Annotated in this window: 51 protein-coding genes (1 of these 51 only partly in view); 20 read left to right on the forward strand and 31 right to left on the reverse strand. The window is 67.6% G+C overall.

Features of this window, described 5'->3' with window-relative positions:
• Window positions 1-689, reverse strand: partial view of a histidine utilization transcriptional repressor HutC gene (hutC, locus tag FFS08_RS09415; RefSeq protein ID WP_137863785.1) — the 5' portion only. It extends 4 nt beyond the left edge of the window; the window shows 689 of its 693 coding nt (coding positions 1-689); the start codon lies at window positions 687-689; its stop codon lies off the left edge, out of view.
• On the reverse strand, window positions 686-2,026 hold the full coding sequence (locus FFS08_RS09420; RefSeq protein ID WP_137863784.1) for a formimidoylglutamate deiminase: 1,341 nt from the start codon (window positions 2,024-2,026) through the stop codon (window positions 686-688). The genes hutC and FFS08_RS09420 overlap by 4 nt, the downstream gene beginning before the upstream one ends.
• 113 nt (window positions 2,027-2,139) lie before the next feature.
• Between FFS08_RS09420 and hutI the strand changes: the two genes are divergently transcribed.
• From hutI to hutU, 4 genes are read left to right on the forward strand one after another with little or no spacing between them, the layout of a single operon-like run.
• A complete protein-coding gene (gene hutI / locus FFS08_RS09425; RefSeq protein ID WP_137863783.1) occupies window positions 2,140-3,327 on the forward strand; it encodes an imidazolonepropionase in 1,188 nt (395 codons plus the stop codon).
• The gene (gene hutH, locus FFS08_RS09430) at window positions 3,324-4,853 is read left to right on the forward strand and encodes a histidine ammonia-lyase (protein WP_137863782.1); all 1,530 of its coding nucleotides are present in this window, start codon (window positions 3,324-3,326) and stop codon (window positions 4,851-4,853) included. Before hutI ends, hutH begins: the two co-directional genes overlap by 4 nt.
• Window positions 4,850-5,662, forward strand: a complete 813-nt coding sequence (gene hutG / locus FFS08_RS09435) for an N-formylglutamate deformylase (RefSeq protein WP_137863781.1) — start codon at window positions 4,850-4,852, stop codon at window positions 5,660-5,662. Before hutH ends, hutG begins: the two co-directional genes overlap by 4 nt.
• On the forward strand, window positions 5,659-7,314 hold the full coding sequence (gene hutU / locus FFS08_RS09440; RefSeq protein ID WP_137863780.1) for a urocanate hydratase: 1,656 nt from the start codon (window positions 5,659-5,661) through the stop codon (window positions 7,312-7,314). The genes hutG and hutU overlap by 4 nt, the downstream gene beginning before the upstream one ends.
• Before the next feature lie 132 nt (window positions 7,315-7,446).
• Here the strand turns inward: hutU and FFS08_RS09445 are convergent, their stop codons facing one another.
• Complete coding sequence (locus tag FFS08_RS09445; RefSeq protein ID WP_137863779.1) at window positions 7,447-7,938, reverse strand: asparaginase domain-containing protein; 492 nt, start codon at window positions 7,936-7,938, stop codon at window positions 7,447-7,449.
• A gap of 147 nt (window positions 7,939-8,085) precedes the next feature.
• Between FFS08_RS09445 and FFS08_RS09450 the strand changes: the two genes are divergently transcribed.
• The 6 genes from FFS08_RS09450 to FFS08_RS09475 all read left to right on the forward strand — a co-directional run bounded on the left by FFS08_RS09450 (window position 8,086) and on the right by FFS08_RS09475 (window position 16,387).
• Window positions 8,086-8,490 carry a DUF2946 family protein gene (locus FFS08_RS09450; protein WP_137863778.1) on the forward strand — a complete coding sequence of 135 codons (405 nt, stop codon included), beginning with the start codon at window positions 8,086-8,088 and terminating at the stop codon, window positions 8,488-8,490.
• Between the two features lie 34 nt (window positions 8,491-8,524).
• A complete protein-coding gene (locus FFS08_RS09455; protein WP_137863777.1) occupies window positions 8,525-10,807 on the forward strand; it encodes a TonB-dependent receptor in 2,283 nt (760 codons plus the stop codon).
• The gene (locus tag FFS08_RS09460; protein ID WP_249341181.1) at window positions 10,804-12,198 is read left to right on the forward strand and encodes a PepSY-associated TM helix domain-containing protein; all 1,395 of its coding nucleotides are present in this window, start codon (window positions 10,804-10,806) and stop codon (window positions 12,196-12,198) included. The genes FFS08_RS09455 and FFS08_RS09460 overlap by 4 nt, the downstream gene beginning before the upstream one ends.
• A 77-nt stretch (window positions 12,199-12,275) precedes the next feature.
• On the forward strand, window positions 12,276-12,404 hold the full coding sequence (locus FFS08_RS24215) for a hypothetical protein (RefSeq protein WP_283214637.1): 129 nt from the start codon (window positions 12,276-12,278) through the stop codon (window positions 12,402-12,404).
• A gap of 312 nt (window positions 12,405-12,716) precedes the next feature.
• The gene (locus FFS08_RS09470; protein WP_137863776.1) at window positions 12,717-16,046 is read left to right on the forward strand and encodes a polysaccharide deacetylase family protein; all 3,330 of its coding nucleotides are present in this window, start codon (window positions 12,717-12,719) and stop codon (window positions 16,044-16,046) included.
• Window positions 16,043-16,387 (forward strand): hypothetical protein, encoded by a 345-nt coding sequence (locus FFS08_RS09475; protein WP_137863775.1) that lies wholly within the window; start codon window positions 16,043-16,045, stop codon window positions 16,385-16,387. The genes FFS08_RS09470 and FFS08_RS09475 overlap by 4 nt, the downstream gene beginning before the upstream one ends.
• 35 nt (window positions 16,388-16,422) lie before the next feature.
• On the opposite strand, the gene FFS08_RS09480 is transcribed toward FFS08_RS09475, so the two are convergent.
• Genes FFS08_RS09480 through FFS08_RS09490 form a run of 3 tightly spaced genes read right to left on the reverse strand, consistent with a single transcriptional unit; the run spans window position 16,423 to window position 18,944 of the window.
• Window positions 16,423-17,784, reverse strand: a complete 1,362-nt coding sequence (locus tag FFS08_RS09480) for a sensor histidine kinase (protein WP_249341180.1) — start codon at window positions 17,782-17,784, stop codon at window positions 16,423-16,425.
• A gap of 1 nt (window position 17,785) precedes the next feature.
• Window positions 17,786-18,469: a winged helix-turn-helix domain-containing protein gene (locus tag FFS08_RS09485; protein ID WP_137863773.1), complete on the reverse strand. Its 684-nt coding sequence runs from the start codon at window positions 18,467-18,469 to the stop codon at window positions 17,786-17,788.
• Complete coding sequence (locus FFS08_RS09490) at window positions 18,438-18,944, reverse strand: PDZ domain-containing protein (protein WP_137863772.1); 507 nt, start codon at window positions 18,942-18,944, stop codon at window positions 18,438-18,440. The genes FFS08_RS09485 and FFS08_RS09490 overlap by 32 nt, the downstream gene beginning before the upstream one ends.
• 78 nt (window positions 18,945-19,022) lie before the next feature.
• Here FFS08_RS09490 and FFS08_RS09495 point away from each other — a divergent pair, with 78 nt between their 5' ends.
• From FFS08_RS09495 to mprF, 3 genes are all read left to right on the forward strand, one after another.
• Window positions 19,023-19,757, forward strand: coding sequence for an AcvB/VirJ family lysyl-phosphatidylglycerol hydrolase (locus FFS08_RS09495; protein WP_137863771.1), 735 nt, complete (start codon window positions 19,023-19,025; stop codon window positions 19,755-19,757).
• A gap of 70 nt (window positions 19,758-19,827) precedes the next feature.
• Window positions 19,828-20,250 (forward strand): DUF2147 domain-containing protein, encoded by a 423-nt coding sequence (locus tag FFS08_RS09500; protein ID WP_249341179.1) that lies wholly within the window; start codon window positions 19,828-19,830, stop codon window positions 20,248-20,250.
• 11 nt (window positions 20,251-20,261) lie between these two features.
• Window positions 20,262-22,829 carry a bifunctional lysylphosphatidylglycerol flippase/synthetase MprF gene (gene mprF, locus FFS08_RS09505; protein WP_137863770.1) on the forward strand — a complete coding sequence of 856 codons (2,568 nt, stop codon included), beginning with the start codon at window positions 20,262-20,264 and terminating at the stop codon, window positions 22,827-22,829.
• Between the two features lie 236 nt (window positions 22,830-23,065).
• On the opposite strand, the gene FFS08_RS09510 is transcribed toward mprF, so the two are convergent.
• The 16 genes from FFS08_RS09510 to cyoA form a co-directional block, all read right to left on the reverse strand.
• Window positions 23,066-24,214, reverse strand: a complete 1,149-nt coding sequence (locus FFS08_RS09510; protein ID WP_137871828.1) for a glycosyltransferase — start codon at window positions 24,212-24,214, stop codon at window positions 23,066-23,068.
• 190 nt (window positions 24,215-24,404) lie between these two features.
• Window positions 24,405-26,786 (reverse strand): TonB-dependent receptor, encoded by a 2,382-nt coding sequence (locus FFS08_RS09515; protein WP_171012548.1) that lies wholly within the window; start codon window positions 26,784-26,786, stop codon window positions 24,405-24,407.
• A complete protein-coding gene (locus tag FFS08_RS09520) occupies window positions 26,773-27,720 on the reverse strand; it encodes a FecR family protein (protein ID WP_137864160.1) in 948 nt (315 codons plus the stop codon). Before FFS08_RS09520 ends, FFS08_RS09515 begins: the two co-directional genes overlap by 14 nt.
• A 33-nt stretch (window positions 27,721-27,753) precedes the next feature.
• Window positions 27,754-28,266 (reverse strand): RNA polymerase sigma factor, encoded by a 513-nt coding sequence (locus FFS08_RS09525; protein WP_137864164.1) that lies wholly within the window; start codon window positions 28,264-28,266, stop codon window positions 27,754-27,756.
• Window positions 28,267-28,345: 79 nt separating this feature from the next.
• The gene (locus FFS08_RS09530; protein WP_137864159.1) at window positions 28,346-29,938 is read right to left on the reverse strand and encodes an ArnT family glycosyltransferase; all 1,593 of its coding nucleotides are present in this window, start codon (window positions 29,936-29,938) and stop codon (window positions 28,346-28,348) included.
• A gap of 123 nt (window positions 29,939-30,061) precedes the next feature.
• A complete protein-coding gene (locus FFS08_RS09535; RefSeq protein WP_137864158.1) occupies window positions 30,062-30,466 on the reverse strand; it encodes a hypothetical protein in 405 nt (134 codons plus the stop codon).
• Between the two features lie 116 nt (window positions 30,467-30,582).
• Window positions 30,583-31,197 carry a ParB-like protein gene (locus FFS08_RS09540; RefSeq protein ID WP_137864157.1) on the reverse strand — a complete coding sequence of 205 codons (615 nt, stop codon included), beginning with the start codon at window positions 31,195-31,197 and terminating at the stop codon, window positions 30,583-30,585.
• Window positions 31,197-32,795, reverse strand: a complete 1,599-nt coding sequence (locus tag FFS08_RS09545; protein WP_137864156.1) for a SulP family inorganic anion transporter — start codon at window positions 32,793-32,795, stop codon at window positions 31,197-31,199. Before FFS08_RS09545 ends, FFS08_RS09540 begins: the two co-directional genes overlap by 1 nt.
• A 195-nt stretch (window positions 32,796-32,990) precedes the next feature.
• A complete protein-coding gene (locus FFS08_RS09550) occupies window positions 32,991-33,419 on the reverse strand; it encodes a hypothetical protein (protein WP_137864155.1) in 429 nt (142 codons plus the stop codon).
• Between the two features lie 370 nt (window positions 33,420-33,789).
• Entirely contained in the window at window positions 33,790-34,323 is a 534-nt protein-coding gene (locus FFS08_RS09555; RefSeq protein ID WP_137864154.1) for a response regulator transcription factor, read from the reverse strand.
• A complete protein-coding gene (locus FFS08_RS09560) occupies window positions 34,320-35,612 on the reverse strand; it encodes an ATP-binding protein (RefSeq protein WP_137864153.1) in 1,293 nt (430 codons plus the stop codon). The genes FFS08_RS09555 and FFS08_RS09560 overlap by 4 nt, the downstream gene beginning before the upstream one ends.
• Window positions 35,609-36,319: an SURF1 family protein gene (locus tag FFS08_RS09565; RefSeq protein WP_137864152.1), complete on the reverse strand. Its 711-nt coding sequence runs from the start codon at window positions 36,317-36,319 to the stop codon at window positions 35,609-35,611. Before FFS08_RS09565 ends, FFS08_RS09560 begins: the two co-directional genes overlap by 4 nt.
• Entirely contained in the window at window positions 36,316-36,732 is a 417-nt protein-coding gene (gene cyoD, locus FFS08_RS09570) for a cytochrome o ubiquinol oxidase subunit IV (RefSeq protein WP_137864151.1), read from the reverse strand. Before cyoD ends, FFS08_RS09565 begins: the two co-directional genes overlap by 4 nt.
• Window positions 36,729-37,358: a cytochrome o ubiquinol oxidase subunit III gene (gene cyoC / locus FFS08_RS09575; protein WP_137864150.1), complete on the reverse strand. Its 630-nt coding sequence runs from the start codon at window positions 37,356-37,358 to the stop codon at window positions 36,729-36,731. Before cyoC ends, cyoD begins: the two co-directional genes overlap by 4 nt.
• Before the next feature lie 3 nt (window positions 37,359-37,361).
• A complete protein-coding gene (gene cyoB / locus FFS08_RS09580; protein WP_137864149.1) occupies window positions 37,362-39,365 on the reverse strand; it encodes a cytochrome o ubiquinol oxidase subunit I in 2,004 nt (667 codons plus the stop codon).
• A 14-nt stretch (window positions 39,366-39,379) separates the two neighbouring features.
• Window positions 39,380-40,558 carry a ubiquinol oxidase subunit II gene (gene cyoA / locus FFS08_RS09585; RefSeq protein ID WP_137864148.1) on the reverse strand — a complete coding sequence of 393 codons (1,179 nt, stop codon included), beginning with the start codon at window positions 40,556-40,558 and terminating at the stop codon, window positions 39,380-39,382.
• Window positions 40,559-40,723: 165 nt separating this feature from the next.
• Between cyoA and FFS08_RS09590 the strand changes: the two genes are divergently transcribed.
• On the forward strand, window positions 40,724-42,049 hold the full coding sequence (locus tag FFS08_RS09590) for an MFS transporter (protein ID WP_137864147.1): 1,326 nt from the start codon (window positions 40,724-40,726) through the stop codon (window positions 42,047-42,049).
• Window positions 42,050-42,314: 265 nt separating this feature from the next.
• On the opposite strand, the gene FFS08_RS09595 is transcribed toward FFS08_RS09590, so the two are convergent.
• Window positions 42,315-42,815 carry a DUF3617 family protein gene (locus FFS08_RS09595; RefSeq protein WP_137864146.1) on the reverse strand — a complete coding sequence of 167 codons (501 nt, stop codon included), beginning with the start codon at window positions 42,813-42,815 and terminating at the stop codon, window positions 42,315-42,317.
• Entirely contained in the window at window positions 42,815-43,150 is a 336-nt protein-coding gene (locus FFS08_RS09600; RefSeq protein WP_137864145.1) for a hypothetical protein, read from the reverse strand. Before FFS08_RS09600 ends, FFS08_RS09595 begins: the two co-directional genes overlap by 1 nt.
• A 266-nt stretch (window positions 43,151-43,416) precedes the next feature.
• Here FFS08_RS09600 and FFS08_RS09605 point away from each other — a divergent pair, with 266 nt between their 5' ends.
• From FFS08_RS09605 to FFS08_RS09615, 3 genes are all read left to right on the forward strand, one after another.
• A complete protein-coding gene (locus FFS08_RS09605; protein ID WP_137864144.1) occupies window positions 43,417-44,094 on the forward strand; it encodes a FadR/GntR family transcriptional regulator in 678 nt (225 codons plus the stop codon).
• A 204-nt stretch (window positions 44,095-44,298) separates the two neighbouring features.
• Complete coding sequence (locus tag FFS08_RS09610) at window positions 44,299-46,554, forward strand: TonB-dependent receptor (protein ID WP_137864143.1); 2,256 nt, start codon at window positions 44,299-44,301, stop codon at window positions 46,552-46,554.
• A gap of 67 nt (window positions 46,555-46,621) precedes the next feature.
• Window positions 46,622-48,226 carry an AMP-binding protein gene (locus FFS08_RS09615; protein WP_137864142.1) on the forward strand — a complete coding sequence of 535 codons (1,605 nt, stop codon included), beginning with the start codon at window positions 46,622-46,624 and terminating at the stop codon, window positions 48,224-48,226.
• A gap of 289 nt (window positions 48,227-48,515) precedes the next feature.
• Here the strand turns inward: FFS08_RS09615 and FFS08_RS09620 are convergent, their stop codons facing one another.
• Both FFS08_RS09620 and FFS08_RS09625 read right to left on the reverse strand, forming a co-directional pair.
• Window positions 48,516-50,132, reverse strand: a complete 1,617-nt coding sequence (locus FFS08_RS09620; protein WP_137864141.1) for a carboxylesterase/lipase family protein — start codon at window positions 50,130-50,132, stop codon at window positions 48,516-48,518.
• Entirely contained in the window at window positions 50,129-51,412 is a 1,284-nt protein-coding gene (locus FFS08_RS09625) for a spinster family MFS transporter (RefSeq protein WP_212741983.1), read from the reverse strand. The genes FFS08_RS09620 and FFS08_RS09625 overlap by 4 nt, the downstream gene beginning before the upstream one ends.
• A 141-nt stretch (window positions 51,413-51,553) precedes the next feature.
• On the opposite strand from FFS08_RS09625, the gene FFS08_RS09630 reads away from it, so the two are divergent.
• The 3 genes from FFS08_RS09630 to FFS08_RS09640 all read left to right on the forward strand — a co-directional run bounded on the left by FFS08_RS09630 (window position 51,554) and on the right by FFS08_RS09640 (window position 54,540).
• Entirely contained in the window at window positions 51,554-52,234 is a 681-nt protein-coding gene (locus FFS08_RS09630) for a TetR/AcrR family transcriptional regulator (protein ID WP_249341223.1), read from the forward strand.
• 78 nt (window positions 52,235-52,312) lie between these two features.
• Window positions 52,313-53,206, forward strand: a complete 894-nt coding sequence (locus tag FFS08_RS09635; protein ID WP_137864140.1) for an SDR family NAD(P)-dependent oxidoreductase — start codon at window positions 52,313-52,315, stop codon at window positions 53,204-53,206.
• Window positions 53,203-54,540 (forward strand): glycoside hydrolase family 1 protein, encoded by a 1,338-nt coding sequence (locus tag FFS08_RS09640; protein ID WP_249341222.1) that lies wholly within the window; start codon window positions 53,203-53,205, stop codon window positions 54,538-54,540. The genes FFS08_RS09635 and FFS08_RS09640 overlap by 4 nt, the downstream gene beginning before the upstream one ends.
• 253 nt (window positions 54,541-54,793) lie before the next feature.
• Here the strand turns inward: FFS08_RS09640 and FFS08_RS09645 are convergent, their stop codons facing one another.
• From FFS08_RS09645 to FFS08_RS09665, 5 genes are all read right to left on the reverse strand, one after another.
• Window positions 54,794-55,066, reverse strand: a complete 273-nt coding sequence (locus tag FFS08_RS09645) for a hypothetical protein (RefSeq protein WP_171015333.1) — start codon at window positions 55,064-55,066, stop codon at window positions 54,794-54,796.
• A gap of 417 nt (window positions 55,067-55,483) precedes the next feature.
• On the reverse strand, window positions 55,484-55,963 hold the full coding sequence (locus tag FFS08_RS09650) for a hypothetical protein (RefSeq protein ID WP_137864137.1): 480 nt from the start codon (window positions 55,961-55,963) through the stop codon (window positions 55,484-55,486).
• Window positions 55,964-55,994: 31 nt separating this feature from the next.
• Complete coding sequence (locus FFS08_RS09655; protein WP_137864136.1) at window positions 55,995-56,408, reverse strand: hypothetical protein; 414 nt, start codon at window positions 56,406-56,408, stop codon at window positions 55,995-55,997.
• A complete protein-coding gene (locus FFS08_RS09660; RefSeq protein WP_137864135.1) occupies window positions 56,399-56,623 on the reverse strand; it encodes a hypothetical protein in 225 nt (74 codons plus the stop codon). The genes FFS08_RS09655 and FFS08_RS09660 overlap by 10 nt, the downstream gene beginning before the upstream one ends.
• A 45-nt stretch (window positions 56,624-56,668) precedes the next feature.
• Window positions 56,669-57,049 carry a hypothetical protein gene (locus FFS08_RS09665; RefSeq protein WP_137864134.1) on the reverse strand — a complete coding sequence of 127 codons (381 nt, stop codon included), beginning with the start codon at window positions 57,047-57,049 and terminating at the stop codon, window positions 56,669-56,671.
• Between the last annotated feature and the right edge of the window lie 85 nt (window positions 57,050-57,134).

The raw sequence follows: 57,134 nt of genomic DNA on the forward strand, positions 1-57,134 counted from the left end.
CCGCCCGGCGTGAACTCGGCGACCAGATCGTAGCGATCGCCCGGAAAGGTCTGGCGTACGAAGGTCACCGCCCTGCCCGTGCGCCACGTCCAGCGCTCGACCTGGAGGCAGGCGGCATGCGGTTCGAGCTTGAGCCGCGCGGCAAGCGGGCGGGAGGCGGATACGGCGCGGATCCGGTGGCGCGCATCGGTCCAGGGGACGTGATGGAGCAGCCACGAGCCGGGCGCCTCGGTCTCGAAGGTGTCGGCCCGGGGGACCGGCACCGTATCGAGCGCGATCAGCCGGCGTTCGAGCGCGAAGGGCTGCCCCCCGGCGAAGTGCATGCCCTCGATCAGCAGCGCGGGCGCCGGGATGCCGGAGACTTCGATGTCGGGATCGCGGTTGACCACGCGGCAGGTGTCGAGCCCCCAGCCATAGGCTTCGCCCCGTTCGGCGATCATCTGCGCGAGGTCGGGCACCGCCAGCACCGCGGCATGCACCTGGGGATGCGCGACGAACGAGCCGACCTTGCGCCGCCGCTCGATCAGCCCGGCATGGGCAAGCCGCTCGAGCGCCTTGCTCACCGTGGCCCGCGCGCAGCCATAGTGCGCGACCAGCTCATGCTCGAACGGGATGCGGTCGCCGGGGCGCAATTCTCCCGAACGAATGCGCTCCTCGATATCCGAGCGGATGCGTTCCTGGAGCGTCACCGGAGCAGGCGCTCCAGCGTTTTCCGATAATGATTAGCAATAACCTCGGCCGCGACATGCCTGCCGCCGGCAACTTGCAGCGTGCCGGCGCGCCAGACGCAATCGATGGCGCCGGTCCGGCCGGCGAAGATCCAGCGATCGAGAATGGTGCCGGCAGAGGCGCCGGCGAAGCCTGGATGGTCCATGTTCAGGCTCACGATATCGGCCGGGGCGCCGGGCGCAATCCCGGTTGCGACGCCGAGTGCCTGGCCCGCGCCTGCGAGCGCGGCCTGGAACAGGGTCTCGCCGACCGAGGCTCCCTCAGGCGAAAGGATCGCGCGGCGACGGAGCGAGAGGCGCTGCGAATATTCGATCGAACGGAGCTCCTGGGCCGCATCGATCTGGATGTTCGAATCGGTTCCGGTCGCGATCCGCCCGCCTGCCGAGAGATAGCGCTCGGCGAGGAAGATTCCGTCGCCGAGATTGGCCTCGGTTACCGGGCAAAGACCCGCCACCGCACCCGAGGCTGCCAGGCGGTCGGTCTCCGCTTCGGTCAGGTGGGTGGCGTGGATCAGCGTCCAGCGCCGGTCGATATCCAGATTGTCGAGCAGCCACTCCACGGGCCGGGCACCGCTCCAGGCCAGACAGGCTTCGACTTCCTTGGTCTGCTCGGCGGCATGGATGTGCAGCGGGCCGCCGGTCAACCCGATCGCCGCCGTCAACTCCTCCGGCGTGACCGCGCGCAGCGAGTGCGGCGCGACGCCGAGCACCGCATCGGCGGGAAGCTTGGCGCGGCTCGCCTCGACCAGCTTCGCAAAGCCGTCGACGTCCGAGAGGAAGCGGCGCTGGCCGGCCTTGGGGGGCAGTCCGCCGAAATCGCTATGGGCATAGAAGACGGGCAGCAATGTGAGCCCGATGCCCGTCTGCGCCGCAGCGGCAACGATCGCGCCGGCAGTCTCGGCGGGGTCAGCATAGCAGGCGCCGTCCGCGTCATTGTGCAGATAGTGGAACTCGCCGACGCGCGTGTAGCCGGTCTCCAGCATCTCGGCATAGGCCTGGGCGGTGATCGCGGCGATGTCTTCGGGCGTGAGCCGGTCGAGGAACCGGTACATGATCTCGCGCCAGCTCCAGAAATCGTCGTCGGGCCGGCCGCGGCGCTCGCTGAGCCCGGCCATGCCGCGCTGGAAGCCGTGGCTGTGGACATTGCCGAGGCCGGGAATCGCCGCCCGGTGCCGCTCGGCACCCGGTGCCGGATCATGGTCCGTCAGCACTTCGGCAATGCGCCCGTCGGCAATGCGCACCGCGACGCGCTCGGCCCAACCGGTGGGAACCAATGCCTTCTCGAACCAGAGATCCATCCAAGCTTTCCTCATCTTCGTCATCACGGCGAACGCCCGGATGGCGAGCAAAGTGTGCGATAGGCCCTTTATTATGTCTAGACATAACCGTGGCCACAGGCAAGGATGCGCATATGGACCGACTCTGGACCAATGCGCGGATCGCCACGATGGCGGGGCCTGGCCTCGGCGTCCTGGAACGTGGCGCGGTGGCGGCGAAGGACGGCCGGATCGCCTGGACCGGCCCGGCCGACGAGGCCCCTGCCGCAGCCGAAGTCATCGACTGCGGGGGCCGCTGGATCACCCCCGGGCTGATCGATTGCCACACGCATCTGGTCCATGGCGGCGACCGCGCGCACGAGTTCGAGCTGCGCCTCCGGGGCGCAAGCTATGAGGAAATCGCGCGGGCGGGCGGCGGGATCGTCTCGACGATGCGCGCCACGCGCGCCGCGAGCGAGGCAGATCTGGTGGCGAGCGCCCTGCCCCGGCTCGATGCGCTGATCGCCGAAGGCGCGGGCACCGTCGAAGTGAAGTCCGGCTATGGTCTGTCGCTCGCCGACGAATTGAAGATGCTGCGCGCGGCAAAGGCGCTGGCGCATGAACGCGGCATCCGGATCGTAACGACGTTCCTGGGCGCGCACGCCCTGCCCCCCGAATATGCGGACGACCGTGCCGGCTATGTCGATCTCGTCTGCGAGGCGATGATCCCGGCAGTCGCCGAGGCCGGGCTGGCAGACGCAGTGGATGCGTTCTGCGAGGGGATCGGCTTCACCCGCGACGAGACAAGGCGCGTCTTCGACGCGGCCCGCGCGCACGGGCTGCGCTTGAAGCTCCATGCCGAGCAACTCTCCAACCTGCACGGCGCAGCGCTGGCGGCATCCTATGGCGCGCTTTCGGCGGACCATCTCGAATATCTCGACTCGGCCGGCATCGCCGCGATGGCGAAGGCGGGCACCGTGGCGACGCTGTTGCCGGGCGCCTTCTATTTCGTCCGCGAGACCAAGCTGCCGCCGATCCAGGCGCTGCGCGACGCGGGCGTGCCGATTGCCCTCGCCACGGATTGCAACCCCGGCACGTCGCCGCTCACCAGCCTGCTGCTCGTCATGAACATGGCCGCGACTCTGTTCCGGATGACCGTGGAGGAATGCCTGGCCGGCGTTACCCGCGAAGCGGCGCGGGCGCTGGGGCTCGGCCATGAAATCGGCACGATCGAACCCGGCAAGAGCTGCGACCTCGCGATCTGGAACGTCGAGCGGCCGGCAGAGCTTGTCTACCGCATGGGGCTGAACCCGCTCCATGCCCGCATCTGGAAGGGCCAATGACCGAAATCCTGCTGACCCCCGGCAACGTGCCGCTGGCCGAATGGCGCGCGATCTGGCGCGGCGCGGTGCCGAAGCTCGACCCCGCCTCCGCCCCGCGGATCGCCGAGAGCGCCGCGGCGGTGGCGCGCATCCTGGCGCGCGGCGAGCCGGTCTATGGGATCAATACCGGCTTCGGGAAACTCGCCAGCGTGCGGATCGAAGCGGAGGACCTCGCGACGCTCCAGCGCAACATCGTGCTGAGCCATGCCGCGGGCGTCGGCGCTCCTTCGCCCGCTCCGATCGTCCGGCTGATGATGGCGCTCAAGCTCGCCAGCCTCGCGCAGGGCGCATCGGGCGTGCAGCCGGCGACCGTGGCACTGATCGAGGCGATGCTCGCCAAGGGGCTGGCGCCGGTGGTGCCAAGCCAGGGATCGGTGGGCGCGAGCGGCGATCTCGCGCCGCTTTCGCACATGGCCGCGACGATGATCGGCGTCGGGCAGGTCGAAGTGAACGGCCGCGCGCTGCCGGCCGAGCAGGCACTGGCCGAGGCCGGCCTCGCCCCGGTGACGCTCGGGCCCAAGGAAGGCCTGGCCCTCCTCAACGGCACCCAATTCTCGACCGCCAACGCGCTGGCGGGGCTGTTCGAAGCAGAGACGCTGTTCCAGGCGGCGCTGGTCACCGGCGCGCTGTCGACCGAGGCGGCCAAGGGCACCGATGCCCCGTTCGACCCGCGCATCCACCAGCTGCGCCGCCATCCCGGCCAGATCGCGGTGGGCGAGACGCTGCGCACGCTGATGCAGGGATCGGCGATCCGCGCCTCGCATCGCGACAATGATCCGCGCGTGCAGGACCCCTATTGCCTGCGCTGTCAGCCCCAGGTGATGGGTGCCGCGCTCGACCTGCTGCGCCAGGCGGGCACCACGCTGGAGACCGAGGCGAACGGCGTCTCGGACAATCCGCTGATCTTCCCGGAGACCGACGAGGCGCTGTCGGGCGGCAATTTCCACGCCGAGCCTGTCGCCTTCGCCGCCGACATGATCGCGCTGGCGATCTGCGAGATCGGCTCGATCGCCGAACGCAGGATCGCCATGCTGGTCGATCCCGCGCTTTCCAACCTGCCCGCTTTCCTCACGCCCCAGCCTGGGCTCAATTCGGGCTTCATGATCCCCCAGGTCACCGCCGCCGCGCTCGTTTCGGAGAACAAGCAGCGCGCCACGCCGGCGAGCGTCGATTCGATCCCGACTTCGGCCAATCAGGAGGATCATGTCTCGATGGCCGCGCACGGCGCCCGCCGCCTGCTCGACATGGCGGCGAATTGCGCGGGGGTGATCGGCATCGAGCTGCTCGCCGCGGCGCAGGGCTGCGACTTCCATGCCGGGCTCACCTCCTCCGGCGCGCTGGAGCGAGTCCGCGCCCGGCTGCGCCGCGAAGTACCGACACTCGACCATGACCGGCATTTTCACCCCGATATCGAAGCCGCGACTGCCCTGATCCGCAGCGGCGCCGTGGCCGAGGCGGCGGGGATCGCATTGCCGGGGGTGGCATGAGCTGGCTCGAGATCCATCGCGGCGAAGCGCCGCTGATCGTTGCCTTCCCGCATACCGGAACCGACCTTCTCCATGATTTGAAGGAGCAGTTCGTCTCGCCCTGGCTGGCGACCAAGGATGCCGATTGGTGGATCCATCAGCTCTACGACTTCGCTGCCGATCTCGGCGCGACGACCGTCCGGACCGCGATCTCCCGCAGCGTGATCGACGTGAACCGCGATCCCTCGGGCGCTTCGCTCTATCCGGGCCAGGCGACCACGGAACTCTGCCCGACCACCACCTTCGACGGTGAGCCGCTCCATCGCGACGGCGTTCCCGACGCCGCGAGCATCGCCTGGCGGCGCGAGCATTTCTTCGATCCCTATCACGCCGCGATCGAAGCCGAGATCGCGCGCCTCCGCGCCCTTCACCCGAAGGTGGTGCTCTACGACGCGCACTCGATCCGCAGCCACGTCCCCCGCCTGTTCGAAGGCGAACTCCCCCAGTTCAACATCGGCACCAATGGCGGCACCACCTGCGCGATCGAATTGCGCGACGGCGTGGAGGCCGCCTGCGCCGCGACGCCGTGGAACCGAGTGACCGACGGCCGCTTCCGCGGCGGCTGGACCACGCGCCACTATGGCCGGCCCGGACAGGGCGTCCACGCCATCCAGATGGAACTGGCCTGCCGCGGCTATATCGACGAGCCCGCCGCCTTCGACGAAGCGAGCTGGCCCACGCCCTATGACGACGCTCGCGCCGCCCCGATGCGCGCGGCGCTCACCCGCATTCTCCAAGCCTGCCTCTCTTTCGCCGGAGCACCGGAATGACCCGCCTCGACAACAGCCGCATCATCAAGCCCGCCACCGGCACGGAGCGCTCGACCAAGAGCTGGCTCACCGAGGCGCCGCTGCGCATGCTGATGAACAACCTGCACCCCGATGTCGCCGAGCGGCCCGAGGAGCTGGTCGTCTATGGCGGCATCGGCCGGGCGGCGCGCGACTGGGAGAGCTATGACAGGATCGTCGCCGCGCTGCGCGACCTGGAGGCGGACGAGACGCTGCTGATCCAGTCGGGCAAGCCCGTCGGCGTGTTCCGCACCCATGCGGATGCCCCCCGCGTGCTGCTCGCCAACTCGAACCTGGTGCCGCATTGGGCGACCTGGGAACATTTCAACGCGCTCGATCGCCAGGGGCTGGCGATGTACGGCCAGATGACCGCCGGCTCGTGGATCTATATCGGCACCCAGGGCATCGTGCAGGGCACCTACGAGACCTTCGTCGAGATGGGCCGCCAGCATTATGGCGGCGACCTGAAGGGCCGCTGGCTGCTCACCGCCGGCCTGGGCGGCATGGGCGGGGCGCAGCCGCTGGCGGCAGTGATGGCGGGCGCGTCCTGCCTCGCGGTCGAGTGCCAGCCGAGCCGGATCGAGATGCGCCTGCGCACCGGATATCTCGACCGCGCCGCCGAGAGCATCGACGAAGCGCTCGACATCATCCGGAGCGCCGACCGGCCGGTCTCGGTCGGCCTGCTCGGCAATGCGGCCGAGATCCTGCCCGAGATATTCGCGCGCGGCATCCGTCCCGACCTGCTGACCGACCAGACCAGCGCGCACGATCCGGTCAACGGCTATCTCCCCGCTGGCTGGACCGTCGCCGAGTGGATCGAGCGGCGCGAGCGCGATCCGGAAGGCGTGGCCAGAGCCGCCAAGACGTCGATGGCGGTCCATGTCCGCGCGATGCTCGATTTCCATGCCGCGGGCGTGCCGACGGTCGACTATGGCAACAACATCCGCCAGGTGGCGCTCGACGAAGGCGTGGCCGATGCCTTTGCCTTCCCCGGCTTCGTTCCCGCCTATATCCGCCCGCTCTTCTGCCGCGGCATCGGCCCGTTCCGCTGGGCCGCGCTCTCGGGCGATCCCGAGGACATCCGCAGGACCGACGCCAAGGTGAAGGAGCTGCTGCCCGATGACGCGCACCTCCACAACTGGCTCGACATGGCGGCCGAGCGCATTCACTTCCAGGGCCTGCCCGCGCGGATCTGCTGGGTGGGCCTGGGCGATCGGCACCGGCTGGGGCTGGCCTTCAACGAGATGGTCGCCAGCGGCGAACTCAAGGCGCCGATCGTGATCGGACGCGACCATCTCGACAGCGGATCGGTCGCAAGCCCCAATCGCGAGACCGAGGCGATGCGCGACGGATCGGACGCCGTGTCGGACTGGCCGCTGCTGAACGCGCTGCTCAATACGGCGAGCGGGGCGACCTGGGTTTCGCTGCACCATGGCGGCGGCGTCGGCATGGGCTATTCGCAGCATGCCGGCATGGTGATCGTGGCGGACGGCACGCCCGAAGCGGCCAGGCGGCTGGAGCGCGTGTTGTGGAACGACCCCGCCACCGGCGTGATGCGCCATGCCGATGCGGGCTACGACATCGCGATCGATTGCGCGCGGGAGAAGGGGCTGGACCTGCCGGGGATTCTCTAGGTTGGGGACTCATATTCCTTCAATCGTCATCCCCGCCTGCGCGGGGATGACAACGGAAAATCAGATACTTGTTTGGGTTCTCAACTTAACCCCAATCCTTGAAATCCCTTCCCCGGAAGGGAGGAGAGGCACTCAGATCTCCACGAAGCGCCCCGCCTCGCGGTCCTTTACCACCTTGCCGGCTTCGAACACCGTGCCGTTCATCGTGATGTAGACGCCCGGCCTGGCAACCTGGACGGTGGCGAAGGCCATGCCGAGGTTGAAGGTGGCATCGCTCTCGGCGAAGCGCGCGGGAGCGAGCGCCCCGACCAGCACGATCGTCTTGCCTTCGATCCCGGTCAGTGCCTTCGCGGTCTCGGTCATCGTGTCGGTGCCGTGGGTGATGACGATCCGCGTGGCCGGAGACGCGGCGGCGCGGCCCGCGATGGTTGCGCGGTCCGTATCGTCCATCTCCAGGCTGTCCTTGCGCATCACTTCCTCGATCTCGAAGGGATGCGCGACCCGCCCGAGCTCGAGGAGCCGCGTCACCATCGTGCCGACGATCGTATACTGGCTCGAAGCGTCGAAATATTGCTTGTCGATGGTGCCGCCGGTGGTGAGCACGAGGATCGGTTGCTGGGTCATGCGCGGCCCTTACGCCGGTTAGGGGACGGGGGGAACACCTCGCGGCATCGCGGTGACGGCAGTTGCGATCGATGGGACAAAATGCCCATCCTGCCGATCAACTCCACAGATGACAGCTCCACGCAAAGGGCGTAGCCCTGCCCTCCCATGGGGGCATGGCGCGTCTTTCTGCGGGAGCATCGCTGGCTGGCATTGTGGCTGATCGCCGCGGCGCTGGCAGTGAAGGCGCTCGTGCCCCAGGGCTATATGCTCGCCGATACCGGCGGCAAGACGCTCACCGTGGCGATCTGCGACGGCAGCGGCCCGGCGACGATGGCCATCACCCTGCCCATGGATCCCGATCATGCCAAGGCACCCGACAGCGCCAAGCAGGACGGCGGCTGCGCCTATTCCTCGCTAAGCCATGCCATCACGAGCGGCACCGATCCGGTGCTGCTGCTCGCGGCGATCGCCTTCCTGCTCGCGCTGGGGTTCGCGCCGGCACCGCAGCCCATGATCCGGCGCCGGGCCTTTGCCCAGCCACCTGCCCAAGGCCCCCCTGCCCTCGCCTGAACCCGTCGGACTTTCCTCGTTCAGGTGATTTCACATGTCTTCATATCGCCGCGCGCACTTCTGTGCGCTGCCGCTCCTGTGCATCGCCGCTCCCGCCCTGGCGCAGGAAGCGGACAATGATTCCTCCATCCTCGTCGTCGGCCAGAAGGGCGCGCCGATCAGCATCGATCCGCGCGGGCTCTCAGTAAGCCTGGGCGACGAGCAATTCGCCGGGGTCAACGCCCAGAATGTCGAGGATCTGATGAAGTACGCGCCCGATTTCTTCGTGCGCAAACGCTATGCCGGCGATTCCAACGGCGTGCCGGGCTTTCGCGGCACGCACTCGACCCAGAGCGCCCGCACGCTGGTGATGGTCGACGGTTTCGTGGTGTCGAACTTCCTCGGCAACTCCTTCAATTTCGCGCCCAAATGGGGCGTGGTCGGCCCGGGGGAGGTCGAACAATTCGACATCGTCTATGGCCCCTATTCGGCGCGCTACCCGGGCAATTCGATGGGCGGCATCGTCAACATCACCACCCGCTCGCCCGCGAAAACCGAAGCGTTCGCCACCGTGCAGGGGCTGGCCGAACCCTATGATCAGTACGGCACCCACGCCAGCTATCGGGGCTGGTCGGGCGAGGCCGGCCTTGGCTGGCGTCAGAAGAACGGCCCCTGGTCGGCGCGCATCTCCGGCCGCCATTTCCGGAACGACGGCCAGCCGATGAGCTGGTATGGGCTCACCCCGGCGACGGGCGCACCTGGCACGCCCGTGACCGGCGCCGTGGTCGATCCGGGCCAAGCGATCCCCAATGCGCCCGGCAGCGCCAACAATCCGATCTTCGCCGCACAGAGCCCGGCCGCCACGACTCAGGACCAGGCCAAGCTGCGGATCGGCTATGACGGCACGTCCGGCGTCACCGGCGAGATGCTGTTCGCCTATTGGCACAATCTCGATGCCCAATATGCGCCCGATTGCTATCTGCGCGACGCAGCGGGCAACCGGGTCTGCGAGGGGCGCGTGACGACGCTGGGGCGGACCTGGACTGCTTCGGGCGCACGCTGGTCGCGGGCGGTCCGGGACGAGTTCCTCGCCGGCGGCAGGATCGCGGCACCGATCGGGCCGGGCATGACCGCGAAGCTCAACCTCTCGACCTACCAGATTGCGCGATCGGACGGGTTCACTTCGGCGAGCTGGGCGGCAGGAGCCGCCGGCGGTGCGGGCATGCTGGCGCGACAGGGTCCCACCGGCTGGTACACGGCCGAGCTGTCGCTGGAGGGCAAGACAGGCGCGCTCGATCTCGCCGCCGGAGCGAGCGCCAATCTCTATCGGACCGACCTGACCAACTACGCGTTGCCGAATTGGCGGGCGGATGACGGCCGCGCCTTCTCGACGCGCACCTTCGGCAAGACGCGGCTGCTCGCCGGCTGGGCCGAGGGGCGGCTGCATGTCGACGCGCTGCTGTTCACGCTGGGCGCCCGGCTGGAGAGCTGGCGCGCGTTCGACGGCGGGCTCGGGCGTATCGGCACCCTCGGCCAGCCGGTGACCAACCGCTATCCGGAACGCAGCGACGCGGCGTTCGACCCGAAATTCTCGGTCGAATGGCATGGCGGAGCGACCAGCGTGCAGCTCAGCCTGGCAGAGGCGACGCGCTTTCCGACGGTGGGCGAGCTCTTCCAGGGCAGCCTGAACGGCGACGGGAGCTTCAACCGCGACAGCTTCGATCCGAGCCTGAAGCCCGAACGCTCACGCGACGCCAACCTGCTGGTGGCGCATGACTTCGGGCGATGGAAGCTGACCGGGTCGGCCTTCTGGCAGCGCGTGGAGGACACCATCTTCGCGTTCGCGGGGTTCAACCAGAACGGCGTGACCACCTCCAGCTACAAGAATATCGACGTGACGCGACAAGTCGGGCTCGAGCTGATCGCCGAGGCGCACGACGTCGGCGTGCCCGGGCTCGACCTGGATGCCAATGCCGCATGGATCGATTCGAAGACGGTGCGCAACGAGAGCGCACCGGCGGCCGAAGGCGTGCAATTTCCGCGCATCCCGCGCTGGCGGCTCAATGCGAATGTCCGGTATCAGGTGACGCCGCGGGTGCTGGTCGCCATGGGCATGCGCTATGCGACGCGGCCCAATACCGATCTGTTCGGGCTGCAGCGCGGCGATACGTTCGGCTATACTTCCGAGCTGTTCGCGCTCGACGCCCGGGTGAACTGGAAGATGACCGACAATTTCCGGCTGAGCGCAGGCGTGGACAACATCACCAACGATCGCGCCTGGGTCTATCACCCCTATCCGCAGCGCAGCTTCCTGATCGAAGCGGGGTGGAAGCTGTGAGCCCGCTTTTCCCGGCCCGGCACGAGCGCTGGTTCCGCGCGGTGTGGCGCTGGCATTTCTATGCCGGCATCTTTTGCGTGCCCTTCATCCTGTGGCTTTCTGTCACCGGCGGCATCTATCTGTTCAAGCCGCAGATCGAAGGCTGGCTCTATGCCCCCTATGCGCATGTCGCCGCGCCGGGCCGGCCGATGCTCGCCCCAGAGAAGATCGCCGCGGCGGCTACGGCGGCGGTGCCGGGATCGGTGCTGCACAAATATGTGCTGCCCGAAGCGCCCGACGACGCGGTGCAGCTGCTCGTTGGCAAGGGCGCCGAGGAGATGCGGGTCTGGGTGCATCCACAGACCGGGCAGGTGCTGGCGGCGACGCCCGAGGAAGGCCGGTTCATGCGCGTGATCTTCCGCCTGCACGGCGAGCTGCTGGCGGGCGACCTTGGATCGGCGCTGGTCGAGATCGCCGCCTGCTGGACGATCGTGATGATCCTTACCGGCCTGTTCCTGTGGTGGCCGCGCGGGCGCAAGGGCAAGGGGCCGGGCGGGATCCTGTGGCCGCGTCTCGGCGGCGGCAAGCGCGTCTTCTGGCGCGACATGCACGCGGTGACGGGGCTCTGGGTGTCGATCGGCGCGGTGTTCCTGATCGCATCCGGCCTGCCCTGGGCAAAGAACTGGGGCGATTATCTCAAGCAGGTGCGCGTCGTGACCGGCACGGCAGCCGGCCGGCAGGACTGGTCGGCGGGGTCGGCGGCGGACGCGGCGGCACGCGCCGAGCTCGACAGGGGCGCCCGCGCGATGCTGGACGAGCATGCCGGGCATCACGGGATGACGATGACCCATGTCGCGCCGGCCGGGCCGGCGCTCGACCGCGTGGTGGCCAAGGCGATGACGCTGGGGCTTGCCGCGCCGGCCGAAGTGAGCCCGCCGACCCGCGCGGGCGGGCGCTGGCTCGCCCGGTCGCAGACCGAGGACCGGACGCGGCGCGTCTCGGTCGAAATCGGCGGGGACGGCGCGGTGATCGGATCGCAGGGCTTTGGCGATCGGCACTGGATCGACCGCGTGGTGGGCTTCGGCGTCGCCGTGCACGAGGGAGCGTGGCTGGGACTGTTCAACCAGCTCGTCAACCTGGCCGTGCTGATCGGGCTGGTGACGCTCGCGGTGTCGAGCGTGATATTGTGGTGGCGCCGGCGGCCGGCGGGCGGGCTGGGCGCGCCGGCAGCGAAGGATCCGCTGCGGCACAGCTGGGCGTTGGTCGGCGTCACGCTGTTGCTCGGTGTGCTGATGCCGCTGTTCGGGATCACGCTGGCCATCGCGGCGGCGCTCGAGCTGGGCATGCGGCGCGCGGCACCGGGAGTGGCGCGCTGGCTGGGGCTGCGTGCGCCTGTCCAAAAAGTAACCTGACGGCCACCGCACCGATACCGGCAGGAGTGCATTTCCTGTCCCACGGTCACCGAAGACGACCTGAGAGGAACAAGGAAATGCCCCATCGCCGCACCACCATCGCGCTGCTGGCCATCGCCACGCTGGTGAGCGGATCGGCGGCCTGGTCGACAGCCGACGCCCGCCTTGTCGCGCACGCGCCGATGGTGGCCGCGCACGGACGCTGACCGCAAAAGTCTCGGCATCGCCCTGCTCTCCCTGTTCGGGCGGTGCCAGCGGGTGCGGGTTTCCTCTTTTGCCTGCACCCGCAATACCTGAACGGCCGGCGCGCCTCCCCTCCGCGCCGGCCGTTTTGTTTTGGCCATCTCCGCACATGACAGTAAATTAATTTGGAAGGCAGGTCCGCGAAGGAGTGGCATGTCTATCCGGAAGGAGCAGGCCATCTCCGCGTTCATGGCCGGCAAACCGCGGCGCCCGGCCCTCCCGCACTCCTCGGGCCGGGCGTCGCACCCAGATATTGAAAACGGGGCACATAGACGATGGAACGTCCGATCTTCTTCGATGCGAGCGGCAAGCGGAACCGCTGGACGATGCGGGCTTTCTTCGCGCTGCTGCTGGTGATCGTGCTCGCCGCTGGCGCCTTCGCGATGACCGTGGTGCGCGTGCCCACGCCCGGGCCGCTCGCCATGGCGATGGAGCATCCCCAGCCCCGCTCGCTCAAACAGCAGGCCAACCGGCTGCGCCACAGCTTCGCTTCCTGGCTGCCGCAGGGGCCAGCCAATGGCAAGGCCAAGGCCGCGCCGCTCGCGGTGGGCTTCTATGTGCCCTGGGACGATGCCAGCGGCGCCTCGCTGCGTCGCCACATCGGCGAGATGGATTGGGTGGTGCCCGCGTCCTACACCGTCACCGGGCCGCAGCACAGCATCGCCACGGCGCCGGACACCGAGTTCGACACGATCCTCGCCGCGGCCACGCGCCGGCCCAAGGTGCTGCCGATGGTGCAGAACGCCACCGGCGACAATTGGGACAGTGCCGGCGCCGCCGCTCTGCTCCGCAATCCGAAGGCACGCGCCGCCTTTCTCGACCAGCTGCAACGCACCCTGGTGGCGCGCAAGGCGGACGGCGTGGTGTTCGACTTCGAGGAACTGCCCACTGCCTCGCAGCGCGACTATCTGGCGCTGCTGCGCGACGCACGCACCCGTTTCGCCGCGGCGAAGCTGAGCGTCGCGGTCACCGTGCCGGCGCAGGACGACGACTGGAACATGAAGGCCTATGCCACCGCGGCCGACTATGTGATCCTGATGAATTACGACGAGCACGCCCCGGCCACCGCGGCGGGCCCGATCGCCAGCCAGGCCTGGTTCGTCCGCCAGATGAACGCCGCGCTGACTCAAGTGCCGGCCGAGAAGCTGATCGTCGGCATCGCCAACTATGGCTATAACTGGACGGCGCCGGGCAAGGCGGACCCGATCTCGATCGAAGAAGCCTGGCTGATCGCGCACGACAGCGAAGCCACCGTCACCTTCGACAAGGCGAGCGGCAACCAGAGCTTCGCCTATGAGGAAAACGGCACCGAGCACACCGTGTGGATGGCCGACGCCACCACGGCGTGGAACCAGCTGCGCGCCGCCAACATCAAGGGCGTGGGCGGCGTCGCCTTGTGGCGCCTCGGATCGGAAGACTCGAATTTCTGGGCGGCGCTGGGCGCGGCGCATTCGGGCAAGATCCCCGATCTGCGCCGGATCGAGGCCGTGGGCGATGTCGACGTGGAGGGATCGGGCGAGATCCTCCGCATCACCAGCACGCCGAGCGTCGGCGCGCGTATCATCACCCAGAATCCGCAGGGGCTGATCGTCGACGAGACCTTCCAGTCGCTGCCGACCCCCTATGTCGTCACCCGCACCGGCTATGTGCCCGGCAAGGTCGCGCTCACCTTCGACGACGGCCCCGATGCCGACTGGACGCCGAAGATCCTCGACGTGCTCAAGCAGAAACAGGTGACCGGCACCTTCTTCATGATTGGCGAGAATGCGATGGCCGAGCCTTTCCTCGTCCGCCGCGTGGTGGACGAAGGCCATGAGATCGGCAGCCACACCTTCACCCACCCCAATCTGGCGCTGACTTCGTCGCGGGGCACCCGGATCGAACTCAACGCCACGCAGCGGCTGATCGAAGCCTATACCGGCCGCTCGGTCCGCCTGTTCCGCGCGCCCTATTTCGGTGACGCCGAGCCGACCACCGCGGACGAACTGATCCCCGCGCTCACGGCGCAGCGCGCGGGCTACACCAATGTCGGCCTGCATGTGGACCCCAATGACTGGCAGCGCCCGGGCGTCGACGCGATCGTGGACACCACGTTGCGCGAGGTGGAGGCCGGCAATGCCGACCAGTCGGGCCAGATCATCCTGCTCCACGACGGCGGCGGCGACCGGTCGCAGACACTGGCGGCGCTTCCGCGGATCATCGACGAGCTGCGCGCCAAGGGCTATCAGTTCGTTCCCGTCTCGCAGCTCGCCGGCCTCACCCGCGACCAGGTGATGCCCGAGGTGCAGGAAGGCGACCTGGCGGCGGTCCGGATGGACGTCGGCATCTTCCTCGTCGCGGCGGTGCTGGGCTTCATCCTGAAGTGGCTGTTCTTCCTCGCGATCGCGCTGGGCATCGCCCGTGCCCTCGTCCTCGCCGGACTGGCGGTGAACGGCAACCGCCGCAAGAACCGCCCGGTGGCGCCCGAGATCGACCCCGGCCGGTTCGTTTCGGTGCTGATCCCCGCCTATAACGAGGCAAAGGTGATCGAGAACTCGATCCGCCGCGTGCTTGCCAGCGAGCAAGTGAGCGTCGAGGTGATCGTGCTCGACGATGGCTCGCAGGACGGCACCGGCGACGTGGTCCGCGCCGCCTATGCCGACGACCCGCGAGTCAAGCTGCTCACGCTGGAGAATGGCGGCAAGGCGCGCGCGCTCAACCAGGGGCTGGCGCTGGCCAGGGGGGACATCGTCATCGCGCTCGACGCCGACACCCAGTTCGAACCCCTGACCATCGCTCGCCTCGCCCGCTGGTTCGCGGACGAGGAAATCGGCGCGATCGCCGGCAATGCCAAGGTGGGCAATCGCGTCAACCTGGTCACGCGCTGGCAAGCAGTGGAATATGTCACCTCGCAGAATCTCGAGCGGCGCGCGCTGGCCAGCCTCGATGCGATCATGGTGGTGCCGGGCGCGGTCGGCGCGTGGCGCAAGGCGGCGCTCGCCGACGTGGGCGGCTATCCGATCGACACGCTGGCCGAGGACCAGGACTTGACCATTGCGATCCAGCGCAAGGGCTGGCGCGTCGGCTATGACATCGACGCGGTGGCCTGGACCGAAGCGCCCGAGAGCTTCCGCGCGCTCGCCAAGCAGCGCTTCCGCTGGGCGTTCGGCACGCTCCAGTGCCTGTGGAAGCACGGTGCGATCCTGCGCACCCGCAAGCCGGCGGGCCTCGCCCTGGTCGGCATTCCCCAGGCCTGGGTGTTCCAGATCGCCTTTGCGCTGATCTCGCCGCTGATCGACCTGGCGCTGATCGCCTCGATCGTGGGCACCTCGATCCGGGTCTGGCAGCATGGCTGGGCGCAGACCGAAAGCGACGTGCTGCGCATGGCCATCTACTGGCTGTCGTTCATGACGATCGACTTTCTGTGCGGCTGGGTCGCCTATCGCATGGAGAAGCGAGAGAAGCGCTATCCGGGGCTGTTGCTGCTCGCCCAGCGCTTCGTCTATCGCCAGCTGATGTACTGGGTGGTGATCCGCGCCGTTGCCAATGCGTTGCGCGGCCCCTGGGTCGGCTGGGGCAAGCTGGAGCGCAGCGGCCGAGTGGAGACGCAGGCAACCACCGCATGAAGAAGCCGCCCGAGGAAGGACTGAGCCAATATACGCTCGACGAGCGGGCCTGCCGGATGATCTGCCCGATCGCCGCCGCGATGGTGGGTGTGTGCCTGACGGCGATCGGCATCCTGCGGGTGGTGATCGCGGTGCGGCGGGCCAACACGCTCGCCGACGATCTGCTGGCGCTGGACGCGGTGCTGTTCCTGATCGCGACGCTGACTTCCTATTTCGCGCTGCGCACCGTGACGACCAAACGAATGCATGAGCTGGAGCGCGTCGCGGACGTGACCTTCATTTCCGCCATGCTGCTGATGACCGTGGCGGCGCTGGTGATGACCTATGCGCTGGCGGTGTGATCCCCGCCGTCCCGGGCGGAGGAGAAGGACGGCCGTCAGAACCTGATCGCCGCCCGCAGCCCCGGTGCATTGTCCTCGAGGGCGAAACTGCCCTGGTGGAGCCGGGCCACCGCCTCCACCAGCGAGAGCCCCAGGCCCGAGCCGGTGACGTGACGGGCAGGATCCAGGCGGCCGAAGCGGCTCAGCGCCTCGGCACGGCGCTCGGCGGGAATGCCGGGGCCGTCGTCGGCCACCGAGAGCGCGATGCCGCCCGCTTCGTGCGCGGCGCGGATGACGATGCGGTGGCCGCCCTCGGCATATTTGGTGGCATTCTCGATCAGGTTGCCGAGCGCCTGGCCCATCAGCTCGCGGTGGAGCAACGCGTGCAGGCCGGCTTCGGCTTCGACCGCAATCTCGAAACCGCGATCCTCGGCGAGCGGGCCATAGACTTCGGCAAGGTCCTCGAGCAGCGCACCGATGTCGGTATCGACGAAACGGTCACGCCCGATCCCCGCCTCCGCGCGGCTGATCAGCAGCGCCGTCGAGAGCATGCCGAGCAGCGTCTCCGCCTCGCCCGACACCCGCTCCAGCGCGGCGAGCGCAGTCTCGTCCTCGGTCTCGATGATCGCGCGCTCGAGCGTGACCTTGATCCGGGTGACCGGCGATTTCAGGTCGTGCGCCAGCCCGTCGGTCATCATGCGCAGCTGCGAGACCAGCGCCTCGATCCGATCGAGCATCGCGTTGACGGCCTCCCCCAGCGCATCGAACGCATCGCCGCTGCCGTCGGTCTGCACCCGGCGGCCCAGCCTGCCCTCGCCCACGTCGCGCGCCGTAGTCACCACGCCCTGGATCTGGTTGGAAAGGACGCGGCCGATCAGCAGCGCGCTGAGCAGCGCGAAGACCACGCCGATCACCAGCGCCGCGGTAATCGCTTCCTCGTTCACCCGCGCCAGGCGGACGCTCGAGGTGATCACATGGCCGGCGAGCAGCCGCTCGCCATTGGGCAGGGTGGTGGACGAGACGCCCATCAGCTCGGCCCGGTCGCTGCCGGTGCGATAGAGCTCGATCGCGCGCCAATCGGTCTCCGGCGGAATCACCGTGGGCCAATCGCCCAGGTTGCCGCGGATCGGGTCTTCCTTCGCAGTGGCGAGCAGGATCACCAGCGGGCTGGCGTGCGCCTGGGCAAGCCGCGCATCGATCATCCGTGTGAGCTCCGCGTCGCCGCCGGCGCGCCAGGCGGAGACCAGATCCTCGCGCAGATCGGTGACAAGCGCCTTCTGCTCGGCGGCGAGCGCGCTCTCGCTCGATTGCTGGACGAAGAGCAGGATGCCCCCGGTGACGGAGAGCTGCACCAGGAAGGCAACGATCACGAAGCGCGCAGTGACCGAGCGCGCGAGCTGCCCCCAGCGCAGCCTCACCTCACGCCGCCGGGCCCAGGCGATAGCCGGCGCCGCGGATCGTGTGGAGGATCGGCTCGCCGCCATCGTCCAGCTTCTTCCTGAGCCGGCTGATATGGACGTCGATCACGTTGGTGCCGGGATCGAAATGATAGTCCCACACGCCTTCGAGCAGCATGGTGCGCGTGATCACCTGGTCCGGATGGCGCAGGAAATATTCGAGCAGGCGGAATTCGCGCGGCTGGAGATCGATCACCTTGCTGCCGCGCTTCACGCGGCGCGAGAGCAGATCCATCTCCAGATCGGCCGAGTTGAGCTTGGTCACCGCCGTCTCCGCGGCGCCGCGCTTGCGCAGCAACAGGCGGACGCGGGCGAGCAGCTCGGCAAAGGCGAAGGGCTTCACCAGATAGTCGTCGGCGCCCGAAGTGAGGCCGCCCACCCGGTCATCCGGCGTGCCGAGCGCCGAGAGGATGATCACCGGAGTCTCGATCTTCGCGGCGCGCAGGGCGCCGAGCACGGCCATGCCGTCCATTCCCGGCAGCATGCGATCGAGCACGATCGCGTCGTAGCTGCCGTCGCTGGCGAGGAACAGGCCGTCGCGCCCATTGTCGGCGCGGTCGACCGTGAACCCCTCTTCGTTCATTCCCTTGACGATATAGGCGGCGGTGGCCTCGTCATCCTCCACCAGCAGCAGCTTGTGCCCCATTCTCTCCACTCGCGCTTCGCAAGAGCTTGAGATGGCGTAGCTGCTTTTGGTGCACCAAGTCGAGATATACCTGCGGATGCGGATCGTTCCGCAAATAGCGCCGGGCCTGCTCCAGCGTATCCACGCCGCGCCCGTCAATGGCGACGATCGCGTCGCCCACTTCCATCCCGTCCTTCGCCGCCTCGCTTCCCGAGCGCAAGCTGGTCACCACCAGGCCCCGGGCCGTGCTGCCCGGCGTCTCGGCGGTGAAGCCCGGGAACAGGCTGGCGCCGCTCTGCGCGGCAAAGACCCGGTTGATTCCCGATCGCCAGGCCCAGCCCAGGATCACCATGGCGCTGAGCGCGAAGGAGAGGACGAGGATCAGGACAAACCCGTCGGTTCCGCGCATCGTGCGGCCGGCGGGACCGGCGTCTTCCTGGATTTCGCGGCTCGTCATTGCGAGCATGGGGATGCCCGTGGCAAGCAGCCAAGTCACGTTAAGCTTTGGTCATGATCCCGTCACACCAACGCGAATCGCACGTATCTATAGAAGCCGGACCTTCAAGGAGTTTCCATGCGCCATCCCCGCCGCAAGCTCGGCATCGCTCTCGCCGCCCTGGCCCTGATCCTGGCCGGCTTTACCGGCTTCCTCGCCTATGTCGGCTATTTCGGCGGCCCCCTTTATTACGACATGGCCCCCGCCCGCCCCGCGCCGCCCGCGATGAAGGGCCTGGCGGTGGTGCTGGTATCGGGCGACATGGGCTTCAAGATCGGCATGGGGCCGGATATCGCGAAGCGCTTCGCCGCGGACGGCGTCCCCGTGGTCGGCGTGAGTTCGCTCGCCTATTTCCGCCAGCAGCGCACGCCCGCCGAAATACAGAAGCTGATCGCCGACGCGGCGCGGCGCGCGCTCGCCTTCGGCAAGGCGGACCGGCTGATGATGATCGGGCAATCCTTCGGCTCCGACATGATGCATGTGGGGCTGACCGGCCTGCCCCAGGACCTGCGCGCCAAGGTGAAGCTGGTCGCGCTGGTGGTGCCGACCGACACCGTCTACTACCACGTCTCTCCTTCCGAGATGTTCAGCTTGACCAAGCCCGATGCGATGGCGCTGCCCACCGGGCGCCAGCTGACCTGGGCGCCGACGCTCTGCGTGCAGGGCGAGGAAGAGACGAACAGCTTGTGTCCGATGCTCACCCAGCCCAATGTGCGCCGCGTCGCGCTGCCCGGCGGACACATGCTTCACCATGATCCCGATACACTGTACGATACGCTCCACTCGGCAATCACCGACATTACCAAAAATTAGGATTGCGAACACGCCGCCGACAGGCGCGCAGGGCCAAAGAGCGACATTGGAATACGGAGGGAGTTTCGAAATGCGCTTCGCCAAGATTCTGGCCGGCATCGGCATGGGAGCGCTGCTGCTCGGCGCGGTGCAGGCTTCCGCCCAGGCGCCGGCGACCGCAACCGGCGTCGTCGGCACCTGGGTGAATCCGCGCGGCACCGTGAAGGTGCAGACCGGCGCCTGCGGCGACAAGCTGTGCGGCTGGGTGGTCTGGGCCAATGACGAGGCCCAGCGCGACGCGCGCGAGAGCGGCGTCCAGAAGCTGATCGGCACCGAGTTGCTCCAGGACTATCACCCCACCGGCAACGGCAAGTGGCAGGGTCGGGTCTATGTCCCCGACATGGGCCAGACCTATTATTCGAAGATCGAGCAGCAGGGCCCGAACAGCCTGAAGATCAGCGGGTGCATCCTGGGCGGCTGGATCTGCAAGTCGCAGGTCTGGCAACGGGGCTGAGGCCGGCAGTCATGCGCCCCGCCTACAAGACCGCCCTGCAGATCGGCGCCGTCGTCGCAGTCGCCGCGCTCGCCTTCGCGGCGCTGCACGGCCTGCTCCACGAAGTGCGCTGGCGCGACGTGCGCCATGCCTTCCGCGCGATCAGCCTGTGGCAGGTCGCCGGCGCGCTGGCCCTGACCATCGCCAGCTATGTGATGCTGACGCTGTACGACGTGCTGGCGCTGCGGATCATCGGGCGGCCCCTGCCCTATCGCACCGCCGCGCTCGCCTCGTTCACCAGCTACACGCTGAGCCACAATCTGGGCTTCGCGCTGCTCACCGGCGGATCGGCGCGCTATCGCGTCTACAGCGCGGCGGGGCTCGACACGGCGGAGATCGTCAAGGTGGTCGCCACCGCCAGCCTCACTTTCTGGTCGGGCGTGGTGGTGATGGCCGGCGCGGCACTGGCACTGCATGGCGGCGGGCTGGAACTGGCGGGAATCACCATATCGGCCGGCGTTCAGCGTGGAATCGGCATCGCGATCCTGGTCGCGACGCTGGGCGTGCTGGCGATGTTGCGCGGACCGGCGCGCGAAGTGAAATTGTGGCGCTGGCGCCTGCGCTGCCCCAGCCTGCCCCAGGCGTTGGGCATGATCGCGACATCGGCAATCGACCTCGCGCTGGCCAGCGCGGCATTGCTGATTCTGGTTCCCGGCGCGGGGTTGCACGCCTTTCCCACTTTCTTCCTCGGCTATGCGCTGGCGATCATCGCGGCACTGGTCACGCACGTGCCGGGCGGCGTCGGCGTGTTCGAGGCAGTGATGCTCGCGGTGCTGCCGGACACAGATCCATCGCACGTCGTGGCTGCGCTGATCCTCTATCGGCTGATCTACTATGTCTTCCCGCTGCTCGTGGCGGCCGCGCTGCTCGCGGTGCACGAGCGGCGCCAGCTGCGAAAGCCGCTCGCCGCGATCCGCGCGGTGGGCCTGGCGATGCACAGCCTGGCGCCGACCTTCCTCGCCGCACTGGTCTTCGTGGGCGGCGTGGTGCTCCTTATTTCCGGCTCGCTCCCTGCGGTCCCCGTGCGCCTGCGCGAGCTCCACGCGTTCGTGCCCCTGCCGTTCGTCGAGGCCTCCCACATCGCGGGAAGCCTGGCCGGCACGGCGCTGCTGCTGATCGCGCCGGCCCTCTACCGGCGGCTCGACGCGGCCTTTCACCTCTGCCGCACCTTGTTGCTGGCCGGCGCGCTCTTCTCGCTGATCAAGGGCGTCGATTATGAGGAAGCGGTGATCCTGCTGGTCATCGCCGGATTGCTGCAGCTCTCGAAGACCGCCTTCTATCGCAAGACCGCGCTCACCAGCACCCTGTCGACGCGGGCCCTGCTCTCGGTCGCGGTCGCGGTGGCGCTGGCGACCTGGATCGGCTTCTTCGCATTCAAGCACATCCCCTATCAGGAAGATATGTGGTGGGAGTTCGCCTGGCGCGGCGACGCCTCGCGCTTCCTGCGCGCGAGCTTCGCGACGGCGGTGACCCTGACCTGCGTCGCGGTGACTCAGTGGTTCGGCTATGCCCAGCCGAAGCGCGAGGAGCATGCGCCCGACACGGAGCTGCCGCGCCTGGCTCTCGTCCATGCCAACCGCACCGACGCGCTGCTCGCCTATGCCGGCGACAAGCGCTTCCTGCGCTCGGAAAGCGGCGAGACACTGCTGATGTACCAGGTGCAGGGGCAGAGCTGGATCGTGATGGGCGATCCGGTGGGCCCCGGTGCGGAATGGGGCGATCTGCTCTGGCAGATCCGCGAGATGGCGGACGCCGCGCAAGGCCGGCTGCTGCTCTACCAGATCTCGACCGACGCGCTGCCGATCGCGATCGACCTGGGCCTGCAACTCGTCAAATATGGCGAGGAAGCGCGCGTGGCGCTGCCCGACTTCACGATGGAGGGACCGGAGAAGCGCTCGCTGCGCCATTCGGAACGCCGCGCGGCGCGCGAGGGCGCGAGCTTCGAGATCGTCCCCGCCGCGCAGGTGCCCGCGCTGATGGCCGAATTGAAGACCGTCTCCGACGCCTGGCTGCGTGAGAAGGGGCATGGCGAGAAGGCCTTTTCGGTCGGCCGCTTCGATCCCGCCTATCTCGCCCGCTTCGATTGCGCGCTGGTGCGCCAGCAGGGACGGATCGTTGCCTTCGCCAATATCTGGGCGACAGAGAACCGTGAGGAGCTTTCGGTCGACCTGATGCGGCATCTGGCCGAAATGCCCTATGGCACGATGGACTTCCTGTTCGTCCAGCTGATGCAATGGGGCCGCGACCAGGGTTATCGCTGGTTCAATCTCGGCATGGCGCCGCTGTCGGGCATCGAATCGCGCCGCCTCGCGCCGATGTGGGCCCGGATCGGGGCCCTGCTGTATCGCCATGGCGATGCGTTCTACGGCTTCGAGGGACTGCGGGCGTACAAGGACAAGTTCTCGCCGACATGGACACCGCGCTATATCGGCGCCCCTCCGGGACTGGGCCTGGCGCGCGGGATGATCGACCTGCAGACGCTGGTGGGCGGCGGCTCGCGCAGCGCGGCGCAGCGGAAGCGATTGCGACTGGTGGCCTAGGTTGGGGACTCATATTCCTTCAATCGTCATCCCCTTCCCTCAATCGTCATCCCCGCGAAGACGGGGATCCAGGGTAATGCGGGATATCGGCACCACCGCGCGAACGCTGTCCGGAGAGGACAGGACCCCGCCACCCCGGCTCGGCGCCTGGCCCTGGATCCCCGCCTGCGCGGGGATGACGACGGAAAATCAGATACTTGTTTGGGTTCTCAACCTAGCGGGACGCCGGCCCGCCGTCAGTAGCGCCCCCAGACGAAGCGCGAGGAGAGCGCGAAGTTCCACACGGCGGCGACGGCGATGCCGGCCAGCGCCGCGAAGCGCCAGTCGCCATGCTGGACATTGTGCAGGAATGCCGCGACGCCGACATTCGCCGCCGCACCCACGCTGCACACCAGGCAGAAGGAGAACCAGCCCGCCAGCAGCGCACCGCCGCCCTTCAGTCGCTGCTCGCGATAAGTGAGCGCGTTGTTGAGGAAGAAGTTGAAGCTCATCGCGGCGAGCACCGCCAGCATCGTCGCCCCGACAAAGGGCCAGGCGAGGCCGCGGAACAGCACGCCGAGCACGAGGAAATGCACGCCCGCGCCCAGCGCGCCGATGCCCGAGAACATCACGAAGCGCACCGGCACCACCCGGCCGAACATCCGGTCGTAGAGCGCGATGAGATATTCCATCGCCACCACATAATCGAGCTTGCTCTCCCCCAGCGCCCGCGTGCGGAACACATAGGGCAGCTCGAGGAACTTCAGCGGCCGCGGCGATGCAGTCATGATGTCGAGCAGGATCTTGAAGCCGATCGCCGACAGCGTCGGCACCAGATCGCGCACGATCCCCGTGCGGATCATGAAGAAGCCGCTCATCGGATCCGACAGGTCCGCCTTGAGCACGCGCCGCGACAGCTTCGTCGCCAGCGCCGACTTCGCCACCCGCTCCTCGTCCCACTCGCCCGTGCCGCCGCCGTCGACGAACCGCGAGCCGATCACCACGTCGAGCGCATCGTCGCATTCCAGCGCATCCAGCATCCTGGGCAGCAGCGTCTCGTCATGCTGCAGGTCCCCGTCGATCACCGCCACGAACGGCGCCGCCGTCGCGCACATCCCCTCGATACAGGCCGAGGACAGCCCACGCCGACCGATCCGCTGGATCACCCGAACCCGCGGATCCCGCCGGCCCAGCGCCCGCGCCGCATCCGCCGTCCCGTCCGGGCTGTCGTCGTCGACGAACACCGCCTCCCAGTTCCGACCCTGCAGCGCCGCATCCAGCTTCTCCACCAGCAACGGCACGTTCGCACGCTCGTTGAACGTCGGGATCACGACTGCAAGCTCGAGATCCGCAGCGGGGGCGATGCGGATGAACCGGGCGATCTCGCCATCGAGAAGGAGCTTCATGCGATCCCTTTTCTGGGCCCGTATTTGGGCCCCGGGAGGGACGCGCCGGGGCACAGATACGCATGGCGCGCCCTCCCGGGGGTTCGAGACAACGCCGTCGACGCCGGGGGACGACTATCGTGGCTTGCCTCGGGGGCATGGTTGAGACGGAGCCCGTGCGGCGATCCCGCAACGCAGGATCGAAAAAATTCTAGAATCCGATCTCGACGCCCAGCCGCACGGTGCGGGGGCGCAGCGGCGTGATCTGCTTCTCGTCGCGGATCAGCAGCGGCGTGCCCAGCGCGAAGCGGTTGCCGCGGGTATCCAGCAGATTGGTGGCCGACAGCGTGATCGCGCGCCGGCCGCGCTCGAGCCGCAGCTCGAGCCCGGTATCGACATAATCGCCCTGCGGCCGGCCGAGCACCGGGCCGATGCCGAGCGTCGAGCGGCCGACATAGCGCAGATAGCCGGAAGAGGAGAATTCCATGTCGCCCCCCAGCGTCTGGCGCCAGGCCGCGCCGAGCCGACCGCTCGCATCGGCGACGTTGGGCAGCCGGTTGAAGTCCGACGGCCCCTCGGCCAGCGGGAACACCGCTTGCGAGGGATTGGTGACCTTGCTGCCGTTCAGATAGATCGAACCGTCGAGATCCAGCCCCGGCAACGGCCGCCAGCGCACCGCCACCCCGAGCGAGAGCACCCGCCCGTCACCAATGTTCGCAGTGGTGGGGAAGCCATAGCCGTCGATCAGATCCGCCTGGATGCTCGTCCACCACGTCACCGAAGCATTGGCAGAGACGGACAGGCCGCTCTCGGTGTAGCGCGCTCCCGCCTCGACGGTCGAGAGGCGGTCTCCTTGGAAGCGCTGGATCACGTCGCGGCGCACCGCCAGACCTCCGGGCCGGAAGCCCTGTTCGAATCGGCCGAACACGGTGAGGCCATCGGTGGGCCGCCAGGCGATCGCAGCGGATGGCAGCAACCGCGTCTCGGTGCGCGCCGCCTTGGCCCGCGGATCCTCGCGAAAGGCGAAATAGCGATCAGCATCTTCCGAATTGCCGGTGAGATGGGAATTGGTGAGGCGGCCGCCGGCGGTGATCGTCACGCCGCGTACGGGCTCTACCGTGCCTTCGCCATAGAGCGTGGCTTCGTCGACGCTGTTGCGCACTCCGGTGAGGGCCGCGCGGGCGACGCCGAAATTGCGATTCACCCGCCCGCGATTCTGCAGGAAGCTGACACCGATCAGCCAGCCGGTGCCGCGCGGGCCACGGCGCGCCAGCCGTGTCTCGCTGGTGAGCATGCTCACTCGGTTGATCTGCTCATAGCCGATCAGCGGGGCATCGGCCGCGGGCAGCGGAAAACCCTGATTGACGTCGGGAACCGAGGCGCCGGCGAACACTTCCGACACATATTGCCGCGCATAGGCGACGGCCGAGCTCAGCTCTAGATCGCCCCAGCGCTTGCGGGCCACCAGCTCGCCGAGCCAGAAATCATTCTGGAAGGGCTGGGCGATCGAGCTGCGGCGGGACAGCCCATCGCCCTTCCCGTCCGAATATTGCGCATCCCGCCCCACGATGCTCTGGCCGACACCGTTGAGGTCCAGCGTCCAGCCGTCCATGTTCCAGCGCAGCGCCAGCCGCCCTCCGGTGGTGCGCACGCTGTTGACGTCCTTCAGGCCCCGCTCGCGATCATCGATATAGCCGCCGTCCTGCGCCGTGAAGGCGAGCGCGCGCAGCGCCAGATTCCCTTCCCTGATCGGCAGGTTGACGATGCCGCCGCCGTCCCAGCTCAGATCGCCGTGCTGGGTGGCCGAGCCGCCACCCCAGACCTGGCCGCCCCGCGCCCAGAGATCGGGCGCGCGCGGCACCACCCGCACCACGCCGCCGAGCGAGCCGGCGCCATAGAGCGTGCCCTGCGGCCCTTCGAGCACTTCGACCCGGCCGATATCGTAGAGCTTCAGGTCCGGATCGGGGGCGCTGTAGGTGATCCGACTATTGCCCCAATATTGGCCGACGGTCGCCTGGGTGGGGCCGACGAAGCTCGAATCGGCGATACCGCGGATGAACAGCTTGTTGCGCCCCGGCCCGAGATGGGTCGAGGCCAGGCTGGCCACGCGATTGGCGATGACATCGCTGCCCCGCCCGCCTTCCGAGACGGGAATGTCGCTGCCCTCGACGATCTGCACGCCGCCCGGATAGGCCTTGAGCGGCACATCGCGCTTGCTGCCGGTGACGAGGATCTCGGCCGGAGGCGCCTCGGGTTCTTCCGGCAGCGGCATGGGGCGCGGCCGGGGCCGTTCGGGCGGCATGCGCTCGATCAGCCATGTGGCGGCGGCGACGCGGCGCGCGCGCGTGCCGGAGCCGCGCAACATCTCCGCCAGCGCACCGTCCACCGTGTGCTTGCCCTTCACCGGACGGACCTTGATCCCGGAAAGACCCGGTTCGCGCAGCCCGATGCTGCTGCCGGTCTGGCGGCCGAGCGTGAACACCGCCGCATCGAGACGCCCGGCGGGCACCGCGACGGAATGGCGCTTGTCCTGCGCCAGCGCAGGCGCAGCCGCCAGCAGCGCCAGGGGAAGGATCAGATCAGCGCGGCGCACCGTCGATCGCGTCCAGCATCCATCCATTGCCTGCGCGAGTCGCCCGTGTGCCGGTGAGCGCAGCGATCCGCTCGATCACCGCGCCGGGGCCGCCCTGCGTGGAAATCGTGCCGGTGAACGGAATGTCGCCGGTCCCCTTCCCCGCGCGTACCTGGATACCCAGGTTCCGGGAAAGATCGGCCGCGACGCGCTCCAGCGTCGCGTTGCGATAGACCAGCTGCCCGCCGCGCCAGCTGCCGACATCGGCAGCGGCGGCACGCGTCACTTCGGGGCGGCCGCTGCCGGCCACGCTCAACGCATCGCCGGGGGTCAGGCGCACGGCATCGGCCCGGGGCTGGTAGATCACAGCTCCCTCGGCGACCGAAACGCGCAGTCCGGTCTCGTCGCGCACCACGTTGAACACCGTGCCGGCATCCTCCAGCGTCACGTCGCCGGTCTTGACGATGAAGGGATGCGCGGCATCGTGGCGCACTTCGAACAGCGCCTCGCCCTCGATCAGCTCGGCGTGCCGCGCGTCGATCATCGCGACGCGGGTATCGCCGTTGAGGATCATCTTCGAGCCGTCCGTCAGCGCGACCTCGCGGCGCTCGCCGGCAGCGGTACGATATTCGGCCTGCATTCCCGAGCCGGGAACGAGGCTGGTCCAACCGACCACCACCGCCAGCACGGCGGCAACGGCACCCCCAGAAATCAGGAACCGCCGGCGCGACGGACGGACCGCCGCCTCCGCGGCCGCGCCCGGCGCAGGTGCCAGGCGGAACAGCGCCGCCATCGCTTCGTCGGCCTCGATCGCAATATTATAGGCGCGCAGGTGCCCGGGATCGCGTTCGAGCCAGTCGGCGAACGCGTCCCAATCGGCGAATGCCGAGTCCTGCATCCGGATCACCCAGCTACGGGCGTCCTCTGCAAGATAGTCCGAAACCTGCCCGTTCATGCCCACCTCTGCGCAGGGACGGAGTCGATGCGTTCATTCCGCATCGAATTTGTCCTTGAGTTGCGCGAGGGCGCGATACGCCTTCTGCAGATCCTTCTCCACCGAGCTCAAACTTATCCCCAATTCCCGAGCGATCGCCGCCTGGCCGAGCCCATCCAGCCGGTAGCGCCGGAAAATCTGATCGACTCGCGGCCCCAGTGCAAGCAGCGCGGCCTCGGCTTCGCGCAATCGCTCGCGCGCGATCAGCACGCGCTCGCCCTGGGGCGCATCGTCGCTGCCGGCGAGATCGTGCCATTCGTGCTGGCGCCGGTCGCGGCTGAGCGAGGCGCGCTGGCGATCGCGCAGCACATTCTCGGCCGCGCGGAAAAGATAGGAGACCGGATCGGAAACCGGGCGCGCTTCGGCGCTCGCGATCTTGTGCCACAGATCCTGCAGCACGTCCTCGGCGTCGTCGCCCGCGCCGCGGGCCGCAAGGAAGCGCAGCAGCCGCGGCCGCTCATTTTCCAACACGCGTTGCAACCCGCCGGTCTGCGAGGACGAATCCATGCCCGCGCCCAAAGCATTGTGCGCGGGAATTGCCAAGCCTTGGCTTCGCAATTGTGCAAGCGCGCCGCGCCGACTCGGGTCAGGCATCGGGCCGCCGTCGATAGACGATGCGGCTGCGGCTGCCCACCGGCACCTCCAGCGCGGGGAAATAGTCGCGTTCCAGAATCCGGGTCATATACGCCAGTACTGCCGGATTGAGATCGCGATCGGGCCGAGTGCTGGCGACGACGAATTCGGGCCGCGCGGCCATGATCCGCTCGACTTCGACCATGGGATCGGTGCCGAGCGCACGCGATTCGCGCGTGAGGCTCAAATGGCTCGGGAAGGACCAGCGCGTAGGCAGGCAACTGCCCGTCAGCCGATAGAGCGCCGGCTCGCCATCGAACACATAGAGGCAGTCGCGCAGCTGCGGGCGAATGAAATCGGCCATGCGTTCCACTTGCGGCCCCCAGCCGCGATTGCGCCGATTGTCGTTGATGATCTGGAGCGAGACGAAGGTGATCAGCACCATCATCGCCACACCCGCGGGGATGCGCCAGCGCGTGCGGCCCGAGGCGATCACCAGCCCCGCCGCACCGTCACCGAACCAGGCTGCGGCGAGCACGCAGAGCGGTGCCAGCAGCGGCAGGGCATAATGGTCGAAATAGGTGCCGAAGATCAGCACGCCCCCGATGGCGGCGAGTGCCCAGCCGTCGAGCAGGCGGCGCACTTCGTCGGTCACCGGACGCGCCATGCCGCGCCCGCACCAGGCGGCGATGGCGAGGGGGGCGAGGCACAAGGCCATCCCGCCAAGCCGCTTGAGCGCGACGCCGAGCCCGTCCGAGCCGCGATCGAGGATCGACAGGAAATTGGCCTGGACGAAGGCCTCCCCATGACCGATCGACGCGTACCAGGCCCAGGCGGCGAGCGTGGGGAGCAGGGCCGCACCGATCCAGGCCGGCGCCATCGCGGCGAGCGCGCCCCGGCCCATCCCGCGCTTCCAGCCGAGCCACAGGAGCGCCAGCCCGAAGAACAGCCCTTCGAACAAGGCCGTATACTTCACTTGCATCGCCACGCCGATCAACAGCATCGCGACCAGACCGCCGCCGAACCCGAAGGCGCCGAAATTCGCGCGCCGGACGACGCCGATCATCGTCCAGGCAGCGAGCGCGACGAAGAAATTGTAGAATACCGGCGATTGGCCGCCCTCGCCGCCGAAGACGCCGAGATAGAGAATATACACCACTCCCGCCGCGGCGGCCCCGTGCGGCCCCGAGAGATTGCGCGCGATGCGTGCGACGACGAGCGCGGTGGCTACCGCGAAGAGCGTGGCGACAATCTGATATTCCAGTACCCCGGCCCCGCCGAGCAGCCGGATCGCTGCATAGATCAGGAACAGCCCGATCGGCTTGCGATCCCAGATGTCGACATAGGGCAGCGCACCATGGAGCATCCGGTCGCCGGTGAGCAGGTAGAATTCGTCATCGACCTGGATGACCGGATTGCCGAACTGCGCCGCGCGGGCGACGACCGCGACGACCAGCAGCAGGGCAGCCAGCAGCGCCGGGTTGCCGACCCAGATCCGCGTGGCGGCGGCCAGCCGCGCCGTCGAGGGCAAACGCTCCGGCTCGACCAGGCGGAGCGGACGAAGATGGTGAGCCTCGGGCCAGGCCCGGGCGGGAGTACGCTGCATAACCACGACCCCACAAATGGTTGCAGGTCGAGACGGAGCGGCAGCGGCGGTTCCGCAAGGCGAACACGATCAGATGCACCCAGGCGACGACGGGTGCCCCGAACGGACCGACGGGCCGCGCCCCTAGCTGCGCGGAGGCTTGACGTAGGGAACGAACTCGCCGAGCCCGACCCATCCGGTCGCCATGCGGACGCCGGTGTCGTACAGCTTCACCGTGTCGATGCTGCAGAGCTGCGACGAACGCGTGTCCGTCACCAGCACATTGGTCCAGTTGAGCGATTCCGCGCCCGACTTCGGCCGGTTCACATAGAATACGCCGTTGTTCATCTCATAGATGATCGCGGTACCGTCGATGATCCGCGACGAGCGGATGTTGCGCAGCAAGATGCAGTCGACGGGCGTGCCGGCGGTGCGTCCTGCAATCGCCTTGGCAAGCTCGGCCTCGCCATCGCGCGAAGCGGCGACGGCAGGCGTGGCGACCGTGGCGAGCAGCGCGGCGCCGAGCAGACTGATCGAGATCCTGTTCATGGCACTGTCCTTTCGATCCCCTGTCGAGGGGATGACGGAGCATATAGGCACGAACCGCATCCGGATCATCGGCGCGGCCGCAATTCTTCTGTCGCAACCTGTCGCAGCCGCGCCGTTCAATCCTCGGGGCCGGCCCAGCCGGGCAGATAGGCGGCATGCTTCCGACGGGCGAGATCGAGCGCGCGCTCCAGCGCCTTGTCGAAATCGGCCTCGAGCAGCTTGGCGGACACGTGGCGGCGCAGGAAATCGGCCCAGAGGAACTCCGAATAGGGCGTGAGATCCTTCGCATAGCCGCCGCTGCGGCGCAGTTCCCCCGCCAGCGAGCGCCAGGGATCGTCGAGCAGGCCGCGGACATGCTTGGGCAGATGCCGCGCATCCAGCCTGCGGCCCTGCGGATCATAGGGATGGAGCCAGCCTCGGCTGTCCATGAACGTCCGGAAGGCACGGCCGGGCAATGCGGAAAGATCGGCGATCTCGCGCACCAGCACATATTCCACGCCCTCGTCGTGCAGCGCGCGGGCGAGATGATGGGCATCTACGATCCAGAAGCGGTCCTTGGGGCCCCTGACCGCGGGGATCATGTGGCGGCCGAGGAATTCCGAGCCGTCGGTTTCCGCACGCGCCCGCCAGTCGTGACGCTTCCGGGCAACTTCGCGGAAGCCGACGGTGATCTGGGTGGGCCGCAGCGCGTCGATCGAGACGGGACGCAGAAACGGTTCGGGCTCGCGCATCAGGGGTTCTCCAGCCTCGCGACCGCATCGGCCACGCTATAATCGCTGCGTGCGACCAGCGCTCCCGCGCCGGCGGTGTCCAGCAGGTCACGCACCCGGTCATGCATTCGGGCATAGCGCAGGGCATAGCCCTTCGCTCCCATCGCCCGGTCGAAATCGAGCAGCGCGTCGAGCGCCGTGCTGTCGATGTCGATGCTCTCCTCCAGGCTGATCACCACGGCACGGGTTCCCCCCTCGGCCAGGGTTCGCCGCGCGATTTCCGCGAACATCCGCTCCGCATTGGCGAAGAACAGCGGCGCCGAGGGCCGCCAGATCGCGATCCCCGCGGGCACCAGCGCATCCGGATGGCGATCGGCATCGACGAAATCGTGGCTGGAGCCCAGTCGGCCGAGCCGTGCCAGTCGGGCATTGCCGAAACGCTGCACGAGCGCCGCCAGCGAGAGCAGGATGGCGCACAGCATTCCGTCGAGCACGCCGAGCACCAGCACGCCCAATGCAGCGGCGAGCGCGATATACTGGTCGCGGTCCAGCGCCCAGAGCCGCCTGATCGGTCGCGGGTCAAGCGAATGGGTGAGCGCGGCGATCACCACTGCCGCCAGCACCGGCTGCGGTAGCAATGCGACCAGCGGCATGGCGAACAGGACGAGCGCGCCGAGCGCCAGCGCCGCGACCGCCCCCGCCAGCCGGGACTGCGCCCCCGAGGCTTCGTTGGCCGCGCTGGCCGACAGGCCGGAGCCGACCGGCATGCCTTGAACCAGCGATGCAGCGAGATTGGCGAAGCCCAGCGCGCGCAGCTCGCGGCCGGGATCCAGCAGGTCGCCATGGCGGAGCGCCAGCGCGCGCATGGTTCCCCAGCTCTCGGCGAGCAGGATCAACGCGAGCGGCACCGCGAGCTGCGCCGTCTCCAGCAGCATCGCGGGCGCGAAGGCGGGCATTGCCGAGGTGCCGGGCATGAGCGCGATCCGGCCGACGATCGCGACGCCGTGCGCGCCAAGATCGAGCAGGCCCGAAGCGGCGACACCGGATATGAGCACGATCAGCGCTCCCGGCACGCCGGGCCAGCGGCGCAGTGCCAGCAACGCGCCAAGCGCGACCAGGCCCACGGCGAGACTGAGCAGGTGCCATTGCGGCAAGGCACGGATCACTGCGAATCCGGTATGGAACAGGCTGCCGCCCGGTGCGGGAATGCCGACGAGCACGGGCAATTGCTTCACGCTGATCGTGATCGCCAGCCCGAAGGCGAAGCCGCGCAGCACCGGATGCGAGATGAAGCCGGTCAGCCCGCCCAGCCGGAAGACCCAGGCGAGCAGGAACAACAAGCCGGCGAGCGCCACCGCCATCACCATGAACAGCATCTGCGTGCCCTCGCCCCCCGGCAGCGTCGCCAGCGACGCGGCGAGGATCGCGGCCGAGGACGAAGTCGCGGAGACGACGGCGAAACGGCTGCGCCCGGTCAGCGCATAGGCGAGCGTGCCGGCGATCGCGGCAAGGATCGCATGCCCCGGCGCGACGCCCGCGATCGCGGCATAGGCCACGGCCTCCGGCAGCATCAGCCCGGAAACGGCAAGGCCCGCAACGATGTCGGCGCGAATCTTCAATCCATGCCTCCCGGCCGGCAATGCTGCGCCGATCGGCGGCGGATGGGAAGATGCCACGCATCCCGCTCCCTCCCCCCGGCGCCGGGGCGAAGGCACGGCACCTGCCAGACCCCGGTCCGCCCAATCTGGAGAACCCTCAGCGAGAGTGGATGTGGAGCGCGCCGGTTCATCTATCGGGAATATTTCATTGCATGCTCATCTGAACATGAATCCGTCGATGTTCGACTTGGACAAGCCGGAATAGCTCGCCAGCGCTCCCTTGCCGAAACGCGCCATGCCGCCACTGTAGTTGATCTCTCCCGAAACCTGCTTCTCGGCGACCCAGTACAGCATCGTGATGCCTCCGCCCCGCGGGCATCGGGCCGTAAGCCGATAGACGGCCCGCCGGCTCGCCAGATCCTGACGAAGCTGGCGCGTCGTCGCCAGGGACAGGGATCGTCCGTTCAACTTCAGCTGCACCGGCCGATCAAGCGGCGCCGCGGCGCCATAGCCGGATATCCGAAGGAGATCCTTGCCGCAGCGAAATTCCACGCCTTGCTCCCAACTCTCAGGCTGGGTCGGCTCGTGGGACACGACCGACTGGCCGAATATTCCGATGGCTCCGAGCAATAATTCCGTCATCATTTTAGTTAACTCGCCGCAGGAAGCTGGAAGACATCATGACATTACGGCCGCGGGCGTCGCATAGTCCAGTATCCGGGTCCCCTTTGGCGTAATATGGGCGAGGATATTTGAATCGACGACGATGCCGCGGACAGGCCGCCCGGCAGAGGGATCGACATTCCGGTCGACGACTTGATCACGGACCGCCCGATCGCCGGAACCATTGCGGCCCATCCCCGCCGGCAACCGGCAGCACCCGGCCGATCCGGGGATTGTGGACGCCCCGGATTGCCGCCCAGGCAGGAACACCGGATAGCCCATCCGGAAAATCGAAGTCGATGGCCTGGCCGGAGCCGGCGCGGGATTCGCCGCGGAAGGGCCCGAATGCGCCCTAGCGCAACTGCCGCTTCTCCAGCTTCCGCGCCAGCGTCCGCCGGTGCATGCCCAGCCGCCGCGCAGTCTCGGAGATGTTGAAGTCGGTCTCCACCAGCGTCTGGTGGATATGCTCCCACTCCACCGTCTTGATCGACGACGGCCGGCTGGCAAGCGGCGCGTCCGGGTCGCCTTCCTCGCGCCCGAACGCGGCTTCGATGTCGTCGGTATTGGAAGGCTTGGCGAGATAATAGGAGGCGCCGAGCTTGATCGCTTCCACTGCGGTGGCGATGCTGGCGAAGCCGGTGAGCACGACGATCTTCATCGCCCCGTCGGCCGCGCGCAACGTCTGCACGCACGCCAGCCCGGAAGCGCCGCCGAGCTTCAGGTCGACCACCGCATAGGCCGGGTGGAAGTCCGCGAGCAGCGCGGTCAGCGCCTCATGGCTCGCGGCCACTTCCACCGCATAGCCGCGCCGCTCGAACGAGCGCCGGAGCGTCCGGGCGAAGGACTCGTCGTCCTCGACGATCAGCAGCTTGCGCGGGCCGGTCATGCCTGTTCCTCCCCGCCGCGGGCGATGGCGTCAAGCGGCAGGCGGATGCGGACCAGCGCGCCGCCCTGGGGCCGGTTCTCGGCGCTCGCCGCGCCGCCCAGCTTGCGCAGCACGTTGACGAGCAGGAACAGCCCCAGCCCGCCGCCCGGCTTGCCCTTGCTCGAGCGATAGGGCTGGCCGAAGCCGGCGAGCATCTCCGGCGCGAAGCCGGGGCCGCGATCGGATATCTCGATCACCAGTTCGTCCCGGTCGCGCGACGCGGCGATGCCGATCCAGTCGGGCGAGACCTCGGCGGCATTGTCGATCACGTTGCTCAGCACCTGGCGCAGCGCGGTATCGGAGACGATCGCCAGATCGGGCCCGAACCGGTCGGCATATTCCAGCGTGCCGGTGAGCCGGCTGTCGCGCCAGTCGGCGACCAGGTCGTCGAGGAAATGCCGGACCGTGGTGAATTCCGAGGCAATGCCGCGCGCCTCGCCGGCGGAGAGCAGGATGCCGCTGACGATCGTCTTGCAGCGCGCCACTTCGGCCTGCATGTCGGCGATGTCCTGCGCCAGATCCCTGTCGGCGGCGATGCGCGGCATGCGCTGCCAGTCGCCCAGGATCACCGACAGCGAGGAGAGCGGCGTGCCAAGCTCGTGCGCCGCGCCGCTGGCGAGCAGGCCCATGCGGACGATATGGTCCTCCTCCGCCGCGCGCTGGCGGATCGCGGCACGCTCGGCATCGCCTTCGCGCAGGTTGCGGGCAATGCGGGTGATGAGGAGGACGAGCAGCACCGCGATCAGCGCGAAGCAGATCAGGCTGCCCGCGAGATAGAGGCGGAACGGATCATTGACGCCCGTTGGCAGATCGAGCGGCACCGGGCTGATCGCGACGGCGAAGAGCGCCAGGCTGGCCGCGCCGACGATCATCCAGCTCGATCCCGGCTGGAGCAGCATCGCGCCGGTGACGACCTGGAGCAGGAAGAGCGAGGCGAAGGGATTGGCGAGGCCGCCGGTGAAGTGCAGCTGCCATGCGAGCGCGGCGACGTCCGCCAGCATCGCCACGGTCAGCTCCCAATTGGTGATCGCGGCGCGGCGATCGAGAAGCGGATAGGTGGCAAGGTTGATGCCCGCGAGGATCAGCGGCGCAACGAACAGCGGCACCAGCGGCAAGTGCACGCCCATCACGAAATGGACGAAGCCGATCGTACCCAGCTGGCCGCCCACTGCGATCCAGCGCAGCTGGACGAGCAGCCACATGTTGCGGCGGCCGGGATCGGTGTCCTCCAGCCCCCCGGCGGAGATCATGCCACGGCTCCGTGCCGGCGGGCGACGAGCCATGCCGCCCACAGCGCCATCGCGGCGAGACCGAACCAGGTCAGCGCATAGACGAGATGATTGTCGGCGAAGCGCACCACCGTCAGCCCGCCCACCGGATAGCCGCCGGGATTGGGCGCGGCATCCGCATCGATGAAATAGGGGGCGACCCGGTCGAGACCATGGGCAGCCGCGATAGCCGCCACGTCGCGCGAATACCAGCGATTGCCCCCGGGGTCGTTGGCGCGGAGGAACCCGCCGCCCGGCTCGGTGACGCGCAGCAGCCCGGTGACGCTCGCCTGTGCGGGCCCGGCGGGGATGCGCGGGCGCATGTCGTCGGGGATGAAGCCGCGATTGACCAGGACGGTGAAGGACGGCCCGGCGAGCGGCGTCATCACCCAATAGCCGGAGCCCCGCTCGGTGACGGCCTTTACCAGAGTGGTGCGGTCATTCTCGAACCGGCCGGAGAAGCGGACGCGGCGATAGGCGTCCTTGCCGGCAGTGATCCCGCCCCACGCCGCCGGCCCCGGAGCAGGCACCGGCGCGGCATGGATGCGGACATCCACCGCCGCGACGAGTTCGTGCTTCCAGGCCCGCCGCTCGAGCTGCCAGATGCCGAGCCCCGCCAGCACCGCCGCGCAGAAGAGCGCCGCCACCGCGACGCCCCACCGTGCGCGGGGCCGGCGGGCTTTCGTCACGGAAGCTGGCTCGGGTCGTGCAGCGGCATCATGTTGGCGTTGAGATGGTACATCACCCACAGCGAGCCCGAGAGCATGATCACCACGACGATGATCGTGAACAGCAGCGCGGTCATCGTCCAGCCGCCCTCGGCCTTGGGCTTGAGGTGAAGGAAATAGACCATGTGGACCAGGATCTGGACCACGGCAAACGCCATGATCGCGGCGGCGGTAACGCCGTTCGAGAACGGGCGCTCCATCACCAGGTAGAAGGGGATCGCGGTGAGGATCACCGACAGCACGAAGCCGATGACATAGTCGCGCATCGAGCCGTGCGGGATCTCGACGCCGTGCCCATGATCGCCGTGCCCATGATCGCCGTGCCCATGATCTCCATGAGCGTGCGCGCCGTGCGCGTGCGGATCGTGGCTCATCGCAGCATTCCCATCAGATAGACAAAGGTGAAGACGCCGATCCAGATGACGTCGAGGAAGTGCCAGAACAGGCTCAGACAGGCCAGCCGGCGCTGGTTCGCGGCGGTCAGGCCGAAGCGGCTCACCTGCACCATCAGCGTGACCAGCCAGATCGAGCCGAAGGTGACGTGCAGGCCGTGCGTACCAACCAGGGTGAAGAAGGACGACAGGAACGCGCTGCGCCACGGGCCGGCGCCCTCATGGATCAGCTCGCTGAACTCGTAGAGCTCGATGCCCAGGAAGCACGCGCCGAACACCAGGGTTACCGCCAGCCAGATCAGCACCTGGTTCTTGTTGCCCCGCGCCATGCCGAGCATCGCGAAGCCATAGGTGATCGACGAGAACAGCAGCATCGCCGTGTTCACAGCGACCAGCGGCAGGTCGAACAGCTCCTTCGGGCCGGGGCCGGCCGCGAAATTGCCGCCGAGCACTGCGTAGCAGGCGAACAGGATCGCGAAGATGAGGCAGTCGCTCATCAGGTAGATCCAGAAGCCCAGCATGGTGCTGTAGCCTTCCGGGTGCGGATGCTCGTCGAAATCGTAGAAGCGGACCGGTTCGTCCGCGGCTTGCAGCGTGGTGGTGCTCATCGGTCAGGCTCCGGCGGCGAGCAGGCGCGTGCGCGCCGCCTCGGTCTCGGTAACGGTTTCGGCGGGGATGTCGAAATCGCGCTTGTAGTTGAAGGTGTGGACGATCGTCGACGCGATCAGCGCCACGAAGCCCAGGCCGACCAGCCACCAGATATGCCAGATCAGCGCGAAGCCGATCAGGGTGCTGATGCCGGCCAGGATCACGCCCGCGCCGGTGTTGCTCGGCATGTGGATGTCCTTGAAGCCGGCAAGCGGACGCTCGCAGCCGCGCGACTTCATGTCGTACCAGGCGTCGAGATCGTGGATCACCGGCGTGAAGGCGAAATTATAGTCCGGCGGCGGCGAGCTGGTCGCCCATTCCAGGGTGCGGCCGTTCCAGGGATCGCCGGTGGTGTCCTTCAGCGCCTCGCGCTTCCAGATGCTGACCGCGAACTGGACCAGCATCGCGCCGATGCCGGCGGCGATCATCACCGCGCCGAACGCGGCGATGACGAAGAGGAACTGGATGCCGGGATCGTCGAACACGCGCATGCGCCGCGTCACGCCCATCAGGCCCAGGATGTAGAGCGGCATGAACGCCACCCAGAAGCCGGGGACCCAGCACCAGAAGCTCACCTTGCCCCAGAACTCGTTGAGCTTGAAGCCGAACGCCTTGGGCCACCAATAGTTGATCGCGGCGAACACGCCGAACACCACGCCGCCGATGATCACGTTGTGGAAATGCGCGATCAGGAACAGCGAGTTGTGCAGCACGAAATCGGCCGGCGGCACCGCGAGCATCACGCCGGTCATGCCGCCGATCACGAAGGTCAGCATGAAGGCGATCGTCCACATCATCGGCAGCTCGAAGCGGATGCGGCCGCGATACATGGTGAACAGCCAGTTGAAGATCTTAGCGCCCGTCGGGATCGAGATCACCATCGTCGTGATGCCGAAGAAGCTGTTGACGCTGGCGCCCGAGCCCATGGTGAAGAAATGGTGCAGCCAGACGAGGTACGACAGGATCGTGATGACGATCGTGGCGTAGACCATCGACGAATAGCCGAACAGCTTCTTGCCCGAGAAGGTCGAGGTGACTTCCGAGAACACGCCGAACAGCGGCAGGATCAGGATATAGACTTCCGGGTGGCCCCAGATCCAGATCAGGTTCACGTACATCATGGCGCTGCCGCCAAAGTCGTTCGTGAAGAAGTTGGTGCCGACGTACCGATCGAGCCCGAGCAGCGCGAGCACCGCGGTCAGCACCGGGAAGGAGGCGACGATCAGCACGTTGGTGCAGAGCGACGTCCAGGTGAAGACCGGCATCTTCATCAGCGACATGCCGGGCGCGCGCAGCTTGAGGATCGTGACGATCAGGTTGATGCCCGACAATGTCGTGCCCACGCCCGCCACCTGCAGGGCCCATAGATAATAGTCGACGCCGACGCCGGGGCTGTACGCCAGGCCCGAGAGCGGCGGATAGGCCAGCCAGCCGGTCTGGGCGAACTCGCCGACGAACAGCGACGCCATCACCAGCACCGCGCCGCCGGTGGTCATCCAGAAGCTGAAATTGTTCAGGAACGGGAACGACACGTCGCGCGCGCCGATCTGCAGCGGCACGATATAGTTCATCAGGCCCGTGACGAATGGCATCGCCACGAAGAAGATCATGATCACGCCGTGCGCAGTGAACACCTGGTCATAGTGATGGGCGTTCAGATAGCCCTCGGACCCATTGAACGCGAGCGCCTGCTGGAGGCGCATCATCAGCGCATCGGCAAAGCCGCGCAGGAACATCACCAGGCCCAGGATCATGTACATGATCCCGATCTTCTTGTGATCGACGGTGGTGAACCACTCCTTCCAGAGATAGCTCCAGAGCTTGAAGTAGGTGAGCGCGCCGACGAGCGCGATGCCGCCGAGCGCGACGACCGCGAAGGTCGCCACGACGATCGGCTCGTGCAGCGGCAACGCGTCGAGCGAGAGCTTGCCCAGGATCGGGCTCACGGGTGCGGGTTGCGGGATCATATCTCGATTCGCGATCAGGAAAGAGGACGCGGCCGGGTTTCGGACGCAACGCTGGGGGCAATCGGAGTAGGCTCGGCCGAGGGCTGCTTCATGCCCGCGCCAGTCAGCGGCTTGGGATTGCCGGGCTTCGGCGCGGCGCGGACGGCAATGTCCTGCTTGTCGGCGCAGATCTCGCCGACGAAGCTCTTGCCGCCATGCGCATGGGTGCCGCGGCCGCCGAACTTGTCATAGGCGAGCTGGCGGACATTGTAGAGCCCGGCCTTGCCCATGCCGCCCTTGGCGTCGAGCGACATCATCTGGTGCATGCACATCTTGCCCGGCTCGACGCACATGTTGGTCACCATGTCGAACAGCCCGGTCTCGACGCCGGCGAAGCGGCGGACCGGCTCCTTCTCGCTGGGACGCTCGAGCTTCAGATATTCGGCGCGGTCGAGCGTGGCGCCGGCCTTCTTCGCCTCGGCGACCCAGGCGTCGAAGCCGGCCTGGTCGGTGCTGTGCGCCTTGAAGCGCATCGAGGAGAAGCCATGGCCGCTGTAATTGGCCGAAAAGCCCTGGAACGCGCCCGTCTTGTCGAACACGGCGTTGAGCGGCGTCTCCATGCCCGGCATCGCATAGATCTGGCCGGCGAGCGCGGGGATGTAGAAGGAGTTCATCACCGACGAGGCCGAAATCCGGAAGCGGATCGGGCGGCCGACCGGGGCAGCCATCTCGTTCACCGTGGCGATGCCCTGCTCGGGATAGATGAAGAGCCATTTCCAGTCGAGCGCGACCACCTGCACCTCGAGCGGCTTGACGTCCGCCGCCACCGGCTTGCCCGGCGCGGTGCGCGAAAGCGGGCGATAGGGATCGAGCAAGTGGGTGCTCACCCAGGTGATCGCGCCCAGGCAGATGATGATCAGCAGCGGCGCCGACCAGATCACCAGCTCGAGGCTGGTCGAGTGATCCCAGTCCGGCGCATAGGTCGCTTCCTTGTTCGAAGCGCGGTAGCGCCAGGCGAACAGCACGACCAGCGCCATCACCGGCACGATGATCAGCAGCATCAGCAACGTCGAGACGATCACCAGGTCGCCCTGTTGGCGGGCGACGTCACCGGCGGGGTTGAGCACGACCATGTCGCATCCGCACAACAGCGCGAATGCCGGCAGGATCAGCAGCGCACGGAGGCGTGCGGAGAGCGGACGGGGGCTAGGCATGGCGGGCGCCTAGGCTGCTCATGTTGCACCGCACATAGGACATTTTGTCCAATCCCTGCGTTGTCTGCTATGGCGCAAGAGCGCCGCGCCGGGGGCACTCTAGCCTCCTCCACGGCGTTATGAAACGCGCTCGCGCGGCGCGTGTTGCAGGAAAGTTCGAACTCGATGAGCGGCGATACCGTCCCCACCCTTCCCGCCGAGCGCGATGTCCGTGCGCTGCACAGCGACGGCCACCGCATCCGTCCGGGCGAAATCGCGATCGGCGTGATCATCGGCCGCACCTCCGAGTTCTTCGATTTCTTCGTCTATGCCATTGCCTCGGTGCTGGTGTTCCCGAAGCTGGTCTTCCCCTTTCTCGATCCGCTGCAGGGCACGCTCTGGTCGTTCGCGATCTTCGCACTAGCCTTCGTCACCCGTCCGTTCGGCACGCTGATCTTCACTGCCGTCGACCGCGCCTATGGCCGCGGCGCCAAGCTGACGATCGCGCTGTTCCTGCTCGGCGGCTCGACGGCCGCGATCGCCTTCCTGCCCGGCTATGCCGATGTCGGCATCGCCGCAGCCTTGCTGCTCGCGCTGTTCCGCATGGGCCAGGGCGTGGCGCTGGGCGGCACCTGGGACGGCCTCGCCTCGCTGCTGGCGATGAACGCGCCGGAGAACAAGCGCGGCTGGTATGCGATGATCCCGCAGCTCGGCGCGCCGCTCGGCCTGTTCGTGGCCAGCCTGCTCTTCGCCTTCTTCATCGCTGCCCTGCCTGCCGAGGATTTCCTCAGCTGGGGCTGGCGCTATCCCTTCTTCGTCGCCTTCGCGATCAACGTGGTGGCGCTGTTCGCCCGCCTGCGCATCGTGGTGACGCCCGAATATGCGCGCCTGTTCGAGGACCGCGAGCTGCAGCCCGCGCCGATCGCAGAGACGGTGCGCACCGACTGGCGGATCATCGTGATGGGCGCCTTCGCGCCGCTCGCCAGCTTCGCCATGTTCCACATGGTGACGGTGTTCCCGCTCTCCTGGGTGTTCCTCTACACCAGCAACAGCCCGACGGACTTCCTGGTGATTGAGGCGGCAGCGGCAGTGGTCGGCACCATTTCGATCATCGTGTCGGGCCGGTTGGCCGATCGGATCGGTCGCCGTACCCTGCTCGGCGTCTCCGCGGCGGCAATCGCGGCGTTCAGCGGCTTCGCGCCGCAGCTCCTCGCCGCCGGCGAGGTGGGCGAGATCGTGTTCATGCTGTTCGGCTTCGCGCTGCTCGGCATCTCGTTCGGCCAGTCGTCCGGCGCGCTCTCGTCGATGTTCTCCAAGCCGCACCGCTACACGGGCTCATCGCTCACTTCGGATCTGGCCTGGCTGTTCGGCGCGGCCTTCGCGCCGCTGGTGGCGCTGTGGCTCGGCAGCAGCTTCGGCCTGCTCGCCGCGGGCGCCTATCTGCTATCGGGCGCGATCGGCACGCTGCTGGCGCTGTGGCTGAACCGCGAACTCGCCAAGACGATCGACTGATCCCGATGCAGGGGCGGCCGGCAGTCCGGCCGCCCCTGTTCAGAGCATGATCCAGTCGTATTTTGCGCGGCGGAGCATCGGCGCGCTGCAATAGCGGCACTTGCTCGTATGACGGCCATCGCGGGTCGGGCGGACCGCCTTGCGGTTGCGCTCGTGCCTTCCGACGATGCAGCGCCCCCGCCCCATTATCCAATGTAGCATTCTGTCTCCCGTTTCCGGTGCGCCCCGGGCCGCCGCCAGCGCGGACGCCCGGGGGCTCGGAAACTCACTCGGCGACTTCGCCGCAATCGGCGGACTGGAACGTGCCCACCTGATGGTTGTTGAGCGTCATCGGCTGGCCCTTGTGCTCGAAGCTGAGCACGGCATCGAGCGTGAAGCCGGTGGCGGTGTAGCGGCCCTTGAACGACATCTTGCCCTTGGCCGGCCCGCTCGCTTCGAAATCGATCACGCCGCCCGACGCCCGGTTGCGGATCACCGTCCAGCCGGGCTGCACGTCCCTGGCGGAGACGTAGCCGCCCTTGGCCAGCGTATCGGCGGTGAGGCAGCGTTCGGTCTCTTCGTCCGCATCGCCGGTCTGCACGATCTTGTAGAGACCGGGGCGGAGCGGCCCGCTGAAGCCCTGGAGGGCCGGCTGCGCCACCGCGGCGGCGGCGGCATTGGCGCTGGCCGCGTCCTGCTGCCCGCATCCGGCCAGCAGGCACGGCAGCAGCAGGGAGAGTGTCGCGACCTGGCGCGCGACACGAACATACCCGACATGGAGGCGCATCAGCAGTCGCTCCCTTCGACGGAGCTGTCCTGATCAGTCGGGGCCGGCTGGCTCGCAGCGACGTCGATCGCCGTGCTCGCCGCGGAACTGGCGAGATAGGCGCCACCGCCCACGCGTCCGGCAATGCCGCCGATCAGGCCCGAATTGCGCGCGGCGCGCAGCACGCCGCCGAGCCCGAAGCCCTTCTTCTTCTTTTTCTTCGGCTTGCACTCGGGCGTCGCCTGGCCGGCATCGGCGGAAGCGGCCTGCGCCTGCGGAACGTCCTGGATCCCCGCCTGGGCGGGAATCGCGAACAAGATGGCCGCACAGGATGCGGCCGCGACGATCTTTCTCATCACCTGGTTCTCCTTGAACAAGGCGGCCATGCGTCGAACCATCGAAAAGGGGGGACACGCAGAGCCGCGCCCGCGACCCGTGGCAGCAGGCCGGCGCGGGGCGAACGTTTCTGCGACCAATGCCGCCAGGGTGCGACAAAGCCGGTCGGCGGAACGGTTCTTGTTCGCCTTGTCCGGCACGGGGTTTGGGATAGGCTGGACTCGAAAGGCCTCGACAGCAGGGAGAACCGCGCGTGGCAGCGCCTCCATCCAGGCGGCAGGACGAGATGCGCCCCCCGCTTGGACGCAACCTCACCCATGGTCTGCTCGACCGGCTGGGGCGCGCCATCGTCATCGGCCAGTATGAGAGCCAGCCCTTCCCCACCGAAGCCGAGCTGGCCAGGCAGCACGGCGTGAGCCGTTCGGTGACGCGCGAAGCGGTGAAGATGCTCACCGCCAAGGGCCTGTTGAGCGCCCGTCCGCGCCAGGGCACGATCATCGAGCCGACTGTGTCCTGGAACCTGTTCGACACCGACGTGCTGCGCTGGTTGCTCGAGCGGCAACTCTCGGCCGATCTGCTAGTCCAGCTCGATCAGCTGCGCGTGGCAATCGAGCCGGAAGCCGCCGCCCTCGCCGCGCGCTTCGCCACCGGCGCTGACATCGAAGCGATCGACGAAAGCCTTGCCCGCATCGACGCCGCCGGGAAGGGCCTGGACGGCGCGCTGGAGGCCGACATCGCCTTCCACGTTGCCATCCTGCGGGGCTCGGGCAACCCCTTCTACCTCCAGTTCCGCGACATGGTCGGCATCGCGCTGCGAACCGCCGGTCCTCCGACGGGCTGCGCCGCCGACCCCGCGGATCGGGGCCGGGTGCTTGCGGCGATCAAGGCCCGCGATCCCGAGGCGAGCCGAGCAGCGATGCGCGCGCTGGTCGATGCCCATCGCCCCGGCCCGCGCGGAGACTGAAGGGCACCCCCATCCACAGCCGACCCCGCGGATCTTCCAGACGGTTGCAGACCCCCGGATGCGCATAGTTTGCGCGATCCGATCCCCTCCGCTCAATAACATTCACTCGGTAGAGAATTAGTGTTGCAAGCCCTCGGGCTTTGCGGCATCCTCGCCCGATCGTGCCGAAGAGCGCGTGTGGAGATGGATGTGGGAGGGACCCTGATGGAATATCGTCCGTTGCTGCTCGGCGCCTCGGCGCTGGCCCTGGTCTGGAGCGGCGCGGCCGCGGCGCAGACCGCCGCCGAACCGGCACAAGATGCGCCCGCCGCCGCATCCGCTGCGGACGCCGAAGAAAGCGAGATCGTCGTCACCGCCCAGCGCCGCAGCGAGAATCTGATGACCACGGCGGTCTCGGCCTCGGTGCTGTCGGGCACCCAGCTCGACAACAAGGGCGTCGCCAATGTCGATGCGCTGCAGTTCGCGATGCCCAGCATCGTCGTCAACAATTTCGGCCAGGGCAACGACTTCAACATCCGCGGCATCGGCAAGGCCGAGCACAACACCCAGACCACGACCGGCGTGATCACCTATCGCGATGGCGTGCCGACCTTCCCCGGCTATGTGCAGGGCGAGCCCTATTACGACGTCGCGAACATCCAGGTATTGCGGGGACCGCAGGGAACGATCGTCGGCCAGAACGCCACCGGCGGCGCCGTGTTCGTCAATACCAACGACCCGGTCATCGGCGGCGGCATCCACGGCTATTTCAACCTGAACTACGGCAACTACAACGAAGCCGGCGCCCAGGGTGCGGTGAACCTGCCGCTGAGCGACACCTTTGCCGCGCGCGTGGCGCTCTACGGCTCGCGCCGCGACAGCTTCTACAACATCACCGGCCCGAACGGCGGCCCCTATCCCTATGACAAGGGCAATGTGGGCATCATGGCCGGGCGGATCAGCTTCCTGTGGAAGCCGAGCGACAGCCTGTCGGTGCTGTGGAAGACCGATCTCGGCCATCTCGACATGGGCGCCTATCCAGCGAGCCCCTATGCCAACCACCTCAAGACGCTGCCCGGCACCTCGACGCCGAACCCCAATTATCGCGACCTGTTCGACGTGTCGTTCAACGCGCCCCAGGCGGCGCGCGACGAGTTCGTCCGCTCGACGCTGAAGGCCGAATACGAGTTCTCGGGCGGGGTGAAGCTCCGCTCGGTCTCGAGCTATCAATGGGCCAACACGATGTACCGCGCCGACCTGGACGGCACCGCGACCGGCATCAGCACCTTCTTCGACAGCGTCGACGAGCAGCAGATCACCACCGAGCTCAACCTGATCTCGCCCGACAACCAGCGCGTCACCTGGCTGCTCGGCGCCTTCGGTCTGTGGAACGACTATTATTTCCGCAAGCCCTATCAGTTCGTCGTCGACCTCGCCGATCCGTTCAACCTGCCGACGGCGCAGTACAAGCTCCAGGGCACCAACCCGACGCGTTCGCTGGCGGCGTTCGGCCAGATCGGCTTCGCGATCACGCCCAACCTGAAGATCGACGCGGGCATCCGCTACACTGCCAGCCGATCGACCAACCATGTCGATGTGCTCCAGTACGGCACCTATATCCGCCAGGACCAGACGGTGAAGTCCGACAATGTGTCGTACAAGGTCTCGCTGGGCTGGAAGGCGAGCGAGAGCCAGTATCTCTACGGCTTCGTCGCCACCGGCTTCCGCCCCGGCGGGCTGAACGTGCCGGTGGGCCTGGGCCTGCCCGCGCCGTTCAAGCCCGAGGAAGTGACGTCGTACGAAGCGGGCTGGAAGGCCAATTGGGCCGGCGGCAAGGTCCGCACGACGATCACCGGCTTCTACAACGACTATAAGAACTTCCAGGTCATCATCGGCTATCCGACCTTCCCGACCTTCGGGATCGAGCTCAACGTGCCCGACAAGACCAGGATCTATGGCTTCGAGGCGGAGACCGAGCTGCATTTCGGCGCGCTGCGGATCGATGCCGGCATCAGCGTGCTACACAGCGAGCTGGGCACCTTCTATGCGGTCGACACGCGCAACCCTCCGGCGGGCACGCCCACCGATCCGGTGCTGCCGTGCAACCCGGCGACGGGCCCGGCGAGCGCCAAGTGCATCAACCTCACCGGCCGCCGCCAGACCTATGCGCCGAACTTCACCTTCAATGTCGGCGCCCAGTACGAGATCGAGCTCGGCAATGGCGACAAGCTCACCCCGCGAGTCAATTTCGGCCATGTCGGCGATCAATGGGCGACTCTGTTCGAGAACCCGGCGCGCGGCGACCTGCTCGAGGCGCGCAACATCCTGAACGCGCAGCTGGCCTATCAGCACAAGAGCTGGACGGTGACGCTCTACGGCACCAACCTGACCGACCAGCATTATCCGGCGGCGCTCAATTCCGGCCTCTACTTCGCGGGGCCGCCCCGCCAGTACGGCATCAAGCTGCTCAAGACCTTCTGATTTCCTGCCGGCCGCCGGGGCTCCCTCTCCGGCGGCCTTTCCTTCCCTCCGTGCGCCCCAAGGTTTCATGCAGCCCTACGGACTGACAGTAGACAAGTTCCTCGATCATGCCGCCAAGTGGTTCCAGGACTGCGAGGTGGTCGAGGCGGACGCGGGGACGGTCACCCGGCGGACCAATTATGCGGCGCTGCGCGAGCGCAGCAACCGCCTGTCGGGCGCGCTCGCCGCGCTCGGGCTGGAAGCGGGCGACCGGGTGGGCACGCTCGCCTGGAACACGATCCACCATTTCGAGATCTATTATGCGGCGATGGGCGTGGGGATGGTCTGCCACACGCTCAACCCGCGGCTGACCGCGGCCCATCTGGCCGCGATGATCGATGAGGCCGGCAACCGCGTGCTGGCAGTGGCGGCGGACCTGCTGCCGCTCGCCGGCGACGTGATCGCCCGCTGCCCAACGATCGAGCATGTCGTCATACTGGACCGGCCCGACGCCGGTGTTGGCGCCCTCGGGTCGCACCGGGCACGCATCTGGGAGCATGAGGCACTGCTCGCCGCGCACGGCATGCCGGTGCCCTGGGGGGAGTTCGACGAGAATGCACCGGCGGGGCTCTGCTACACCAGCGGCACCACCGGCAGCCCCAAGGGCGTGATCTACACCCACCGCTCCAACTATATTCACACGCTGCGCGCGTTGCAGGCCGATGCGGTGGCGATCACTGCCCGCGACACGCTGCTGCTCGGCGTGCCGATGTTCCATGCCAATGGCTGGGGCATGCCGTTCGCGGCGCCGGCGGCGGGCACCAAGCTGGTGCTGCCGGGGCGGACGCTCGACGGGCCCAGCCTGGCCCGGCTGATCCGCGAGGAAGGCGTGACCGTTGCCGTCGGCGTCCAGACCGTCTGGTTGACGCTGGCCGACCAGGCCCAGGCGACCGGCGATACATTCCCCACCCTGGAACGCGTGCTGATCGGGGGATCGAGCTGCCCGGAAGCGCTGATCCGGCGGCTGGAGGAACAGCTGGGCGCCGCCGTGCAGACGAGCTGGGGCATGACCGAGCTCTCGCCCATCGGCACGGTGGCGCCGCGCGACCTGCCCGCCGATGCGGCGCGCGGATCGGGGCGGCCGATCCTGGGGCTCGACCTGAAGCTTACCGATGCCGAGGGCAACGCGCTGGCGCCCCAGCGCGGCGTGCTGGGGCATCTGAAGGTGAAGGGGCACAGCGTGATCGAGCGCTATTTCCGTGCCGAGGCGAGCGCCCTGGACGCCGAGGGCTATTTCGACACCGGCGACCTGGCGATGATCGACGAGGCCGGCAACCTGACGATCTGCGGCCGCGCCAAGGACCTGATCAAGTCGGGCGGCGAGTGGATCAATCCGAACGAGATCGAGGCGATCGTCGGCACGCATCCCGCCGTCCGCCACGTCGCGGTGATCGGCCGGGCCGACGACAAATGGGGCGAGCGGCCGGTGCTGATCGTCGAGACCCAGGGCAGCGAAGGCGATCCGCGCGCGCTGCTCGCGCTGCTGCGCGGCAAGGTGGCGGACTGGTGGATCCCTGGCGAAGTCGCCGAGGTGCCGACGATGCCGCTGGCCGCATCGGGGAAGATCGACAAGAAGCGGCTGCGCGACGATTATGCCGAAGGGCGGATCGCGGGGCGCAAGGTGGGACGGTAGAGGCCCTTCCCTGCCCCGCGAAAGCGGGGGTGACGATTGGGGATAGTGCGGCTTTCTAGGGTCAAACCTCGATCAAGACCTTGATTTCTTTCGTCATCCCCGCGCAGGCGGGGATCCAGGGCCAAGCGCGGAGCGAGGGTGGCAGGCCCCGTCCTTTCCGGACGGCGTTCGCGTGGTGGCGCCGACATTCCACATTACCCTGGATCCCCGCCTGCGCGGGGATGACAAGGTTTGCTGAACGAGTCTTGACCCTAAGCCCCTTCCCTGAAGGGGAGAGGCTTCCAAGGACTCAATCGCACCCCGGCGCCTTGGGCGGCAGCTTGGGCGCGGCGAGCCCGGCGTTCCAGTTCCACGCCACCCCGGCGGCACGGCGGCGACAGACCACGGCCTCATACTGGTCGTACATGCCCGGCATCAGGCCGTTCTCGGCCTTGGGACCTTCGGTGATGTGGAGATAGGTGCGGGCCTTGCCGAAGGCCGGCCATGCCGCGCCGGGCGCACCCGTCTTCACGAAGCGCGCCCAATAGCCGAGCATCGCGTCCGAGAGCGGACGATCGCTCTCCGGCATGACCGGCCATTTCGGCGGCAGCGGCGCGAGGTTGCCGAACACATAGGGCAGCTCGCTGGCGTGGAAGGCATGCAGCCCCGCCGCCGCCATCGCCGGATAGCCGTGATCCCAGAGATAGACATAGGCGGGCTGGCCGATCGCCGCCTGCTTGCGGGCGAGCCGCTCGGTCGTCCAGCCATAGAGCGCGTCGCGGCTGGTCGCGAGGATGCTCTCCTTATAGTCCGCGGCGGGATAGAGCTTCAGGAACGCATCGGCGAACTCGCCATATTTCTCGCGGATGCTCTTCTCATAATCCTCCGCCGTCGCCGGGGCCTTGGGCGCCAGCACCATCAGCGAACGGATCTCGCCCTGGTTGAAGCCGGTGAGGATCGGCACCGGGGCCTGCTTGCCCTGGTCGAACGCGTCGACCATCTGCGTCGGCAGCACCAGCCCGTCGACCACCCCGAACGGGAAGAAGCCGAGCTTCGCAGCGCTGTCGGTCAGCGTCTGCGCGTCCATGCCGCGCAGCGCGGCGAGATCGGGCGCCTGGACGCCGGCGGCGAGCATCGTGCCCACCGCCTCGGCCGAGGGCGCGCCATAGGCCTGCTTCTTCAGCTCGGGCATGGCGACCATATAGGCGCTCTGCGCGATCGCCTTGCCGAAGGTGCCGCGGGCAAGCGGGGATTCCATCAGGAACATCACGCTGAGCCCGCCGGCGGATTCGCCCGCGATCGTTACCTTGGCGGGGTCGCCGCCGAACGCGGCGATGTTGTGCCTGACCCAGGCGAGCGCCGCCATCTGATCGAGCAGGCCGTAATTGCCCGAGACCTTTTGCGGCGATTCGGCCGAGAGCGCCGGATGGGCGAGCCAGCCGAGCACCCCCAGCCGATAGTTGATCGAAACGACGATCACGCCCTGCTCGGCCATCTTCCTGCCGTCGTACATCGGCTCGCGGCTGGAGCCACCCGACAGCGCGCCGCCATGGATCCAGAAGAAGACCGGGGCCTTCCTGGCGTCGGCGGGTGCCCAGATGTTGAGCGTCAGGCAATCCTCGCTCACCGGCAGCGGCGCGGGCGGCGAATAGACCGAAACTGGCGTCTTGCTCTGCGACTGGACGCAGGCCGGGCCGAAGTCCCTGGCGTCGCGCACCCCCTGCCAGGGCCGCATCGGCGCGGGCGGGCGCCAGCGCATGCCGCCGACCGGGGGCACCGCATAGGGAATGCCCTTGAACGCGCGGATATCGCCCTCGCGCGTGCCGCGCACGCTACCCGAAGGCGCGGCGACGACCGGCTCCTGCGCGGATGCGGTGCCCGCGAGCAGCAGGGCGGCGGCGATGGCGGCGGGACGGAACGGCTTCATGCGGCCCCCTTGGCGTTCTGCTCGGCGCGCAGGATGCGGGCGAGCGTGAGGAATAGCGCGATCGCGATCAGATAGAAGGGCGAGAGCGTGTAGAGCGCGAGCTGGAGGCCATGGTCCCAGCCATGGTTCCGGAACCAGTCGCTGGCGGCGCCGACATAAGTGGGGCCGAGGCCGAGGCCGATGAAGTTCATCACCAGCAGCAGCAGCGCGCCCGAGAGCACGCGCTGGTCGGGGCGGACTTCCTCCTGCACCAGCGCGACCGAGGCGGAGAGGTAGAAATAGTTGAAGCAGTTGACGATGGTCAGCAGCACCAGCGCCAGCGGCCAGCCTGGCGCCCAGACGAAGGCGATGTAGAAGGGCATGGCGATGGCGAGCGAGATCGCCGGGCCGAGCGCATAGACGAGGCGGCCGCGACGGCGGAGGCGGTCGATCACCCGGCCCGAGACGAGCATCGCCGCGCTCATGCCGATGCCGACGACGATCGCGTACCACAGCGCGATCTGGGACAGGGTCATCCCCTTTTCGCGGATCAGGAACAGCACCGCGAAATTGCCCAGGCCATAAGTGACGAACTGGGTGGCGCCGCTGCCGAGCGCGGCGAGCATCAGCACGGGATGGGTGAGGAACATCCAGCAAGTGCCCCAGAACGGCGCCTTGGCGGTCGGCCGGGCGGCATCGGCGGGAGCCGGGTCGGTCGCGCCGCGCTTCGGCTCGCGCACGACGATGCGGACGAGGATCGCGGTGACCACGCCGACCACGCCGATCGCCAGGAAGGCGTCGCGCCAGTCGAACAGCGCGGCGATGGTCGCGCCGAACGCGATGCCCAGCGCCGCGCCGATCGGGGGCCCCAGGTTGAAGATGCCGAACGCGGTGCCGCGCTGGCCGGGCGGGAAAGTGTCGGTGATGATCGCATAGCTGGGCGGCACGCCGCCCGCCTCGCCGAAGCCCACGGTCATGCGGGCGATGACGAGCTGGGTATAGCTGGTCGCCAGGCCGCAGGCGATCGTCGCGCCGCTCCAGATCGCGCAGGCGAGCGACAGGATCGTCACTCGGTTGGTACGATCAGCCAGCCAGCCCACGGGGATCGCGATGAAGCAGTAGAACATCGCGAAATAGAGCCCGCCGATCAGGCCGAGTTGCCCGTCGGTGACGTGGAGCGAATCCTGGATCGGCTTGGCGAGAATCCCGAGGAGCTGCCGGTCGAGGAAATTGAGCACATAGACGAAAGTGAGCGTGACGAGCACGATCCAGCGGCGGGCGCCGCCTGCCTGAGTTTCCACGCTTCCTCTCTCCCTGACGGTTCTTCCGCCTTCGCCGCATCATGCGGGCAAGCGCGCGAAGCTGTCAACACACACTATCACGCGTGTGAATATATGCGCAAAGGCTTGACGCTAGGCCCTTAGACGGGAAGGAACACAGGCGTGACCGAGACCGCCAAACCCGTCCGCCGCTCCCGCAAGGCCGAGCAGCGCGCCGAGACGATGGAGCAGATCTACGACGCTGCCGAGGCGTTGTTCTCGCAGCACGGGCTCTACGGCGTCACGCTCAAGGACGTCGCCAAGCAGGTGGGCGTCCACCACACGCTGCTCAATTATTATTTCGCCGACAAGAAGGCGCTGTTCGACGCCGTCTTCGCAAGGCGGGCGGTGGTGACCAGCGAGCGGCGGATGCGGGCGCTCGACGCCTATGAGTCCCAATGCGGCGGCAAGCCGACGGTGGAAGGCGCGCTGCGGGCGTTCCTCGACACCGATCTCGACACCTATATCCAGGGCGGCGAGGGCTGGAAGAACTATGCCAAGCTGGGCGCCCAGGTCGCCAACACCCCGGCCTGGGGGGCGGACCTGATGGACGCGCATTTCGACCCCGTCGTCCTGCGCCTGATCGGCCTGCTCAAGCGCGCCCTGCCCGACTGCGCCGAAGAGGACATCTTCTGGGGCTATCACTTCGTCACCGGCGCGCTGATGCTCACCCTCGCGCGCACCGGCCGCATCGACAAGCTCTCCAACGGCCTGTGCCATTCGGACGACTTCGCCGCGGTGAAGGAGCGGATGGCCTCGTTCATGGCCGCCGGCTTCCTCGAGATATGCAGCCGGGGCAAATAACCGCCATTACTCGCTATCTTGCTAGTGAATGATTGCAACGCTACGAAGCGGTCCGTCAAAATCAGAACGGAGAGCGGAATGTCGCTGGCGGGTCGTGTAGCAATGGTGACGGGTTCGGGCGGGGGACTGGGGCGCGCGCATGCGCTGTACCTGGCGAGCAAGGGCGCCCGTATCGTCGTCAACGACCTGTCGCAGCCGGCAGCGGACGCCGTCGCCGCCGAAATCCGCGCGGCCGGCGGCGAGGCGATCGCCTTTGCCGCATCGGTGACCGACGAGGCGCGTGTCGCCGCGCTGGTCGCCGAGACGCTCCACCGCTTCGGCCGCATCGACATATTGGTCAACAATGCCGGCATCCTGCGCGATAAGAGCTTCGCCAAGATGAGCATGGACGATTTCCGCCTGGTGGTGGACGTCCACCTGATCGGCGCGGCGATCTGCTGCAAGGCAGTGTGGGAGGCGATGCGCGCGCAGAATTACGGGCGGATCGTGATGACCACTTCCTCCTCGGGCCTGTACGGCAATTTCGGCCAGGCGAATTACGGCGCCGCCAAGATGGCGCTGGTCGGCCTGATGCAGACGCTTGCGATCGAGGGCGAGAAATACGGCATCCGCGTCAACAGCCTGGCGCCGACCGCGGCCACCGGCATGACCGAAGGCGTGCTCTCCGCCGAGAGCCTGGCGATGCTCGCGCCCGAGCTGGTGAGCCCCGGCCTGCTCGCCCTGGTCGGCGAGGACGCCCCCACCCGCGCGATCCTGTGCGCCGGTGCCGGCCATTTCGCCGCGGCGCATGTGACGCTGACCGACGGCATCCAGGTCGGCCGGAGCGACGATGCGGGCGAGCAGGTCGCCGCCGCATGGAGCGACGTGGCCGACCGCGCGGGCGAGATCGTCCCCGCCTATGGCTTCACCCAGGCCGAGCGCGAAGTGGCCGCCGCCGCGCAGCGCGCGCCCGTCGCCGCGACGGCGCGGTGAGCGACGACCCGCGCCTCGGCCGCCGCGAGCTGATCGCGGCCGCCGCGCTGGGCGCCGCCGGCATTGCGCCCGCGACAGCCGAGGCGCAGGCCGGGGCACGGGCCATCGCCCGCCGCAAGCCGGCCCCGCCGGGCTTCCTGTGGGGCACGGCGATCTCGGCCTATCAGAGCGAAGGCAACAACACGAACGCCGATGCCTGGCTGATGGAGAATCTCCAGCCGAGCATGTTCAAGGAGCGATCGGGCGACGCCTGCGATTCCTATCATCGCTATGCGGAGGATTTCGCCCTCGCCGCCAAGCTGGGCTTCAACAGCTATCGCCTCGGCATCGAATGGGCACGGATCGAGCCGAGCGAGGGCCATTTCTCCAACGCCGAGCTCGATCACTATGCCCGCATGCTCGAGGCGTGCCGCGCCCACGGCCTGCGGCCGATCGTGACGCTCAACCATTTCACCACGCCGCTGTGGTTCGCGCAGCGCGGCGGCTTCGAAGTGGCGGACGCGCCGCAGCTGTTCGCGCGCTATTGCCGCAAGGTCGCCGAGCGACTGGGCGGGCTGATGCACATGACGACGACCTTCAACGAAGCGAACATCCGCCTGCTGGTCGACATGATGCCGGGGATCGCCGCCTTTGCCCCCGTGGTGAAGGCCGCCATCGCCGCCGCGGCGCAGGCGACCGGTTCGCCGAAATTCTCGCGCCTCGCCTATGCCGATCCGGCGGTGGCGACGCCGATCATGCAGGCGGCGCACCGCCAGGCCTATGCGGCGATCAAGGAGGTGCGCCCCGCTTTGCCCGTCGGCATCACCCTGACCACGCAGGACGTGCAGGCCGACACGCCCGAGCGCGCCGCCCGGTATCGCGACAAGCTCTATGGCGACTGGGTGCAGGTGGCGCGCGAGGCCGCCGATTTCTTCGGCGTCCAGACCTATACGCGCTTCGTGTTCGACGCGAACGGCATGGTCGCGCCGCCAAAGGACGCGGAGATGACGCTGGCGGGGTATGAATTCTATCCCCAGGCGCTGGCCAACACGATCCGCTGGGCGCACCGGGAGATCGGCAAGCCGATCTATGTGACCGAGAGCGGCATCGCGGCGAAGGACGATGCCCGCCGCATCGCCTTTATCGACCAGGCGCTGGACGGCGTGCGCGCGTGCCTGGACGAAGGCATTCCGGTGCACAGCTATCTCTATTGGTCGCTGCTCGACAATTTCGAATGGACCTCGGGCTATGGCGTGCCGTTCGGGCTGGTCGCGGTGGACCGCGAGACCTTCAAGCGCACCCCGCGGCCGAGCGCGCTGCACCTGGGCGCGATCGCGAAGGCGAACCGGATTTAAGGGGGGATCCGATCAAGGCCTTGATTTCGTTCGTCCTCCCCGCCCCTTCCGTCGTCATCCGCGCGCAGGCGGGGATCCAGAACAGTGCGGGATATGGATGCCATCATGCGAACGCTCTCCGGAGAGGGCTGGACCTCCCGCACGCACCCCACCCTTGGCCCTGGATTCCCGCCTGCGCGGGGATGACGACGGAGACGCGAGGACAGGCACCCCGGGGCCATTCGGCCGGCGCGGGGTGGAAGCGACCGGAAGATCAGGCGATGCAGGTCTCTACCAGCAGGCACCAGTTGAAGAGCGCCCAGCGCAGGGGACCAAGGATCGTGGCGAGGCCGGTTGCCCAGACGACCCAATGGGATGCCGCCCCCCGCCGATAGCTCCAGCGACATGCCACGCCCCAGGCGAGGACGAAGCATGCCTCCACCGCAAACAGCAATGGTGGACGGGCCAGCATGTTGGCCGAGGCAATGTCAAAGGCGACTGCCGACGCGGCGATGGCTATCGGGACCAGAGGCAGGAACGAGCGCATGCCGCCATGCTGGCAGGGATCCTGCCGATGGCCAAGGTGCATGCGAGGGCATGGATTGTCCCTTCGCCGCCTGCCCTTGGCCAGGGCTGCGCTGCCTGTCCCTGGCAAGAAGAAGCGGAAACCCGGCGCAAGGCCGGGATGACGGATATTCGGCAGCCTTCCCGGCCCGGGTGCAACCGCGTTCGAAATTGCGCAGCGCGCATATCTCGAGCCGGTTTCGCTAGGGTGAGAACCCAAACAAGTATCTGATCTTTCGTCGTCATCCCCGCGCAGGCGGGGATCCAGGGCCAAGGGTGGGGTGCGTGCGGCAGGTCCAGCCCTCTCCAGAGAGCGTTCGCGGGATGGCATCGATGTTCCATACCACCCTGGATCCCCGCCTGCGCGGGGATGACAAGGTTTGCTGAGCGAGTCTTGACCCTAGTCGACCTTCGCGGCGAAATCGAGCAATCGCCTTACTTCCTTGGCATCAATCGCCCCGGTGAATCCATCGAAGGAGAAGTCCACGACATCGGAGCGGCCATCTTCGCTCGGGAACTCCAGCACGACGGCATTCGCGGTGGAGCTTCCGGGGACGAAGACCACGATGCGTGGCATAAAATCGTCCTTCTTCGGCGGGGTCGCGAGCTTCGAACGATCGCAGATCCGGCGCGCAAACCGCTCCCAGATCGGGGAACCGCGGATTACTCTGAAACCTTCTCCCCGCTGGACGATATCGTCCGGGCCCGGCTGGATCCTGAAGGTTGCGGCGGGCCGTATCACACGAATCTCGATGATGTCCGAAGGACTCTGCGGCCGGCAAAGTTCCGGCGTCGCCGCGGATTGCGCCTGGCCGGCGGAACCGCCGGCCTGCCCCCCGAGCGCGACCATGACTGCGAACAGCGCGAATATCACGCGCATGATCGCCACTCTCCCGTCGCTGCCAGCCGTATCAATGCCTGTCCTCAAGAGTCAGCTTGTTGTTTCTCAAGTGGAACACGCTCACGGCCGGCAAGCGGATATTGTCGGAGGCGCCGCGCGAGAAATTGATGACGATGTCGGCGTCAACGGACCTTCGGCTCCTGGCACAGTACATTACTTCCACGGCATCGATTTCTCGCGACCGGGCAACCCCCTGGATAACGCTGCCGGCACCGGGAACCGCCTTCCCATCGACCGACAGGGCCATGAACTTCGAGGGATTGCCCCGATAGCCGTTCCGATACCGTAGCGCGACGATGCCACCCCCGCACGATGCCGATATCGTCGTGTCCACGCGCTCCGGCGCCCTGCGGCCGATGTCCTGAGCGCTTGCGGATGGCACGCCGAGCGCAGCCATGGCGGTGCCAACCAGCTTTAGCCACATGACTGGGCACGCTCCCTTCCTGCCAAGCCGACGCCGTTCTGACGGTCGGTTTCGTTGAGGGCCTTGATGCCATCTCTATCGGAAAGCTTGAACTCGCGGACGGCCCCTCGCGCGTCCATCAGCCAGAGCGATGGATCGGCGGTGCCGGTCTGCTGCGACAGTTGACCCAATGCAGCCCAGATCGCCGACCATATCAAGAGGGAGGGGCGGCTCATCCTGACGCCACAGGTGAAGGGGGCCTGACCTGTATGCCATCGATCTCACTCGAAAGAGACGGCGCCGCGATAGACAGTCATTACAAGCGGACGGCTGGAGGCCTGACGTGACCTGATCGGGAAAGAAATTAAGAAACGGACTGACCCTGAACCCATCGCGCTGCAATCAAGCACCGCCACCTTATCAAGTGTACGACTTGAAAATCTCTTTCGAACCTTGTCAATGGCCGATTTACCTACCGGTGCACCATCGTAGCTTATCTCGATTTGCCTCAGGCCTGTTTTCAGGGACGGAAACTGATCGACTACGAGCTTCGATCGCCCGGTCGCGCAAATTCCCTCAGCACTCAAAGTGACTTGAATAGGCAGATGTTTCTGCGTTGTCGCCACGCTTTGATAGGTTGTCAACGCCAGGAGAAGGGGCATCGTCGATTCTCCAGATATCACCCGGTTCACTAATGTTTCTACGTTACATCCAGAATACACGGCATCACTGTCGAACCCCGTCCGC

The sequence above is a fragment of the Sphingomonas sp. 1F27F7B genome (assembly GCF_005503355.1).
Lineage (GTDB): Bacteria > Pseudomonadota > Alphaproteobacteria > Sphingomonadales > Sphingomonadaceae > Sphingomonas.

Coding starts and splice junctions, on each gene's coding strand:
- FFS08_RS09560 (WP_137864153.1), bottom strand. CDS start 35,612: ATGATCTCCGCCGGGGGGCTGGAGGACACCGATCCCGGCCGCCGCAAC.
- FFS08_RS09620 (WP_137864141.1), bottom strand. CDS start 50,132: ATGAAGCCGTTCCGTCCCGCCGCCATCGCCGCCGCCCTGCTGCTCGCG.
- hutH (WP_137863782.1), top strand. CDS start 3,324: ATGACCGAAATCCTGCTGACCCCCGGCAACGTGCCGCTGGCCGAATGG.
- FFS08_RS09610 (WP_137864143.1), top strand. CDS start 44,299: ATGGAATATCGTCCGTTGCTGCTCGGCGCCTCGGCGCTGGCCCTGGTC.
- FFS08_RS09655 (WP_137864136.1), bottom strand. CDS start 56,408: ATGTGGCTAAAGCTGGTTGGCACCGCCATGGCTGCGCTCGGCGTGCCA.
- hutU (WP_137863780.1), top strand. CDS start 5,659: ATGACCCGCCTCGACAACAGCCGCATCATCAAGCCCGCCACCGGCACG.
- cyoD (WP_137864151.1), bottom strand. CDS start 36,732: ATGAGCCACGATCCGCACGCGCACGGCGCGCACGCTCATGGAGATCAT.
- FFS08_RS09495 (WP_137863771.1), top strand. CDS start 19,023: ATGCGCCATCCCCGCCGCAAGCTCGGCATCGCTCTCGCCGCCCTGGCC.
- FFS08_RS09550 (WP_137864155.1), bottom strand. CDS start 33,419: ATGATGACGGAATTATTGCTCGGAGCCATCGGAATATTCGGCCAGTCG.
- mprF (WP_137863770.1), top strand. CDS start 20,262: ATGCGCCCCGCCTACAAGACCGCCCTGCAGATCGGCGCCGTCGTCGCA.
- FFS08_RS09535 (WP_137864158.1), bottom strand. CDS start 30,466: ATGAACAGGATCTCGATCAGTCTGCTCGGCGCCGCGCTGCTCGCCACG.
- FFS08_RS09605 (WP_137864144.1), top strand. CDS start 43,417: ATGCGCCCCCCGCTTGGACGCAACCTCACCCATGGTCTGCTCGACCGG.
- FFS08_RS09660 (WP_137864135.1), bottom strand. CDS start 56,623: ATGAGCCGCCCCTCCCTCTTGATATGGTCGGCGATCTGGGCTGCATTG.
- FFS08_RS24215 (WP_283214637.1), top strand. CDS start 12,276: ATGCCCCATCGCCGCACCACCATCGCGCTGCTGGCCATCGCCACGCTG.
- FFS08_RS09555 (WP_137864154.1), bottom strand. CDS start 34,323: ATGACCGGCCCGCGCAAGCTGCTGATCGTCGAGGACGACGAGTCCTTC.
- cyoB (WP_137864149.1), bottom strand. CDS start 39,365: ATGATCCCGCAACCCGCACCCGTGAGCCCGATCCTGGGCAAGCTCTCG.
- FFS08_RS09470 (WP_137863776.1), top strand. CDS start 12,717: ATGGAACGTCCGATCTTCTTCGATGCGAGCGGCAAGCGGAACCGCTGG.
- FFS08_RS09420 (WP_137863784.1), bottom strand. CDS start 2,026: ATGGATCTCTGGTTCGAGAAGGCATTGGTTCCCACCGGTTGGGCCGAG.
- FFS08_RS09600 (WP_137864145.1), bottom strand. CDS start 43,150: ATGAGAAAGATCGTCGCGGCCGCATCCTGTGCGGCCATCTTGTTCGCG.
- FFS08_RS09450 (WP_137863778.1), top strand. CDS start 8,086: ATGGGGGCATGGCGCGTCTTTCTGCGGGAGCATCGCTGGCTGGCATTG.
- cyoA (WP_137864148.1), bottom strand. CDS start 40,558: ATGCCTAGCCCCCGTCCGCTCTCCGCACGCCTCCGTGCGCTGCTGATC.
- FFS08_RS09500 (WP_249341179.1), top strand. CDS start 19,828: ATGCGCTTCGCCAAGATTCTGGCCGGCATCGGCATGGGAGCGCTGCTG.
- FFS08_RS09650 (WP_137864137.1), bottom strand. CDS start 55,963: ATGCGCGTGATATTCGCGCTGTTCGCAGTCATGGTCGCGCTCGGGGGG.
- FFS08_RS09615 (WP_137864142.1), top strand. CDS start 46,622: ATGCAGCCCTACGGACTGACAGTAGACAAGTTCCTCGATCATGCCGCC.
- FFS08_RS09445 (WP_137863779.1), bottom strand. CDS start 7,938: ATGACCCAGCAACCGATCCTCGTGCTCACCACCGGCGGCACCATCGAC.
- FFS08_RS09455 (WP_137863777.1), top strand. CDS start 8,525: ATGTCTTCATATCGCCGCGCGCACTTCTGTGCGCTGCCGCTCCTGTGC.
- FFS08_RS09645 (WP_171015333.1), bottom strand. CDS start 55,066: ATGCGCTCGTTCCTGCCTCTGGTCCCGATAGCCATCGCCGCGTCGGCA.
- FFS08_RS09525 (WP_137864164.1), bottom strand. CDS start 28,266: ATGGATTCGTCCTCGCAGACCGGCGGGTTGCAACGCGTGTTGGAAAAT.
- FFS08_RS09665 (WP_137864134.1), bottom strand. CDS start 57,049: ATGCCCCTTCTCCTGGCGTTGACAACCTATCAAAGCGTGGCGACAACG.
- FFS08_RS09530 (WP_137864159.1), bottom strand. CDS start 29,938: ATGCAGCGTACTCCCGCCCGGGCCTGGCCCGAGGCTCACCATCTTCGT.
- FFS08_RS09595 (WP_137864146.1), bottom strand. CDS start 42,815: ATGCGCCTCCATGTCGGGTATGTTCGTGTCGCGCGCCAGGTCGCGACA.
- cyoC (WP_137864150.1), bottom strand. CDS start 37,358: ATGAGCACCACCACGCTGCAAGCCGCGGACGAACCGGTCCGCTTCTAC.
- FFS08_RS09485 (WP_137863773.1), bottom strand. CDS start 18,469: ATGGGGCACAAGCTGCTGCTGGTGGAGGATGACGAGGCCACCGCCGCC.
- FFS08_RS09475 (WP_137863775.1), top strand. CDS start 16,043: ATGAAGAAGCCGCCCGAGGAAGGACTGAGCCAATATACGCTCGACGAG.
- hutI (WP_137863783.1), top strand. CDS start 2,140: ATGGACCGACTCTGGACCAATGCGCGGATCGCCACGATGGCGGGGCCT.
- FFS08_RS09520 (WP_137864160.1), bottom strand. CDS start 27,720: ATGAACGGGCAGGTTTCGGACTATCTTGCAGAGGACGCCCGTAGCTGG.
- FFS08_RS09635 (WP_137864140.1), top strand. CDS start 52,313: ATGTCGCTGGCGGGTCGTGTAGCAATGGTGACGGGTTCGGGCGGGGGA.
- FFS08_RS09540 (WP_137864157.1), bottom strand. CDS start 31,197: ATGCGCGAGCCCGAACCGTTTCTGCGTCCCGTCTCGATCGACGCGCTG.
- hutG (WP_137863781.1), top strand. CDS start 4,850: ATGAGCTGGCTCGAGATCCATCGCGGCGAAGCGCCGCTGATCGTTGCC.
- FFS08_RS09510 (WP_137871828.1), bottom strand. CDS start 24,214: ATGAAGCTCCTTCTCGATGGCGAGATCGCCCGGTTCATCCGCATCGCC.
- FFS08_RS09590 (WP_137864147.1), top strand. CDS start 40,724: ATGAGCGGCGATACCGTCCCCACCCTTCCCGCCGAGCGCGATGTCCGT.